58 protein-coding genes (1 of these 58 cut by a window edge) are annotated in these 55,888 nt (G+C 63.7%); 28 read left to right on the top strand and 30 right to left on the bottom strand.

Translation table 11 applies throughout. The features are described 5' to 3' along the window. From BG60_RS06220 to BG60_RS06175, 10 genes are all read left to right on the top strand, one after another. On the top strand, positions 1-284 hold the 3' portion of the coding sequence (locus BG60_RS06220) for a branched-chain amino acid ABC transporter permease (protein WP_034470891.1). 589 nt of this gene lie to the left of the window's left edge; only the last 284 of its 873 coding nucleotides appear in the window; the start codon falls outside the window, past its left edge; its stop codon occupies positions 282-284. A gap of 18 nt (positions 285-302) precedes the next feature. Further along, the gene (locus tag BG60_RS06215) at positions 303-2,087 is read left to right on the top strand and encodes a branched-chain amino acid ABC transporter ATP-binding protein/permease (protein ID WP_008348195.1); all 1,785 of its coding nucleotides are present in this window, start codon (positions 303-305) and stop codon (positions 2,085-2,087) included. Then, a complete protein-coding gene (locus BG60_RS06210) occupies positions 2,071-2,775 on the top strand; it encodes an ABC transporter ATP-binding protein (RefSeq protein WP_008348196.1) in 705 nt (234 codons plus the stop codon). The genes BG60_RS06215 and BG60_RS06210 overlap by 17 nt, the downstream gene beginning before the upstream one ends. A gap of 48 nt (positions 2,776-2,823) precedes the next feature. Continuing rightward, positions 2,824-3,360, top strand: a complete 537-nt coding sequence (locus BG60_RS06205; RefSeq protein ID WP_008348198.1) for a 2,4'-dihydroxyacetophenone dioxygenase family protein — start codon at positions 2,824-2,826, stop codon at positions 3,358-3,360. Beyond that, positions 3,357-4,376: an NAD(P)H-quinone oxidoreductase gene (locus BG60_RS06200; RefSeq protein WP_008348200.1), complete on the top strand. Its 1,020-nt coding sequence runs from the start codon at positions 3,357-3,359 to the stop codon at positions 4,374-4,376. Before BG60_RS06205 ends, BG60_RS06200 begins: the two co-directional genes overlap by 4 nt. Before the next feature lies 1 nt (position 4,377). Then, positions 4,378-5,139, top strand: coding sequence for an SDR family oxidoreductase (locus tag BG60_RS06195; protein WP_033536210.1), 762 nt, complete (start codon positions 4,378-4,380; stop codon positions 5,137-5,139). Next, positions 5,136-6,239, top strand: coding sequence for a glycerol dehydrogenase (locus tag BG60_RS06190; RefSeq protein WP_008348204.1), 1,104 nt, complete (start codon positions 5,136-5,138; stop codon positions 6,237-6,239). Before BG60_RS06195 ends, BG60_RS06190 begins: the two co-directional genes overlap by 4 nt. Further along, entirely contained in the window at positions 6,236-7,252 is a 1,017-nt protein-coding gene (locus BG60_RS06185) for a LacI family DNA-binding transcriptional regulator (protein WP_033536211.1), read from the top strand. The genes BG60_RS06190 and BG60_RS06185 overlap by 4 nt, the downstream gene beginning before the upstream one ends. Positions 7,253-7,351: 99 nt before the next feature. Beyond that, positions 7,352-7,894 (top strand): hemerythrin domain-containing protein, encoded by a 543-nt coding sequence (locus BG60_RS06180; protein ID WP_008348207.1) that lies wholly within the window; start codon positions 7,352-7,354, stop codon positions 7,892-7,894. 29 nt (positions 7,895-7,923) lie between these two features. Next, complete coding sequence (locus BG60_RS06175) at positions 7,924-8,103, top strand: hypothetical protein (protein WP_008348209.1); 180 nt, start codon at positions 7,924-7,926, stop codon at positions 8,101-8,103. Positions 8,104-8,124: 21 nt separating this feature from the next. Here BG60_RS06175 and BG60_RS06170 read toward each other — a convergent pair whose 3' ends face one another. From BG60_RS06170 to BG60_RS06155, 4 genes are all read right to left on the bottom strand, one after another. Further along, positions 8,125-8,430 carry a hypothetical protein gene (locus BG60_RS06170; RefSeq protein WP_008348212.1) on the bottom strand — a complete coding sequence of 102 codons (306 nt, stop codon included), beginning with the start codon at positions 8,428-8,430 and terminating at the stop codon, positions 8,125-8,127. Then, positions 8,427-8,801: a phage holin family protein gene (locus BG60_RS06165; protein WP_008348214.1), complete on the bottom strand. Its 375-nt coding sequence runs from the start codon at positions 8,799-8,801 to the stop codon at positions 8,427-8,429. The genes BG60_RS06170 and BG60_RS06165 overlap by 4 nt, the downstream gene beginning before the upstream one ends. Positions 8,802-8,882: 81 nt before the next feature. Beyond that, on the bottom strand, positions 8,883-9,428 hold the full coding sequence (locus tag BG60_RS06160) for a low affinity iron permease family protein (RefSeq protein ID WP_008348216.1): 546 nt from the start codon (positions 9,426-9,428) through the stop codon (positions 8,883-8,885). A 181-nt stretch (positions 9,429-9,609) separates the two neighbouring features. Beyond that, the gene (locus BG60_RS06155) at positions 9,610-10,050 is read right to left on the bottom strand and encodes a DUF3597 domain-containing protein (RefSeq protein WP_034470889.1); all 441 of its coding nucleotides are present in this window, start codon (positions 10,048-10,050) and stop codon (positions 9,610-9,612) included. Positions 10,051-10,224: 174 nt separating this feature from the next. Between BG60_RS06155 and BG60_RS06150 the strand changes: the two genes are divergently transcribed. Continuing rightward, positions 10,225-10,809, top strand: coding sequence for a hemerythrin domain-containing protein (locus BG60_RS06150; RefSeq protein ID WP_034470887.1), 585 nt, complete (start codon positions 10,225-10,227; stop codon positions 10,807-10,809). Position 10,810: 1 nt separating this feature from the next. On the opposite strand, the gene BG60_RS06145 is transcribed toward BG60_RS06150, so the two are convergent. From BG60_RS06145 to BG60_RS06130, 4 genes are all read right to left on the bottom strand, one after another. Then, entirely contained in the window at positions 10,811-13,129 is a 2,319-nt protein-coding gene (locus BG60_RS06145) for an FdhF/YdeP family oxidoreductase (RefSeq protein ID WP_008348224.1), read from the bottom strand. Positions 13,130-13,236: 107 nt separating this feature from the next. Next, positions 13,237-14,469 (bottom strand): phosphatidylserine decarboxylase family protein, encoded by a 1,233-nt coding sequence (locus tag BG60_RS06140; RefSeq protein ID WP_008348226.1) that lies wholly within the window; start codon positions 14,467-14,469, stop codon positions 13,237-13,239. 55 nt (positions 14,470-14,524) lie between these two features. Beyond that, a complete protein-coding gene (locus BG60_RS06135; protein WP_008348228.1) occupies positions 14,525-15,841 on the bottom strand; it encodes an MFS transporter in 1,317 nt (438 codons plus the stop codon). A 41-nt stretch (positions 15,842-15,882) separates the two neighbouring features. Beyond that, positions 15,883-17,157 (bottom strand): glucarate dehydratase family protein, encoded by a 1,275-nt coding sequence (locus BG60_RS06130; protein WP_008348230.1) that lies wholly within the window; start codon positions 17,155-17,157, stop codon positions 15,883-15,885. A gap of 155 nt (positions 17,158-17,312) precedes the next feature. Between BG60_RS06130 and BG60_RS06125 the strand changes: the two genes are divergently transcribed. After that, on the top strand, positions 17,313-18,008 hold the full coding sequence (locus BG60_RS06125) for a GntR family transcriptional regulator (RefSeq protein ID WP_033536277.1): 696 nt from the start codon (positions 17,313-17,315) through the stop codon (positions 18,006-18,008). Positions 18,009-18,011: 3 nt separating this feature from the next. Here the strand turns inward: BG60_RS06125 and BG60_RS06120 are convergent, their stop codons facing one another. The 11 genes from BG60_RS06120 to BG60_RS06070 all read right to left on the bottom strand — a co-directional run bounded on the left by BG60_RS06120 (position 18,012) and on the right by BG60_RS06070 (position 30,737). Next, positions 18,012-19,268, bottom strand: coding sequence for an aromatic ring-hydroxylating oxygenase subunit alpha (locus BG60_RS06120; protein WP_008348234.1), 1,257 nt, complete (start codon positions 19,266-19,268; stop codon positions 18,012-18,014). 117 nt (positions 19,269-19,385) lie between these two features. Beyond that, complete coding sequence (locus BG60_RS06115) at positions 19,386-20,312, bottom strand: LysR substrate-binding domain-containing protein (RefSeq protein ID WP_034470885.1); 927 nt, start codon at positions 20,310-20,312, stop codon at positions 19,386-19,388. 7 nt (positions 20,313-20,319) lie between these two features. Then, a complete protein-coding gene (locus tag BG60_RS06110) occupies positions 20,320-21,321 on the bottom strand; it encodes a LysR family transcriptional regulator (protein ID WP_008348237.1) in 1,002 nt (333 codons plus the stop codon). Positions 21,322-21,366: 45 nt separating this feature from the next. Then, positions 21,367-22,137, bottom strand: coding sequence for a pyrroline-5-carboxylate reductase (locus BG60_RS06105; protein ID WP_008348239.1), 771 nt, complete (start codon positions 22,135-22,137; stop codon positions 21,367-21,369). Between the two features lie 17 nt (positions 22,138-22,154). Next, positions 22,155-23,648: an aldehyde dehydrogenase gene (locus BG60_RS06100; RefSeq protein ID WP_008348241.1), complete on the bottom strand. Its 1,494-nt coding sequence runs from the start codon at positions 23,646-23,648 to the stop codon at positions 22,155-22,157. A 17-nt stretch (positions 23,649-23,665) separates the two neighbouring features. Further along, on the bottom strand, positions 23,666-24,997 hold the full coding sequence (locus BG60_RS06095; protein ID WP_008348243.1) for an NAD(P)/FAD-dependent oxidoreductase: 1,332 nt from the start codon (positions 24,995-24,997) through the stop codon (positions 23,666-23,668). 12 nt (positions 24,998-25,009) lie between these two features. Next, positions 25,010-25,897 (bottom strand): dihydrodipicolinate synthase family protein, encoded by an 888-nt coding sequence (locus BG60_RS06090; protein WP_008348245.1) that lies wholly within the window; start codon positions 25,895-25,897, stop codon positions 25,010-25,012. An 85-nt stretch (positions 25,898-25,982) separates the two neighbouring features. Beyond that, the gene (locus BG60_RS06085) at positions 25,983-26,864 is read right to left on the bottom strand and encodes a glycine betaine ABC transporter substrate-binding protein (protein WP_008348248.1); all 882 of its coding nucleotides are present in this window, start codon (positions 26,862-26,864) and stop codon (positions 25,983-25,985) included. 55 nt (positions 26,865-26,919) lie between these two features. After that, positions 26,920-27,807: an ABC transporter permease gene (locus BG60_RS06080; RefSeq protein ID WP_034470883.1), complete on the bottom strand. Its 888-nt coding sequence runs from the start codon at positions 27,805-27,807 to the stop codon at positions 26,920-26,922. Further along, positions 27,804-29,090: a quaternary amine ABC transporter ATP-binding protein gene (locus tag BG60_RS06075; protein WP_008348251.1), complete on the bottom strand. Its 1,287-nt coding sequence runs from the start codon at positions 29,088-29,090 to the stop codon at positions 27,804-27,806. Before BG60_RS06075 ends, BG60_RS06080 begins: the two co-directional genes overlap by 4 nt. Before the next feature lie 354 nt (positions 29,091-29,444). Continuing rightward, entirely contained in the window at positions 29,445-30,737 is a 1,293-nt protein-coding gene (locus BG60_RS06070; protein ID WP_051079014.1) for an NRAMP family divalent metal transporter, read from the bottom strand. Between the two features lie 233 nt (positions 30,738-30,970). On the opposite strand from BG60_RS06070, the gene BG60_RS06065 reads away from it, so the two are divergent. Both BG60_RS06065 and BG60_RS06060 read left to right on the top strand, forming a co-directional pair. Continuing rightward, on the top strand, positions 30,971-31,174 hold the full coding sequence (locus BG60_RS06065; RefSeq protein ID WP_008348254.1) for a cold-shock protein: 204 nt from the start codon (positions 30,971-30,973) through the stop codon (positions 31,172-31,174). A gap of 194 nt (positions 31,175-31,368) precedes the next feature. Then, positions 31,369-31,587: a hypothetical protein gene (locus tag BG60_RS06060; protein WP_008348256.1), complete on the top strand. Its 219-nt coding sequence runs from the start codon at positions 31,369-31,371 to the stop codon at positions 31,585-31,587. 89 nt (positions 31,588-31,676) lie between these two features. Here the strand turns inward: BG60_RS06060 and BG60_RS06055 are convergent, their stop codons facing one another. The 4 genes from BG60_RS06055 to BG60_RS06040 all read right to left on the bottom strand — a co-directional run bounded on the left by BG60_RS06055 (position 31,677) and on the right by BG60_RS06040 (position 33,403). Beyond that, on the bottom strand, positions 31,677-32,093 hold the full coding sequence (locus tag BG60_RS06055; RefSeq protein WP_008348258.1) for an organic hydroperoxide resistance protein: 417 nt from the start codon (positions 32,091-32,093) through the stop codon (positions 31,677-31,679). 36 nt (positions 32,094-32,129) lie between these two features. Next, complete coding sequence (locus tag BG60_RS06050; RefSeq protein WP_008348260.1) at positions 32,130-32,402, bottom strand: hypothetical protein; 273 nt, start codon at positions 32,400-32,402, stop codon at positions 32,130-32,132. Positions 32,403-32,437: 35 nt separating this feature from the next. Further along, complete coding sequence (locus tag BG60_RS06045; protein ID WP_008348262.1) at positions 32,438-32,656, bottom strand: DUF4148 domain-containing protein; 219 nt, start codon at positions 32,654-32,656, stop codon at positions 32,438-32,440. 207 nt (positions 32,657-32,863) lie between these two features. After that, positions 32,864-33,403 (bottom strand): thioredoxin family protein, encoded by a 540-nt coding sequence (locus BG60_RS06040; RefSeq protein WP_008348264.1) that lies wholly within the window; start codon positions 33,401-33,403, stop codon positions 32,864-32,866. A 250-nt stretch (positions 33,404-33,653) separates the two neighbouring features. Between BG60_RS06040 and BG60_RS38955 the strand changes: the two genes are divergently transcribed. The 4 genes from BG60_RS38955 to BG60_RS06025 all read left to right on the top strand — a co-directional run bounded on the left by BG60_RS38955 (position 33,654) and on the right by BG60_RS06025 (position 37,997). Beyond that, the gene (locus BG60_RS38955) at positions 33,654-33,797 is read left to right on the top strand and encodes a hypothetical protein (RefSeq protein WP_167561844.1); all 144 of its coding nucleotides are present in this window, start codon (positions 33,654-33,656) and stop codon (positions 33,795-33,797) included. Next, entirely contained in the window at positions 33,784-34,527 is a 744-nt protein-coding gene (locus BG60_RS06035; RefSeq protein WP_008348266.1) for a response regulator, read from the top strand. Before BG60_RS38955 ends, BG60_RS06035 begins: the two co-directional genes overlap by 14 nt. Continuing rightward, entirely contained in the window at positions 34,524-35,855 is a 1,332-nt protein-coding gene (locus tag BG60_RS06030) for an ATP-binding protein (protein ID WP_008348268.1), read from the top strand. Before BG60_RS06035 ends, BG60_RS06030 begins: the two co-directional genes overlap by 4 nt. Positions 35,856-36,002: 147 nt before the next feature. Then, a complete protein-coding gene (locus BG60_RS06025; protein ID WP_008348269.1) occupies positions 36,003-37,997 on the top strand; it encodes a glycoside hydrolase family 28 protein in 1,995 nt (664 codons plus the stop codon). Here BG60_RS06025 and BG60_RS06020 read toward each other — a convergent pair. Genes BG60_RS06020 through BG60_RS06000 form a run of 5 tightly spaced genes read right to left on the bottom strand, consistent with a single transcriptional unit; the run spans position 37,981 to position 41,973 of the window. Further along, positions 37,981-38,751, bottom strand: coding sequence for a glycosyltransferase family 2 protein (locus BG60_RS06020; RefSeq protein WP_008348270.1), 771 nt, complete (start codon positions 38,749-38,751; stop codon positions 37,981-37,983). The genes BG60_RS06025 and BG60_RS06020 overlap by 17 nt on opposite strands. Positions 38,752-38,809: 58 nt before the next feature. Continuing rightward, positions 38,810-39,619, bottom strand: coding sequence for a lysophospholipid acyltransferase family protein (locus tag BG60_RS06015; protein ID WP_034470880.1), 810 nt, complete (start codon positions 39,617-39,619; stop codon positions 38,810-38,812). A gap of 22 nt (positions 39,620-39,641) precedes the next feature. Then, positions 39,642-40,970, bottom strand: a complete 1,329-nt coding sequence (locus BG60_RS06010; RefSeq protein WP_008348274.1) for an NAD(P)/FAD-dependent oxidoreductase — start codon at positions 40,968-40,970, stop codon at positions 39,642-39,644. A gap of 21 nt (positions 40,971-40,991) precedes the next feature. After that, positions 40,992-41,708, bottom strand: coding sequence for a 3-oxoacyl-ACP reductase FabG (fabG, locus tag BG60_RS06005; protein WP_008348275.1), 717 nt, complete (start codon positions 41,706-41,708; stop codon positions 40,992-40,994). A gap of 4 nt (positions 41,709-41,712) precedes the next feature. Then, on the bottom strand, positions 41,713-41,973 hold the full coding sequence (locus BG60_RS06000; RefSeq protein WP_008348277.1) for a phosphopantetheine-binding protein: 261 nt from the start codon (positions 41,971-41,973) through the stop codon (positions 41,713-41,715). 454 nt (positions 41,974-42,427) lie between these two features. Here BG60_RS06000 and BG60_RS05995 point away from each other — a divergent pair, with 454 nt between their 5' ends. From BG60_RS05995 to BG60_RS05965, 7 genes are all read left to right on the top strand, one after another. Continuing rightward, positions 42,428-43,081 (top strand): COG4648 family protein, encoded by a 654-nt coding sequence (locus BG60_RS05995; RefSeq protein ID WP_034470877.1) that lies wholly within the window; start codon positions 42,428-42,430, stop codon positions 43,079-43,081. 20 nt (positions 43,082-43,101) lie between these two features. Then, positions 43,102-44,784 (top strand): ApeI family dehydratase, encoded by a 1,683-nt coding sequence (locus tag BG60_RS05990; RefSeq protein WP_033536279.1) that lies wholly within the window; start codon positions 43,102-43,104, stop codon positions 44,782-44,784. 68 nt (positions 44,785-44,852) lie between these two features. After that, positions 44,853-45,755: an LpxL/LpxP family acyltransferase gene (locus tag BG60_RS05985; protein ID WP_051079015.1), complete on the top strand. Its 903-nt coding sequence runs from the start codon at positions 44,853-44,855 to the stop codon at positions 45,753-45,755. Between the two features lie 4 nt (positions 45,756-45,759). After that, positions 45,760-46,344, top strand: coding sequence for an outer membrane lipoprotein carrier protein LolA (locus tag BG60_RS05980; protein ID WP_008348284.1), 585 nt, complete (start codon positions 45,760-45,762; stop codon positions 46,342-46,344). 7 nt (positions 46,345-46,351) lie between these two features. Continuing rightward, positions 46,352-48,724, top strand: coding sequence for an MMPL family transporter (locus BG60_RS05975; RefSeq protein ID WP_008348286.1), 2,373 nt, complete (start codon positions 46,352-46,354; stop codon positions 48,722-48,724). Next, positions 48,721-49,533, top strand: coding sequence for a polysaccharide deacetylase family protein (locus BG60_RS05970; protein WP_008348288.1), 813 nt, complete (start codon positions 48,721-48,723; stop codon positions 49,531-49,533). The genes BG60_RS05975 and BG60_RS05970 overlap by 4 nt, the downstream gene beginning before the upstream one ends. Positions 49,534-49,716: 183 nt before the next feature. Continuing rightward, positions 49,717-50,403 carry a GntR family transcriptional regulator gene (locus BG60_RS05965; protein ID WP_160172879.1) on the top strand — a complete coding sequence of 229 codons (687 nt, stop codon included), beginning with the start codon at positions 49,717-49,719 and terminating at the stop codon, positions 50,401-50,403. A gap of 19 nt (positions 50,404-50,422) precedes the next feature. Here BG60_RS05965 and BG60_RS05960 read toward each other — a convergent pair whose 3' ends face one another. Together BG60_RS05960 and BG60_RS05955 are read right to left on the bottom strand one after the other, a co-directional pair. Next, positions 50,423-51,625 (bottom strand): mandelate racemase/muconate lactonizing enzyme family protein, encoded by a 1,203-nt coding sequence (locus BG60_RS05960; RefSeq protein ID WP_008348293.1) that lies wholly within the window; start codon positions 51,623-51,625, stop codon positions 50,423-50,425. A gap of 46 nt (positions 51,626-51,671) precedes the next feature. Further along, a complete protein-coding gene (locus BG60_RS05955) occupies positions 51,672-52,943 on the bottom strand; it encodes an MFS transporter (RefSeq protein ID WP_008348295.1) in 1,272 nt (423 codons plus the stop codon). A gap of 353 nt (positions 52,944-53,296) precedes the next feature. Between BG60_RS05955 and BG60_RS38130 the strand changes: the two genes are divergently transcribed. The 3 genes from BG60_RS38130 to BG60_RS05940 all read left to right on the top strand — a co-directional run bounded on the left by BG60_RS38130 (position 53,297) and on the right by BG60_RS05940 (position 55,855). Then, the gene (locus BG60_RS38130; protein ID WP_144403678.1) at positions 53,297-53,665 is read left to right on the top strand and encodes a hypothetical protein; all 369 of its coding nucleotides are present in this window, start codon (positions 53,297-53,299) and stop codon (positions 53,663-53,665) included. Positions 53,666-53,846: 181 nt separating this feature from the next. Further along, positions 53,847-54,569 carry a class I SAM-dependent methyltransferase gene (locus BG60_RS05945; RefSeq protein WP_008348298.1) on the top strand — a complete coding sequence of 241 codons (723 nt, stop codon included), beginning with the start codon at positions 53,847-53,849 and terminating at the stop codon, positions 54,567-54,569. Positions 54,570-54,649: 80 nt separating this feature from the next. Next, positions 54,650-55,855 carry a beta-ketoacyl-[acyl-carrier-protein] synthase family protein gene (locus tag BG60_RS05940; RefSeq protein WP_033536216.1) on the top strand — a complete coding sequence of 402 codons (1,206 nt, stop codon included), beginning with the start codon at positions 54,650-54,652 and terminating at the stop codon, positions 55,853-55,855. The last annotated feature ends 33 nt before the right edge of the window (positions 55,856-55,888 follow it).

Raw genomic sequence — 55,888 nt, 5'->3', positions numbered from 1 at the left:
CGGCGCTGGTCGGGCTCGCGTCGGGCTTGCTGGTCGCGCAGTATCCGGTGTTCCCGACCGTCGGCCAGTACTTCGTGCTGACCGCGTTCGTCATCGTCGTGCTGGGCGGTCTCGGCAGCTTGCCGGGCGCGCTCGTCGGCTCGATCGTGATCGGGCTCATCGACAGTCTCGCGGGCTACTACATCTCGCCCGACATGAAGGAAGTCGTCTACTTCGCGATCTTCCTCGTGATTCTCGTGGTGCGCCCGACCGGTCTCTTCGGTCTCGGACGCGGCTCCGAATAACGTTCAGCGAGGCATTCGATGTTTCCCAATCTCCTGCATCCGCGAGGCTACATGGGCGCGCTGGCGCTCGTCGCGCTGCTCGCCGTGCCGTTCGCGCTGCAATCGCCGTTCGCGTTTCACCTGGCCGTGCTCGTGTGCATCTTCGGCGCGCTCGCGACGGCGTGGAATATCGTCGGCGGATTCGCCGGGCAGTTGTCGCTCGGACACGCGGTGTTCTACGGCATCGGCTCGTACGCGGCGACGCTGCTCGTCATCAACTTCGGCATCACGCCGTGGCTCGGCATGTTCGCGGGCGCGGTGATCTCGGCGATGGCGGCGATCGTCATCGCGTATCCGACGCTGCGTCTGCGCGGACCGTTCTTCGCGCTCGCCACGATCGCGTTCCTCGAAGTGTGCCGCCTGCTCACGGTGCACGAGGAAAGCTGGACGGGCGGCTCGGCGGGCCTGAACGTGCCGCTCAACATCGGCCTGCAATGGATGGTGTTCCGCGAAAAGTGGGCGTATCTGCTGATCGCGTTCGGCTTTCTTCTGGTGACGTTGTGGGCCGCGTGGCTCATCCGCCGCTCGCGCTTCGGCTTCTACCTGATCGCCGTGCGCGAACGTGAAGATGCGGCGCGCGCGGTCGGCGTGAACGCGGTGAAGGTGAAGATCGGCGCGGCGGTGATCTCGGCGGTGCTGACGAGTCTCATCGGCTCTTTCCACGCGATGTATCTCACCTTCATCGATCCGTCCGCGGCGTTCTCGCTGGAACTGTCGGTGCAGATCGCGATGTTCGCGCTGATCGGCGGACTCGGCAGCGTCGCCGGGCCGCTCGCGGGCACCGTCCTCGTGCTGCCGATCGCCGAGCTTGCGCGCGGCTGGCTCAGCTCGTTCGGCAGCGGCACGCACGGCTTCGTCTACGGTGTCGTGTTGGTGCTCGTCGTGCTGTTCATTCCGCGCGGACTCGTCGGGCATCTGGGCGGCTTCGTGCTGCGCTTCATCGACCGTCTGCCCGGCGCGCGCACGCCGCCGCCCGCACGGGCGAAGTCGATCGCGCCCGCCGATGCGTTGCCGCTCGGCACGCCGCTGCTCGTCGCGGAGCATCTGAAGAAGCGCTTCGGCGGACTCGTCGCGACCGACGATGTTTCCCTCACGCTGCACGCCGGCGAGATTCTCGGTGTGATCGGCCCGAACGGCGCGGGCAAGACGACGGTCTTCAATCAGCTTTCGGGCTTCATCCGGCCGAACGAAGGCATCGTGAAGATTCGCCTCGCCGATGGCACCTGGGCCGAACCGCGCACGCCCGATGCGTTCGCGAAGGACGGCGTCGGCCGTACTTTCCAGATCGCGCAGCCGTTCGCGGGTCTCTCGGTGCTGGAGAACATCATGCTCGGCGCGTTCATGCATACGCGGGTCCGCGTCGAAGCGGAATCGATCGCACGCGAAGTCGCGGAGATCACCGATCTCACGTCCTTGCTCGATACCGAAGCGCGCAGCCTCACGGTCGGCGGCATGAAGCGTCTCGAAGTGGCGCGCGCGCTCGCCACGCGCCCGCGCGCGCTTCTGCTCGACGAAGTGATGGCCGGTCTCAATCCCGCCGACATCGCGCGCGCGATCAACATGGTGCGGCGCATCCGCGATTCAGGAATCGCCGTGCTGATGATCGAGCACATGATGCAGGCGACGATGGCGCTGTCGGACCGCATCATCGTCATCAATGCCGGGCGCATGCTGAAGGAAGGCAAGCCGTCCGATGTCGTCAACGATCCTGAGGTGATTCAGGCCTATCTCGGCAAGGGGTATCTCGATGCTCAAGCTGCATAACGTCTCGGCCGGCTACGGCAAGAGCGAAGTTCTGCGCGGCGTCTCGCTCGATGTGCAGGAAGGCGAGATCGTCACGCTCGTCGGCGCGAACGGCGCGGGCAAGACCACGACGCTGAAGACGCTATGCGGAATCGTCGCGGCGCGCGGCGGCAGCATCACGTTTCAGGGACAGGAACTCGTCGGCAAGTCCTCGCACGACATCGTCGCGATGGGCGTCACGATGATTCCCGAAGGCCGTCAGCTGTTCCCGTTCCTGAGCGTCGAAGAGAACCTGCTGATGGGCGCGTTTCGTCACGCCGCACGAAGCGCGCGGCGCGAACGCATGGACGAAGTGCTCGAACTCTTTCCGCGCGTGCGCGAGCGTCTCACGCAACTTGCCGGATCGCTGTCGGGCGGCGAGCAGCAGATGGTCGCCATCGCGCGCGGCATGATGTCCGCGCCGAAGCTCCTGATCTTCGACGAACCGTCGCTCGGTCTTTCGCCCTTGCTCGTCGAGCAGATGTTCGAAGTCGTCGGCACGGTCGCGGCGCGCGGTGTGACGGTGCTGCTCGTCGAACAGAACGTGTTCCATACGCTCAAGCTCGCGAACCGCGGATACGTGCTCGAAAACGGCGCCATCGCGCTTTCCGGAACGGGCGCAGAATTGCTCGATAGTCCCCACGTGCGGCGCGCCTATCTCGGTCATTGATTCAGCGAACCGGCGCATCGCATCCAGAAACCACGGAGATAAAAACTCATGCAAACCGAAGTGAAACCCGACGAACAAGTCATCGCCTATCAGTTGCCGCAAGTGCCGTACATGTCGAAGGATCTCGTGCACGGCGGCGTCATGACCGACTGGCTCGAAGACGACAACCTGTGGGTGCCCGCGACCGAAACCGTGTCGTTCAAGCCGCTCATTCTCAACGCGAGCCAGGGCTATTACGTGAATCTGCTGCGCGTGCGCCGCAGCGGCGTGATCTCGCGGCATCGTCATAGCGGCGCCGTTCATGCGATGGTGCTCAAGGGCCGCTGGTACTACCTCGAACACGACTGGGTCGCGGAGCAAGGCGGCTATGCGTTCGAGCCCGCGGGCGAAACGCACACGCTCTTCGTGCCCGAAGACGTGCCCGAGATGATTACCTGGTTCCATGTCACGGGCGGCTATACCTATGTCGATCCGCAAGGCGTCGCGCAGGGTTACGAAGACGTCTTCACGAAGATCGAGGCGGCGCGCCGGCACTATGCGTCGATCGGTCTGCCCGCCGATTACATCGAATCCATCATCCGATGAACGCCATGACATCCACTCTTCCCGCATCGATGCAATACGTCGACCACGGCGCGGGCGGCGCGCCCGACTGCATGCGGCTCGCGCAGGGACCGCTGCCCTCGCCCGGCCCGAACGACGTGTTGATCGAAGTCGCCTACGCAGGCGTGAACCGACCCGACGTGCTGCAACGCTCGGGTTCGTATCCGCCGCCGCCGGGCGCATCGCCGCATCTGGGACTCGAGGTGTCGGGGCGCATCGTCGCAACGGGCGCGGAGGTCACGCAATGGCGCGCCGGCGATGAAGTCTGCGCGCTCGTGCCCGGCGGCGGCTACGCGCAATACTGCATCACGGATGCATCGCATTGTCTGCCGCTGCCGAAAGGCTTCACGCTGCTGCAGGCCGCGGCCTTGCCCGAAACGTACTTCACCGTCTGGACCAACGTGTTCGAGCGCGGCCGCCTGCAGGCGGGCGAAACGTTTCTCGTGCACGGCGGATCGAGCGGCATCGGACTGACGGCGATCCAGCTCGCGCACGCATTCGGCGCGCGCGTCATCACGACCGTCGGCAATGCGGAAAAAGCGCAGGCCTGTCGCGAAGCGGGCGCGGATCATACGATCAACTATCGCGACGAAGATTTCGTCGATGCCATCGCGACTCTCACCGATGGAAAAGGCGTCGACATCATCCTCGACATGGTCGGCGGCGACTACATCGCGCGCAATATCCGCGCGCTCGCGCTCGAAGGCCGGCTCGTGCAGATCGCGTTTCTCGAAGGCAGCCGCATCGAACTGGATGCCATGCCGATCATGCTGCGCCGTCTCACCTTTACCGGATCGACTCTGCGCGCGCGCGGCATCGAACAGAAAGCGGCGATCGCGAAAGCGCTGCACGCGCACGTCTGGCCGCTGCTCGAAGCGGGCCGCGCGCTGCCCGTGATTCATCGCGTGCTGCCGCTCGCCGACGTCGCGGCCGCGCACGCGCTGATGGAGTCGAGCAGGCATATCGGCAAAATCATGCTAAAAGTGGGAGACCAATAACGTGCGGCACGACAAGCGTGTGGTCCTGGTGACGGGTGGCAGCGGCGGCATCGGCGAGGCGCTCGTCGAGCGCTATGCGCGCGATGGCGCGGCCGTCGGCATCGTCGATGTCAACGAAGAAACAGGCGCGGCGCTCGCAAGACGTCTCGCCGATGCGGGCCTGGGCGTGCATTTCGCCCATGCCGACGTCGGCGATTTCGCCGCCTGCGAAGCCGCGTGCCGTGCGATCGAGGCCGCGCTCGGTCCGGTCGATACGCTCGTCAACAACGCGGGCATTTCGCCGAAACACGCGGGCAAGCCGATGCCCGTCTGGCAGATGTCGCCCGACGAATGGCGCCGCGTGATGGACGTGAACGTGAACAGCGTCTTCAACTTCTGCCGCATTCTTGCGCCGGGCATGGTGGAGCGGCGCTTCGGACGCATCGTGTCGATGTCGTCGGTGGCGGGCAAGGCGTACCTCGACATCGTCGCCGCGCATTACAGCACGACGAAAGCCGCGCTGATCGGCATGACGCGGCATCTCGCGGGGGAGCTCGGCCCGCACGGCATCACAGTGAACGCGATCGCGCCGGGGCGCATCGATACGCCGCTCGTTCGCGGCGTCGCGCGGGAGGCCAACGAAAAGGTCGCGCAAGAAACGCCGTTGCGGCGGCTCGGCGCGCCCGACGAAGTGGCATCGACGTGCCTGTTCCTCACATCCGATGAAGCCGCGTTCGTCACCGGCCAGGTGATCGACGTGGCCGGCGGATGGCTGATGACATGACGACGCACGCGCCGTTGAGAACCATCGGCTTTCCGGGGCGATACACGCAAGGGCCGGGCGCGTTGTCCGCGCTCGGATCGACGCTCGCGGAACTCGGCGCGCGACGCGCGTTCGTGCTCGTCGATGGCGCGGTCATCGATCGCGTGTCGGCGCAAGTCACGCGATCGATCGAAGACGCGCACATCGTCACGTTTCCCGGCGAATGCACGGCCGCGGTCATCGCGAAGCTGAGCGACGATGCGCGCGAACTCAACGCGGATGCCGTCGTGGCCATCGGCGGCGGCAAGACGATCGACTCGGCGAAAGGCGTCGCCCGGGCGCTGAACGTGCCGATCGTGATCGCGCCGTCCGCCGCTTCGAGCGATGCGCCGACGAGCCGCCTCATCATCCTGTACGACGACGCGCATCGCGTCGCGGGCATCGACATGTTGCCGCGCAATCCGGACGCGGTGATCGTCGATACCGCGTTGATCGCCGCCGCGCCCGCGCGTCTCTTCGCGGCCGGCATCGGCGATGCGCTCAGCAAGAAGTACGAAGCCGCGCAATGCCAACGCGCCGATGGCCTGAACTCGTACGGCACGCCGCCGCTGCCGGGCGCGCTGCTGCTCACGCGCGCGACGCTCGCGATCCTGCTCGAAGACGGCGCGCGCGCCTACGCCGACATCCGGCGCGGCGAACTCACCGATGCCGTCGAACGCGTGATCGAAGCGACCGTGCTGTTGAGCGGCGTCGGCTTCGAGAGCGGCGGCCTGTCGCTCGCGCATGCGCTGATCCGCGGACTCACGGCGATTCCCGCGATGGCCTCGATGATGCACGGCGAACTGGTCGCCTTCGGCACGCTTGTACAATTGTTCGTCGAAGATACATCGCCCGAAGAGATCGAACCGTTGGCCACGCTCATGACCGCAACCGGATTGCCGCTCACGCTCGCACAACTGGGGCAGCACGCCCCGCTTACATCGGCACAGCAAACGCTCATCGCAAACGCCACGCTCGCCACGCGCTATAGCCGGCACATGTCGCCGCCGCTGACGGCTGCGCGGCTGATCGAAGGCATCGCCCGCGCCGATGCCTATGGACGCGCGCGCAGCCCATCATGAAACCCACGCGCGCTACGCTCGCGGATGTCGCGCGGCTGGCGGGCGTCTCGCTCGGCAGCGCGTCGCGCGCCTTGTCCGTGCCGGATCAGGTCAAGCCGCAAACGCTCGCCAATGTGCAGCGCGCGGTCGAACAGCTCGGCTACGTGCGCAACGGCGCGGCGCAGGCGCTTGCCTCGCGCAAGACGCGCACGGTCGCGGCCATCTATCCCACGCTCAACAATCCCATTTACGCCGATTCGATTCAGGCGCTTCAGCAGACGCTTTGGGGTTATGGGTATCAGTTGCTGATCGCGAGTCACGAATACAAACCGGCGCGCGAACTCGAATTGCTCCGTGCGATTCTGGAACGCGGCGTCGACGGGCTCGTGCTCGTCGGCACCGATCATCCGCCTGAAGTTTTCGAACTCACGCGCCTGTACGCGTTGCCTTATGTTCTGACGTGGTCGGTGGATGAAACGCAGTATCCGCATTGCGTGGGCTTTTCCAATTTCGACGCGGCTTACCGGCTGGCGAAACGCATCGTCGGATTCGGGCATCGGCATGTCGCGATGTGCGGCGGCTCGACCTTCGGCAACGAACGCGTGCGCGCACGGCAGGCCGGCACGCGCGCCGCGCTCAGGGAAGCGGGATTGGATCTGAGACCCGAATGGATCGTCGAAGCGCCGTTCACCTTTGAAGGCGGCAGGCAGGCGCTGCGCGAACTGTGGGACGGCGAAGCGCGGCCCAGCGTGGTCATCTGCGGCACCGATCTACAGGCAATCGGTCTGCTGGACGAATGCCGCGCGAAGGGCATTCGGGTTCCCGACGATCTTTCGGTAACGGGCTTCGACGATATCGAACAGGCGCGGCTCACCCAGCCGCCGCTCACGACGGTACGCGTTCCGTCGCTGGAGATCGGCACGCGCGCCGCGCGGCATCTCATGGCGCTGATCGACGGCAAGGACGGCGATAACGAGCTCGTGCTCGATGCGCCCGTCGTGGAACGCGGCACGCTGGCCAAACCCGCGGCCTGAACGCATCGTTCCGATTTTTAGTTTCATCGCCCGCGATGCGTCGTAGGCCCGCTCTTTGCTCGTCATCGTGACACCCCACATTCCGAAAAGGAGTTCACGATGCCGCGCCAACCCTCCACCCAGCCGACGACCACCGCCCCGTCCGGCGCCGCCCGCAGCCAGGACGCGATTCAGGTGCTGACCGACGATCATCGCGCCGTGCAAAAGCTGTTCGACGCGTTCGAAAAAGCGGAGACAGACGATCTCGACGCGAAAGCCACGCTCGTGCGCCGCGCCTGCGAAGAACTGACGGTTCACGCGATGATCGAAGAAGAGTTGTTGTACCCGGCCGCGCAGGAAGCGCTGGACGAAGACGACCGGCCCGATGTCGAAGAGGCTTACGTCGAGCACTATCTCGTCAAGGTGCTGATCGAGAAGTTCACGCAGCTGAAGCCGTCCGACAAGGGTTTCGACGCCACGTTCAAGGTGCTGTCCGAAATGGTGAATCACCATATCGAGGAAGAAGAATCGGAACTGTTTCCGAAATTGCGCAAGTCCGGAGCCGATCTGGACGCGCTCGGCAGCAAGCTGATGCAGCGCAAGGAACAGCTCGAAGCGAAAATCCCGAAGGACGCAGGCGATAACACGATGCGCCTGCATTGACGCTCTTGAGCGCGCACCGGAGCCGAATCATGAAAAACCCCTGGGCGAAGAAGAACCCTTTCCTCAGCATGTGGTTTTCCGGTGCGAACGCGGTCATCGGGGCGACGCGCGGCCGCGCGACTGCGCAAGCGAAACGGCAAGCGTCGACTCTCTTGACGGCCGCGCTCACGCCGCCGCGCAAGCCGAAGAAGCGGCGCGCGCGGCGTTGAACACCATTCATCCGCGAACGATCATTCGCGCAGCGCGTTGAGCAGATCGCCGAACGCCCGGTGAGTCGACGCGCTCAATCCCGCGCCGACCGCCGTCTGCACCGTGCGACGCAAGCCGAGAATCGCGACACCCACCAGCGCGAGCGCGATGAGTTCCGCATTGGGCGTGCGCAGAAACCATGGCGCGGGACGGGCACTCGCCGGCAGTGCGCGGCGCGGCGCACGCGCGATTCGCATCGGTTCGTCGGCCATATGCGCGGCGATCAGCTCCGCGCGCGATTCCGCCATGCGCGCGAGCACGACGCTCTGAGCTTCGGCGTGCTTCATTGCGTCGCCTCCTTGATGGCATCGACGTCGCGGCGCAACTCGCTGCGCAGCAACTGGAACGGCTCGGCCGGCTTGCGCGACATCATCACGATGACCGCGATCACCGCGACCGCGAGCCACGCAGCCGCGACGCACCACGCCGTCAGCACGAGATGCGGCGTGCCGACAGCCGTCACGATCACCGCGATCGATACGAACGACAGCGTGAACAGCGCGCCGATCGCGAGCGCGACGAGTGCGACGACTTCATGCAGCACGCGCTTCTTGGTTTCAGCGAGTTCGATCGGAATCAACTCGCCGTAGTCGACGAGGCGTCTCGTGCAGAAATGGCCGACCCTGCGCCAGTTGGCGATTTTTCTCTGAATTGTCATCGTTACTTCTCCGGCGAGTTTTTGTCGAAACGGAGTGTTACCGATGACCAACAGCAGTGTGCATGCCAGCGCAACGCAACTTCATCGTGTCCGCTTGGCCGCGGTCTTGGCGTGAGCGCGCGCGAGACGCCGCGCGATGTCGGCGGCCGCGCCGTCGTCGGTCCGCGCTGGAGCTTCGCCGCCCTGCTTTTCCGATGCGAGTTGCAAATAAGCGGCGGCCAGCTTGCGCAGTTCTTCCTCCGTTGCATCTTCGATACCGATCAGCTGATTGCTCGCCGTGCGATGCGACGCGAGCAACTCGTTGAGCTTCAGATGCATCGCCACGCTGTCCTTGTTCGCGCTCTGCTGAATCAGGAACACCATCAGAAACGTGATGATGGTCGTGCCCGTGTTGATGACGAGTTGCCACCCGTCCGAAAACTTGAATAGCGGTCCGGATATCAGCCAGACCACGATGCAAATGACCGCCAGCCCGAACGCGACCGGCGAGCCGGCCCATCTCGTGACTGCGCTTGCGAAAGCATCGAACGCGCGAGTGACGGGATGTGCGTTCGCATAGGCCGGGCTGGACGTGTTGGGCACCGTGTCCAGCGGCGCCGCGTCGGAAATCTGGTCTCTGTCGTTCATGTTTCTCCCCTGCATACTGCAAAAGAAAGGTTCGAGCTACCGTGCCTTTCGATGGACGCGTCGTGCCTTCCCGGAAATGCGTCGTCCGTATCGTTTTTTTCTTGTTGTTTCGACCGTCTGGCGGACGACGCACGCTTCGACCTGCCATCGCGCGCGTCTTCCGTCTGATGAAAAGCGTCGCTTACTTGAGTTCGTCGGGCACCTTGCCGCCGTTTTCCGCGAGCTTCTGCATGACCTGCTTATGAAGCCAGATATTCATTGCAGCGGAATCTTCCGTGTTGCCCGAGTAGTGCAGTTCCGCAGCCAGTTCCTTGCGCGCGGACAGGCTGCTGTCCAGACCGAGCAGCTTCATCAGATCGACGATCGACGTGCGCCAGTTGAGCTGCTCGCCGTGATTCGCCTGCATCTTCGTCAGCACGGCCTCGACGTCCACTTCCTGCATCGGCGCGGCGGCTTGTGCGGCCGGTTGTGCGGGCGTGGACGCGGCGGTGGACGTCGTCGGCGCGGCGGCAGCGCCTCCGGCCGGCGCTGCGGCCTGACCCGCAGCCGTGCCCGTGCCGGTGCTCGCCGGTGCGCTGTCGTGGTGGAAGATCTTGTTCAGGATATTGGAAAAAATACTCATGGCCCCTCCTTCAGAAGTGAGTTCACGAACGATGCAAGTCCCGTGCCGCTACCGCCGCGCATGCGATGCGGAATAACGCTTGCTGATCGCATGTCGTGCCGGAGCGAGCACGATAACGCGTCTTTCCCCACCACCACAGCAGAGCTGCAAAGCCGCCAAGGAGTCACCGTGGATATGCCTTCCTGTTCCCCTTCCATCACGACGATGATCCGCATGGATCACACGCATGTCATGGCGGCGTTTCATCGCTATCACGCGGAGACATCGTGGTGGAGAAAGCGCGCGATCATCGAGCTTGCGTGTACTGCACTTGAAATTCACGCGCAACTGGAGGAAGAAATCTTTTATCCCGCGTTGAGCGAGGCAATGGCAGGCGACGAGCGTCTCGCCAAAAGCAAGCCCGAGCACGACCAGATGCGCGAAGACATCGCGAAGCTGCGCGCGATGGGTCCGCAGGACGCCGCCTACGACGCGCGTTTCATGCAGCTCATGCGTGAAGTGATGCATCACGTCGCCGATGAGGAAACCGTCTTGCTGCCCACTGCCGAACGCGCGCTCGCTTCGCAGTTGTCGGAACTTGGTGCGCGCATGACAAAGCGCCGCATGCAACTCGTCGCACAGAGTCGTCCGTCTGCGATTGCGGCGAATACGTTCGGAACGTTTCCGCTCGCATCGCTCGCCGTGATGTCCCTTGGCGCGCTTGCGATCGCGCATTGCTTGCGGCCCGCTTCCGCGCGCCGCATCCGTCGATCTGCATGATTCAGTGTTCGCGCGGCGCGCCGTTGACTTCGACGATGAACACCGGAATCGACTTCGCGCCCGGCACCTTGCTTTCCTTCGCGCAATGCCATAGCGGGAGCAACGGATTGCACTCGGGGTAATAACCCGCGATGCATCCTTCCGGTATGTCATACGGATGTATGCGCAGGCCCGCCACACGCCGATCGAAACCATCGTCGGCAATGGTGCGCAGCGTGATGCGGTCATCTTTCTTGAGGCCGTGTCGCGCCATGTCGGCTTCGCACATGAAGATCACCATGCGATCGCCCTTGACGCCGCGAAAGCGATCGTCGTGACTATAGATCGTCGTGTTGAACTGACTGTCGCTGCGCAGCGTCATGAGGCGCAGCGAATCGGGTTCGCGTTCGGGCATGTCCGGGTCTTCGCCGAGCGTTTCCGGCACGAAGAATTCCGCCTTGCCGCTCTTCGTCTGCCACTTGCGTTCGCGCGCGGGCAGAGCGCGAGGAAAACCGCCGGGCGTCCACATTCTTTCGTTGAAGTCGTGAAAGCTCTCGGGATACGTCTTCGCGATTTCATCGCGTACCAGCGCATAGTCGTTGCGCCAGCGATCCCAGTCGATGGTCGATCGCTCGCCGAGCGTATGCTTCGCCAGTTCCGCGACGATATACGGCTCCGAGCGCGCATCCGGCGACGCGGGCTCCGCGACGCCGCGCGAACCGTGAATGCAGCCGGTGCTGTCTTCCATCGTGACAGCCTGCGCGCCGCTCGCTTGCGTATCGATCTCGATGCGGCTCAGACACGGCAGAATGTACGACTTCTCGCCATGCACGAGATGACTGCGATTGAGCTTTGTCGCGACATTGACGGTGAGCTTCAGACCGCGCCACGCCGGTTCGATGCGCATGCGGTCGGGCACCGAACGCACGAGGTTGCCGCCAAGATTGATGACCGCGCCGACCTTGCCATCGAGCATGGCTTCGAACGCTTCGACGATATTCATGCCCTTCTCGCGCGGCGGCTCGAAACCGAACTGGCTCGCGAGCTTGTCGAGCGGCGCGAGCTCCGGCTTCTCGGTGATGCCGACAGTGCGCTGCCCCTGCACGTTCGAATGCCCGCGCACCGGCGACGGTCCCGCGCCCGGCTTGCCGACATTGCCGCGCAGAAAGAGCAGATTGCACAGCATGCGTACGTTCTGCACGCCCTGCCTGTGCTGCGTGATGCCCATGCCGTAGTGGGCCATCACTGCGTTCGCGCGCATGTATTCGTCGGCGGCGGCTTCCATGTCAGCGCGCGGCAGTCCCGCCACGCGCTCGATATCGTCCCACGATGCAGCGCGCACGTAATTCGCGAAGGCTTCGAAGCCCACGGTATGCGTTTCGATGAAATCGACATCGAGTACGCGCGGTTCGTTCGCTTCCTTCGCGCGGTCGTCGGCGTGAATGACGGCCTTGCAGATGCCGAGCAACGCAGCGGTATCGCCGCCCGTTTTCAGCTGATGATATTGCGTGCTGATGAGCGTATGCGCGGGCGTCATCATCTCGACGGGCGACTGCGGGTTGGCGAACTTCAGCAGTCCCGGCTCGCGCAGCGGATTGAACGTGATGATCGGCACGCCGCGCTTTCTTGCTTCCTGCAGCTGATGCAGCATGCGCGGGCTGTTGGTCCCGACGTTCTGTCCGAGGAAGAACATGAGGTCGGTCTTCTCGAAGTCCTCGAGCCTGACGGTGCCGACGCCCACGCCGATCGCTTCCTTCAGTCCGACGCTCGTGCTTTCATGGCACATGTTCGAACTGTCGGGCAGATTGTTGGTGCCGTACATGCGCGCGAAAAGCTGATACATGTACGACGTTTCCAGCGATGCTCTGCCCGATGCATAGAACACGACGCTTTTCGGATCGAGCGCGCGCAGTTCGCGGCCGATGTCCTCGAAGGCTTCCTGCCACGAGACGCTCACGTACTTGTCGGTGGCCGCGTCGTAACGCAGCGGCGCGGTGAGACGTCCCGCGTCCTCGAGATCGTGGTCATGCCACGCGCATAGCTGCGTCACCGTATGAAGCTCGAAGAACTGCGGCGTCATGCGCTTCGCCGTCAGATCCCATGCGGTTGCTTTCGCGCCGCTTTCACAGAACTCGAAGGTGTGCGGATCGGCGGGCTTGGCCCACGAACAGCTCACGCACGCGAAGCCTTCGGGCTTGTTCTGCTTCATGAGCACGGTGCTCGCCTTGAGCGGCACCTTCTCGTGAACGAGCGCGCCGGTGACGGCTTTGAGCGAACCCCAACCGCCCGACGAATAGGGATAAGCGTCGTTCTTGCGAACGGCATTGTCTGATTCGGCCATGTCTTTGCCTCGCGCGTTGTGCGTTTATCTGCATGTATTTGCCTGATGCGCGAGCAATTGCCGTTCCTTTCTAATTGCTTAAGCGAACGCAGTTCCGTGGCCGCAATTCAGCGCGCCGTGCAAAGATGCGCGTTGACCTGCACGGGCGGCGCATCGTCATCGAATGGCTTCTGGCGCTCGAAGCTTTCGATCACGCCCGGCCTGAAGACGAGGCAATACGTGGAACCTCCGTATTGGAAGTAGCCGAGCTCTTCGCCCTTGCGCACGCGCTGGCCCGGCAACGCCTCAATCATGCATGACGACACTTCCGCCATGCCGACGAACACGCACGCAACCTCGCCGATGTCCGGATCGTCGCAATCGATGACGATGACCGCGCGCGCCGCGACCGCAGTGATATAGCCTTGCGAATCGTTGAGGCTGCCGGGATCTTCGCCTTCCGAGTCGGCATCCGAGAAGTAGGTGCCGTCGACGAGATATGCCTTCACGATCGTGCCGCTCACCGGCGCATGCCAGCGATGATAGAAAAACGCGCTTAGAAAGGCCTGATACACCGTGCCACCGACGAATCGCTTCGCGAGTTCCGCTTCTTTCGCCGTGAACATGTCCATCAGCGAATAAGGCTGCGACTGGATCCAGAACGAGTCTTCCAGTTGCACATCGTCCTGGACGTTATAGGGCGAAGCCTCGCACGCACTGACGATGATCTTGGCGTTATCCGGCTCTGCAACAGGCCGCGCGCCAGGCTTGAATTCGCGCGTGAAGAAATGATTCCACGACGCGAAGCCCCAATACGGCTTATGCGGATCGCAAAGAAACTGGTGCAGTCCGATCTTGCTATCGGCCTCTTTGCTGAACCAGCCATCGGGCGCGTCGGTGTTCAGATGCGTGCGCGAATACGGTCCGCTGAGAAAGCCGGACCACACGTTCAGCACGCGCTTCAGATGCGCGTTGAATGCGGGATCGCGAAAGAGCGCATAGCCCGACGGCATGACCATCGGCCAGTCTAGCAATGCGTTGATGGGGCAATGGATCAGGCTCGATTCGCTGAACGGCGGCGCGTACGTCAGCATCGCATCGAGCAATACGATGAATTCGTCGATGCTCGCATAACCGAGCTTGAATCCGGCTTCATGCGCCTGACGGATCGCGCGCGTGAAGTCCATGCGCACGACCGGATCGTCGTGGATGAAAGCCGCCATCTCTTCGATGACGCTGTTGCGTTTCGTCTTGCCCGCGCGCTGCCGGGCGTACTCGGCGAATGTCTCGCGAAAGCGCGCGATCGCCTGCTCTTCGCGCGGGAGCCATTCGCCCAGTCTCTGGCGCTGGTTCGTCGCCATTGTCGTCTCCGATCGATGTACCGATCGAAGACGGTCAGCAGTTTGTATGCCTCCCTTACTTCTGCACGCCCGGCCGCAGCGCCGCGACGTCGCGCCCTTCGCGAGGCGTCATGCGAGCGAGGAACACGACGCCCGCAGCGAGAATCGACATCACGGCGAGGCCTGTCAGGCCGCCCTGAATCGAACCCGTCTTTTGCTCGAGAAAGCCGAAGGTGGCCGGCGCGACGAAGCCGCCCAGATTGCCGATCGAATTGATCAGCGCAAGCACGGGCGCGGCGATGCGCGCATCGAGATAGCCTTGCGGAATCGGCCAGAACAGCGACGATGCAGCCTTGAACCCGATAGCGGCAAAGCAGATTGCAACGAACGAGAACACCGGACTGCCCTGGCCCGCTGCGTACATGCCGGCGGCCGCGATGAGCAACACGCACGCGACCCATGCCTGCTGAAACTTAAAGCGCGCCGCGAGCGCCGCGAACAGATACATCGCGACGATGGAAATGAGCCACGGAATCGAGTTGAACAATCCGACCTGGAAATCGTTCAGGTGCCCCATCTTGCGGATGATGCTCGGCAGCCAGAACGTCGCGCCATAGATCGTCAGCGACACCGAGAAATAGATCAGGCAGAAGATCAGGATCTGCGGATCGCGCATCAGGCTCCACGACGACGGCGTCTTCACATGCGCGGCGTCGCGGCGGCGCTGCTCGTCTTCGATCTCCGTGACGATCGCGTCCTGCTCAGCGCGCGTGAGCCACTTTGCATCGCGCGGCTTCGAATCGAGCCAGAACCAGACGAAGCCGGCGAGCACGACCGACGCCATGCCTTCGATGATGAACATCCACTGCCAGCCGCGCAGGCCCGCGCCTTCGATCAGCATCAGCCCGCCCGAGATCGGGCCGGAGAACACGGAAGCGAGCGCGGAACCGCTCAGGAAGACGGCCATCGCCTTGCCGCGTTCATCGCGCGGCAGCCATTGCGTGAAATAGAACACGACGCCCGGAAAGAAGCCCGCTTCGGCCGCGCCGAGCAAGAGACGCATCGCATAGAACGAGGTCTCGCCCTGCACGAAGGCCATGCCCACGGCCGCGAGTCCCCACGTAACCATGATGCGCGTGAGCCACGCTTTCGCGCCGAAGCGCTGCATCAGCATGTTCGACGGCACTTCGAACACGGCATAGCTCACGAAGAACAGGCCCGCGCCGAGGCCATAAGCGGCCGCGCCGATGCCGAGGTCCGCGCTCAAATGCTGACGCACGAATCCGATGTTCACCCGGTCGATGTAATTAACGATGAACATCACGACGAAAAGCGGCAGCACATGCCACTTGATCTTGCGAACGGCGCTCGACAGCGCGCTGGAACTGCTCATGAGGGTGTCTCCTTGAATGCCTTGTGTTGTTGTTCTATGGCTCAGAAGCGCGGATTCTTGCCTGAGAATTCCGGCTGATATTTGCGCATCTGCGAAAGGTCGTCGCGATTGCGCACGCCGCACGTCTTGTACTGCTCGTGCAATTCGGCGAGCTTCTCGCGATCGAGCTCGACACCGAGACCGGGCGTCGTCGGCACGCGCACCGCGCCGTTATCGAACTTCACGCGACCGCCCTTGATGACTTCCTCTTCCTGCCACGGGTAATGCGTGTCGCATGCGTAGGTGAGGTTCGGCACACTCGCGGCGACATGCGTCATCGCCATCAGGCTGATGCCGAGGTGCGAGTTCGAATGCATCGACATGCCGAAGCCCCAGAGCTTCGCCATGCGCGCGAGTGTCTGCGTGGCGCGCAGGCCGCCCCAGTAGTGATGATCCGAAAGCAGCACCTTGATCGAGCCCATGTTGCAGCCGCGGCGGAAGTCGTCCATCGTCGTGATGACCATGTTGGTCGCGAGCGGCAGTTTCGTGTGCTTCTGCAGTTCGGCCATGCCTTCGAGGCCGGGGCACGGATCCTCGTAGTATTCGAGAATTTCATCGAGCTGCGGCGCGGCCTCGATGCTGGTTTCGAGCGTCCAGTTCGCGTTCGGATCGAGACGCAGCGGCATGCCCGGGAACGCCTTCGCGAGCGCCTGCATGCACGCAATTTCATGCGCCGGCTCGAACACGCCGCCCTTCAGCTTGATGCTCTGGAAACCGTAGAGGTCGATCATGCGCTGCGCCTGCGCGACGATCTGCTCCGGGCTGATGCCCTCGCCCCACGCATCGGGCGCATACGGCTTGTCGATGTGCTCGGCGTACTTGAAAAACAGATACGCGCTGTAGGGCACGGCGTCGCGCACCTTGCCGCCGAGCAAGTCCACGACCGGCGCGCCGACGATTTGGCCTTGCAGATCGAGCATCGCCACTTCGAGCGTGCTGATGACCTTGGGCGCGTTTTTCGCGGCGTGCGAGCCGGGCGCGAGTTCGAATTCGACCGCGCCGGGCGTCGCGGTGATCGTCGCGCGCACGCGTTCTTCCATCACATTCAGATCGAAAGGAGACAGGCCGATGACGAGCTCCTTCGCCTGATCGAGCACCCGCAGCATCGGCTCGTCGCCGTAAGTCTCCGAGATGCCGACGCGTCCGTCGCTCGTCTCCAGTTCGACGATCGCGCGCAACGCCCACGGTTCGTGGATGCCCGCGGCGTTGAGCAACGGACCATCGCGGAATGCGATCGGCGTGATTCGAATCTGGGTGATGGCTATATCGCGGGTCATGTCGGGCGTTCCGAAAATTAATGGAATGGCCGAATGGTAAAGCACTAATATATTAATGTGTCAGTCGGGTAAACGCCGACCCGCCAACGGCTTACTCATCGGGCATGGGCGCGGCTATAGTACTAATGTTTCAGTCGCCTTCCTTTCAATCCGAAATGAATAATTCCGCTTCCGTGCATCGCCTGGACCGTTCTCGTCATGCCGCGCCGCAGGTGTTCGAGCGGCTGCGCGACATGATCCTGTCGCTCGAACTGGAACCGGGCACGGTGCTGTCGCGCACCGAACTCGCGACGCGCTACGGCCTGAGCCAGACGCCGGTGCGCGACGCGCTGATGAAGCTCGGCGAAGAAGGACTGGTCGATATTTTTCCGCAGCACGCGACGGTCGTAAGCCAGATCAGCGTGGCATCGGCGATGCAGGCGCACTTTCTGCGTCGCTCGATCGAACTGGAAATCGTGCGCACGCTCGCGCGGGAGCATAAGGCGTCGCTGATCGCGCGGCTGCGCGCGACGATCGCGGAACAGATGGAATGGATGGAGCCGCAGGACGTCGAGCAGTTCTCAGCGCTCGATCAGGCGTTTCATCGGCAGATGTATGAAGCCGCGGGCGTGCCGCAGTTGTGGGATCTCGTGCGCAGACTCAGCGGGCATATCGACCGGTTGCGGCGGCTGCATCTGCCGGTCGAAGGCAAGACGATGGCCGTGGTGCGCGACCACACGGAAATCGTCGATGCCATCGAAAAAGGCGATGCCGATGCCGCCGATGCCGCGTTGCGCAAGCATCTTTCCGGCACGCTCAGTCAGGTGGACGAGATCCGCACGCGCCACCCGACCTTCGTCACGGATCACTGATGTTCAAACGCCGTGCGCGCTCAGGCGCGCCGAATACCAGCGCGAAAACTGCTCCACGTAGCTTTCCGTGAACGGCGAGAACACCGCTGGCCGATACGCCGGATCCTGCGTGCCTTCGTGCGTGATTTCGACGAGATGCTTGTCCTGCGCGTTCGTCGCGACCCACACTTCCGTCAGATCCTGAAGCTGATAATCGACGCCTTCGACGGCATCCGCGTGCACGAGCCATTTCGAACGCACGAGCGTTTTATCCGGCGCGAGCGGGATGATGTACGAAATCACCGCATGATCGCTCATGACGTGCGTCCATGAGTTGTGCGTCCAGAGATGCGTGTCGCCGAGATCGCGGCGCTGCAGATTGCCGAGCAGCTTCTGGCTCGCGACCTTCGTGCTGATCGTCTGCGACTCGCCGTAGCCCGCGATCACGAGTTGTTGCGTCCGGAATTGCGTGACCGCATCTTCGTCCAGCCATTCGACGGTCGCGCTCGTGAAGCCGTCGTTCTCCCAACTCGCCTGACACGCCGCGTTCCGTTTTTTATAGGCTTCGATTTCGAGCAGCGATTCTTCGCTGAGATTCTCCGGACAGAAACCGAAATCTTCCGGCAAAAACGAGGCAGTGAGTTCCGGATGCGTCGCGGCGCAGTGATAGCACTCGCGATTGTTCTCGATCACGAGCTTCCAGTTGCCGTTCTCGATGATCTCCGATTCGAACGCGATCTTCGTGTTCGTGAGGTCGTAGGGCGCGAAGCGCGGCGCCATCGTGTCTTCGAGCTTCGCGATGTCCGCCGGCGGCTCGTCGGCGAGGCACACGAAAATATGTGTCCCGACGATCCGCGTATGCACCGGCAACAAACTGCGGCACTTCGCGTCGAAATCCTTGCCCATGTGCGCGGCGTGGCGCAGGCTGCCGTCGAGATCGTAAGTCCATTGGTGATACGGGCAGACCAGCATGCCGACGGTCGATTTCCCCGGTTCCTTCAGGCGCGCGCCGCGATGCCGGCAGACGTTCCGATAAGTGCGGATGTTCTCGTCGTCATCCCGAACGATGATGATCGAAGCACGGCCGATATCGACGGTCGACACATCGCCCGGCTCGGGCACGTCCGCCGTCACGCCGACCAGAATCCAGTGCTTCTGGAAGAAGACCTCGACGTCCGTCTCGAACACGTCCTGCCGTCCGAACAGCTCGCCGGGCAAGCCATGCCCGGGCTCGCGGCTGCGGATCAGTTCGCCATGCGTCTTCATTTGCACTTCGGACATCGTCGCTCTCCAACGTTCAGGGTATCGGGACTTCGAATGGTCCCGCCATATTCCGAGTATTGGATCGCTGAAAAATAGCGTCAATGCGCTTTATTTTCGGTGTCGCATGACTTTGGTTTATGCGAGCGCCCCGTCGCGCAGCCATTCGATCAGACCGCCGATGGCAGGCGTGAAAGCGCGGCCATGCGGCACCACGGCGAAGTACGAATCGGTCGGCCTGAACGATGCCACTTCCAGCCTGACGAGATCCCCGCTCTCGATAAAATCCTGAACGAGCCGGCCCCATCCGAGCGCGACGCCCTGGCCGTAGCGCGCGGCCTGGATCGCATCGGTATAGAGGCTGCAACGCAGCGCGAAGTTCAGGCGCATCGGCCGGCATCCGAGCGCGTGGAACCACTCTTCCCAGCCCAACCAGCCTTCGGTCGTCGAATCCGACTCGACGAGCACCGCGCCAGCCAGTTCGTCGAGCGTCGCGGGCGCGGGCTGCTTTTGGAGCCATGAAGGCGCGCAGACCGGAAACACCTCCTCGTCGAACAGCAAAGTCGCCGTGCCGTCCGGCCACAGCCCGTTGCCGAAGCGCACGGCGACGTCGATTTCCTTGTGCCGCAAGTCGGCCGTGAACATCTGCGTCGACAGCCGCAACTGCAGGTCGGGCTGCAACGCCTTGAGCGACGCAAGCCGCGGCAGCAGTCGAAAATGCGAAAACGCGGATGTCGCCGCGAGCACGAGTTCCTGCTGAACGGGCCCGCGCGCGAGGCGATCGAACACGCTCGCGATCTTCTGCATCGATTCCGCGACGACGCGATACAGCGCCTCGCCTTCGTCGGTCAGTTCGATCGCGCGATGCAGACGGCGAAATAGCCGCGTGCCGAGCGTCTCTTCGAGAAAGCGCACCTGCCGGCTCACGGCGGCCTGCGTAACGCCCAGTTCATGCGCCGCGAGCGTGAAGCTGCCGAGCCGCGCGACGGCCTCGAACTCCACCAGCGCCGTCACCGACGGAATGAGCCGCCGATAACCCTTCGTTTTTTCGGTTGCCGGTTTCATGCGGCGCTCATAGAACGGCCTTCGATTCGGCGGCGGGCCATCCCTGCATCATCGTGCCGATTTCCTCGTCGAGCCATTGGCGAAACTGAATGTATTCCGGGCGTGCTTTCGCGTTGCGATGCGTGATGATGTAGTGATGACGATCGTGGAACACGAGCGCATCGTCGACGGGACGCACCAGCTTTTTCTGCTCCACCTGACGATGCACGAGGTGATGCCAGCCGAGCAAGGTGCCCTCGCCCGCTTCGGCCTGAGCCACAAGCAGGCGATAGTCGTTGCTTTCGAAATCGTCGTGCTGATCGAGCCGCTCGGAACCGTCGCCTTGCTGATACCAGTTTTTCCACACGCGCCAGTCGACGTGCTCGCACACCTGCGCGCGCCCGAGCAGCGACAGGCTCAGCGTCGGATGCGCGAGCAGATCGAGCGGCTTTAGCGCACGGCCATGAAAATAGCGCTCGAAAAACGGAACGCTACATACCGGATAAACGATGTCGTGAAAAAGCGGCTCGACTTCGTACTCCGCTTCGCGCGGCGGATTCTTCGTGATGATGACATCCGGCTCCATCAGATCGTCGAGCTCCATGAAGTGCTCGGTCACCATCACATGCAGGCGGATGTTCGGAAAACGCTGGCGAAACGCGGGTAATCGGAACGAGAGCCAGAGCGCCGAAAACGTATGAGAGATGCAGAGCGTGAGCGCATGCCGGTCGACGCGCCGCACCGCCTGCGCCGCCTCCGCGATGTTCATGATCGACAGATACGACGCGTTGTAGAGAATGCGGCCGGCGTCGGTCAGCGCGATGTGCCTGCCGGTGCGCTCGAAGAGCGCGACCTCCAGCGTGTCCTCCAGCTCCTTGATCTGCCGGCTGACGGCCGCCTGCGTGACGCACAGCACTTCGGCGGCTTGCGTGAAGCTCTCGTAACGCGCCGCGGTGACGAAGCACCGAAGCGCGCGCAGCGACGGCATCTGGGCGAGAAGCCTGTCCGCGAACTGCTGTTTCTTCTGCATGTGACTCACCTTCGAGGGCTCGCGATCAGCGCTTGTTCTTCGTGTTCACTCGCGCCCTTGCACGCGGCGCATGATCGCGTCGAGCGCCTTCGAGTAGTGCGCGTAGGTGCCCCGCTCCGACAGTTCGCGATTGAGCTGCTCGTTGAGGCCGCCTGGCGTGCTGACACGCCCGATCATCGACGAGAAGGGTTGCGTATCGAGCGTCGTTTCATGAGCGAGGCCCACATGATAGCCCGACAAAAACGAACGCGCGGACGCATACGGCACGCCTTGCCGCGCGAGCCACGACGCCTGCTCTTCGAGCAACGCGAAAAACGCCGCCATCGTCGCGGTGGCGGCCGATAACGCATTGAACTGGTGTTCGTCGTCCACTTCGACCGCTTCGCCGAGCGGCGCGAAGAGCGCGCGTGCGATGTCATCGCGCGGACAGAGCGCCGTGCTGCCCTTGCCCGACGCAACAGCGGGTAGCGGAATCGCGCGCACGACCTTGGCCGCGCGGCGCACGAGGGCGCGCATCTCATCGAGCGACTTGGCCGCGATGAAGCTGATGACGTGATGCCGCGCATCGAACGTGAGTTCGCCCAGCACGTCTGCCGCGATTTGCGGCAAGACCGCGAGACACACGACATCCGATGCATCGAGCACGCCCTGATTGCTGACGCAAACCTCGATGCGCGCGTCGAGTTTCGCAAGACGCGCGGCGGTCTGCGCGTTGCGCGGAGACAGCGCGACCCGCTCGAAGGGAACATCGAAACGAATCATGCCGGTCACGACCGCCTCCGTGATCGTGCCCGTGCCGATAAAGCCAATACGCATGTTGCCTCGTCCGATAATCAGTCGAGCTTCAGCCAGGTCGTCTTCAGCTCGCAATATTGGTCGTGCGCGTAGACCGACTTGTCGCGTCCGCCGAAACCGGACTGCTTGAAGCCGCCGAACGGCGTCGACAGATCGCCCTCGCCGAAGCAGTTGACGGTCACGGTGCCCGCGCGGATGCGCGCCGCCACTTTGTGCGCCTGGTTCACGTTGTCGGTCCACAGCGAAGCCGCGAGTCCGTAGCACGTATCGTTTGCGATCCGCACGGCCTCGTCGACGTCAGCATATTCGATAAAGCACACGACCGGGCCGAAGACCTCGTCGCGCGCGATGCTCATGTCCGGCGTGACGTTATCGAAGATGGTCGGCTCGACGAACCAGCCGCCCGTTTCCGCGAGCGTCGCGTTGCCGCCGCAAGCGACGCGCGCGCCTTCTGCCTTCGCCTTCTCGATGTGGCCGAGCACCTTGCGGTAATGCGCTTCCTCGATGAGCGAGCCGAGCTTGACATCGGGATCGAGCGGATCGCCCGTCTTCCAGCCTTCGAGCACGGCCTGCATCTTTTGCAGCAGTTCGGCCTTGTGGCTCGAATGCACCAGAATGCGCGATCCCGCGCTGCAGTTCTCGCCCATGTTCCAGAACGCGGCGGCGACGGCCTGCTCCGCGACGGCATCGAGATTGGCGACATCGGGCAACACGACTTGCGGATTCTTGCCGCCGCATTCGAGCACGACGCGCTTCATGTTGGTTTCGGCGGAATAGCGCAGGAAGCGCTTGCCCGTTTCGGTGGAACCCGTGAACGCGATGAGATCGACATCGGCGTGCGTGCCGAGCGCCTGCCCTGCGCTTTCGCCGAAGCCCGTCACGACGCTGAACACGCCGGGCGGGACGCCGGCTTCGAGCGCGAGATCGGCAATACGCAGCGTCGATAGCGACGTCTGCTCCGCGGGCTTCACGATGACGCTATTGCCCACGGACAGCGCCGGCCCGATCTTCCACGCGAGCATCAGCGCGGGGAAATTCCACGGCAGCACCGCACCGACGACGCCAATCGGCTCGCGCGTGATCATGCTCACGACGCTCGACCCCGATGGCGACAGCGCGTCGTAACGCTTGTCCGTGACCTCGGCATGCCAGCGAATGCACGCCGCCGATTCCGGAATGTCGAGACCCATGCATTCGCTGATCGGCTTCCCCGCTTCGAGCGCTTCGAGCAGCGCGAGTTCTTCGGCGTTGTCGTCGATGAGTTGCGCGAGACGCTGCAAGACGGCCTTTCTCTGCGATGGCCCGGCCTTCGACCACACGCCCGATTCGAACGCCTCGCGCGCCGCGACGACCGCGCGATCGACGTCCTTCGCTTCGCACCTGGCGATCTGCGCGAGCACCTTGCCCGTCGACGGATTCAACGTATCGAACGTTTCATTCGATGCCGCGTTGCAGCGTGCGCCCGCGATGAACGCGCGGCCATCGAGCGACAGATGTTCGGCCTGACGTTTCCATTCCTGATGCGTCGTCATGTCATGTCCTCAAAGATTCAAAGCTCGGCGCCCGCCGAGAATTCCTTCATCCAGATTGCCGCCGATACCGCCACGTCCGCGATCGGCCGCATCGGCAGAGAACGCGGATGCGGTTGTTTCAGCAGTTGATCGATCAGCTCGTTCGAGCGCCCGAGCACATGTTCGGCGATGAGCTTGCCCGCCGCCGATCCGCGGCTCAAACCAAGTCCGTTGCAGCCGACTGCTTCGTACACGCCGTCGTCGCGCTGGCCGAAGAGCGCGCCATTGTTCGCCGAGAGGCACAACGCGCCGCCCCACGTGTATTGCAGCTCGACATCCTCGAGCATCGGAAAACGTCGATCGAACGAACGTCGATGCAGATGCTTCGCCTTCGTCAGATCATGTTCCGAGACCGACAGATTCGGCCGGAACGCGAAATGGTTGCGTACGCAAATACGGTTGGTCGCGAGACGTCGCACGGTCGTACCCATCGGGTCCGCGGGAATGAGCGCCCACGAATCCGTTCCGCCGAGCCGCGCGATTTCATCGTCGGTCATCACGCGCGACATCGACGCGAACGTGTAGACCGGCAGCAAGCCATTCGGATGGCCGCCGAACGTCGCCGCATACGCGTTGGTGCAGAGCACGACCCGCTTCGCTTCGATGCTGCCGTTCGCGAACGTCAGCAGCTTCGTCTGGCCGCGCGCTTCCATGTTCTTCACCGCGCTCAGTTCGAAGACCGTCACGTTCGACGGCTGCGTGGCCGCGAGACCGCGCATGAGTGCCGCCGGCTGAACCGTGCTGCATCCCGGCGTGAAGAGCGCGCTTTGATAGAAGCGCGTGCCCGTCACCTTCGCGATCGCGGCTTCGTCGAGCCATTCGCACGGCTCGTCGATACGCGCGAGTCCGTCCGCGAAATGCGTCAGCGCCGTGTGGCCTTTCTTGTTGACCGACGCGTGATACTTGCCGTCGTCGCGCCAGTCGCAATCGATGCCGTGCCGCTTCACCGTATCGCGCACATAGCCGATGCCGTGCCGTTGCAAGCGCACGTCCGCCTTGTCTGCCTCGACACTGCGCGAATAGCTTTCGCTGCTGATGTCGTGCGGCAGATCGACGAAGAAGCCGGAATTGCGGCCCGCCGTCGAGCGCCCGATGCGATCGGCCTCGACGAGCGCGATCGATGCATCCGGCGCAAGCTCGGCGAGCCGCCGCGCCGCGCACAAACCGGTGATGCCGCCGCCCACCACTACGTAGTCGAAGCGCAGCTCGCCCGTCACGCGGTTCGCGGGCGCGGCGGGCGGCAGGCTTTCCCACCATCCGTTGACGCCATCAGGTGCGGGAAGCCGCATGAAATCCAGTTTCGAGGCCATTCACGTATCGCGTTACTGAGCGTTGCGCAGCAAGGGTTGAACGAGCCTCGCGAAGGCGCTGCGTTCTTTGTCGTTCAACGTGCCGAGCGGCGCACGCGCGATGCCGACTTTCGTGCCCGCGAGCTCGCAGCCATAGCGCACGTACTGGATGAACTTGCCGCTGCGCTCCAGCAATTCGAGCACCGGAAGCAACTGCGTCATCAGCTTGCGGCCGGTGCTGAAATCCCCGCGTTTAACGCACGCTTCGAGCAAATCCGTATGCGCTTCCGGCAGAAAGTTCGACGCGCCCGCGACCCAGCTACGCGCGCCCCATGCGAAGAATTCGAGCGCCTGATCGTCCATGCCGCAACTGAGAACGAAGCGCTCCGGCAGTTGCGTGGCCAGATGATGCAGATGCGCGATGTCGCCCGTGCTCTCTTTCATCGCGGCGAAGTTCGGGCGCTGCAGCAGCTTGTCGAGCACTTCATCGCCGATGGCCGTGCCGGTGCGCGCCGGAAAGTTGTAGAGCATGATCGGCATGTCGAGCGCGTCGTCGACCTTCAGCAAGTGATCGAGCAGCTCGTCTTGCGTCGGCTGCACGTAGTAAGGCGCCGCGACCAGCAATGCGTCGTAGCCCGCGCGCTTCGCTTCGTTACCGAGACGCACGACTTCCTTCGTCGTCGTCGCGTTGATGCCGGCGGTGAGATAGGTCTTGCCGCCGACCGCCGACGCTACCGTCTCGAGCGTCTTCACACGCTCTTCGAAACTGAGCGCATAGTATTCGCCGGTCGTGCCGCCGACGCCCATGCCCGTAACGCGGCCAACGAGACTCTGAGCATGCTTGCCGAGCATGTCGTGATCGATTTCGCCGTCGGCCTTGAACGGGGTGACGAGCGGTGTATGTACGCCTTCGAAGCTCATGTTTGTCTCTCTGATGGATGGATCGTGCGAAGTCATGCGCGGCGCACGTCGAACGTGCGCTTTGCAAGCGTCCTGCAGTACGCCTTCACTGTGTCAGCCACGCCTTGACCTTGTCCGGATGCGCGTCGACGAATTTCTTCGCGGCCGTCGCGTAGTCGTTGGTCGAATTGCCTTCGAATTCGATCGATTCCACGTCCGCGAGCGTCAGCTTGAAATGCTTGAAGAACACGTCTGCGCGGGGGAACTTGCCCGCGAACTGCTTCGAGGCGAATGCATGGACCTGCTCTTCGCCGCCGAGCGTGCCCTTCGGGTCCTTCAGATAGCGCATCTGCCACTTCTGGAACAACCAGTGCGGGCTCCAAACGGTCGCGACGATCCATTGCTTCGATCCGTATGCGCGCTGGATTGCCGCGAGCATGCCGGCCTCGCTCGCCGATTGCAGCTTGTAGCCCGACAGGTCATACGCCTTGATGGTTTTCTCCGACGCCTGCATGAGACCGCCACCCGGCTCGATGCCCTGGATCACGCCGTTGAGCTGCTTCTGCACTTCAGGCTTCTTCAGATCCTCGATCGAAGAAACCTGCGACTCGGGCACATACGCGGGCACCGCCCAGCCGTTCTTGCCGCCCGTATAGATGATGCCGACGTCGTCGAGCGTGTCCTTGTAGCGCGCGACATACTGACCGTGCGTCACCGGCAGCCAGCCGCCGACCATGATGTCGAGATCGCCGCGCGATACGCCCTGATACTGGATGCCGATATCCGCCTGAACGAATTGCACCGGCTGCTGAAGCTTCGTCTCCAGCACGTACTTCGCGACATTGGCGACCGCGAGCACGTCGGCCCAGTTCGTGACCGCCACTTTGATCGGCTCGGCGGACATCGCCGGGCTCGCGCCGACCCCGAACGCCACAATGGCCGGCGTCACTATCTTGACGATCAAGGATTTGATCAGGTTGTTTTTCATTACGGACTCCGTATCTTTCATAGCATTGTGGTTGAGTAATCGATGCTCGTATCGCTCAGGTCTGCGCGTTCGCTTGCGCCGCGGCGGGCTTCGCCGGCGTGGAGATGACCTTCTTCTTTTTCTTCGCTTTCACGCCGAAGCTTTCCGTCAGGCGATCGAGAATGATCGCGAGCAGCACCACGCCGAGACCGCCCTCGAAACCGATGCCGATATCGAGCCGCTGAATGCCGCTCAGCACGTACTCGCCAAGGCCGCCCGCGCCGATCATCGAAGCGACCACCACCATCGACAGCGCCATCATGATGGTCTGGTTCACGCCCGCCATGATCGAAGGCAGCGCGTTGGGCAACTGAATTTTCCAGAGCAGTTGCGCATCGGTGCTGCCGAACGAGCGGCCGGCTTCGAGCAATTCCTCGCGCACCTGGCGGATGCCGAGCGTCGTCAATCGAACGACGGGCGGCATCGCGAACACGATCGTGGCGATCACCGCGGGCACGCGGCCGAGGCCGAAGAGAATGACCGCGGGAATGAGATACACGAACGCGGGCATCGTCTGCATGAAGTCGAGCAGCGAACGCAGCACGACTTCGACACGCCTGTTGCGCGCGCCCCAGATGCCGAGCGGCACGCCGATCACGAGACTGAAGAACGTCGCCGCGACAACGAGCGCGAGCGTCGATACCGTCTGCGTCCACAGGCCCATGTAGTTGATGACATAGAGCGCCGCGCCGACGAACACCGCGAAACCGACGCCCTTTCTCCACAGCGCGAGCGCCATGAGGATCGCGAGCATCGCGATGAACGGCACCGCGCCGAGACCGTCTTCGAGGAGCTTGATGACCGCGCCAAGCGCAGCCGAGAAGGCATCGAAGCCGCCGCGAAAGTGCGAGAAAAGGAAGTTGACCGCGTCTTCGGCGAATCGTCCAAAAATCGAGGAATTCATGCTGCTCTCCGCTCCATGACCTGCTTGAGAATCGTGCGGCAGGACACCACGCCCGCGAGCCTGCCTTGTTCATCCGTGACCGGCACGTCGTGCTCCTGCCCCAGTGCAATGGATGCGAGCTGATGCAGATCGGCTGTCAGCGGAACCGCCGCGACATCGCGAAGCAATGCATCGCTGATCGGCCGGTTGCCGCTCTTGTGCAGCGATGCAGGCGTCACGCAACCCTGATAGCGCCCTGCTTCATCGCAGACGTATCCGCACTCCGCGCCGCTGTCGATGAGGCTGTTCAGATAGCGCTCGGAAGGCGCGCTGGTATTGCACGCGATGAGACCGCGCTCGACCTTCGTCATCAGGCTCGATGCTTCGAGGAAGCGCGACACGTCGACGTTGCGGAAGAAATCGCGCACGTAGGCGTCGGCGGGTGACTGGATGAGTTCTGCCGGCGTGCCCACCTGAATCAGACGGCCGTCCTTCATGATGCCGATGCGCCCGCCGATCTTCACCGCTTCCTCGATGTCGTGCGAAATGAAGACGATCGTGCGCCGCTCTTCCTTCTGCAAACGCAACAACTCGTTCTGCATTTCGAAGCGGATGAGCGGATCGAGCGCGGAAAACGCTTCGTCCATCAAGAGCACCGAGGGATTCACCGCCAGCGCGCGCGCGAGACCCACGCGCTGCTGCATGCCGCCCGACAACTCGCTCGGCAGCAGCTTCTCGTAAGAAGCGAGGCCGACGCGCGTCAATGCGGCGCGTGCGATGTCATAACGTTCCGATTTTTTCTTGCCCGCGACTTCGAGCCCGTAAGCAATGTTGTCGATGACCGAGCGGTTCGGCAGCAGCGCGAAAGACTGGAACACCATCGCCATTTTTTCGCGGCGCACGGCGCGCAGTTCGGGCGTGCTCATCGGCGCGATGTCCCGGCCTTCGAGAATCACTTGCCCCGAAGTCGGCTCGATCAGGCGATTGAGCAGACGCACGAGCGTCGATTTTCCGGAACCGGAGAGGCCCATGATGACGAAGATCTCGCCCGCGTTGACGGCGAGGCTGACATCGTCGACGGCGACCATATTGCCTGTCTGCGCGAAGATTTCGTTTCGGCCGAGGCCTTGTTTCAAGAGCTCCTGGGCGCGCTCGGGCTTCGCGCCGAAAATCTTCGAAAGGTTCTTGACCGTGAGAATCTCGGTCGTGGATGCCGCGACAGGACGCGCCGGCGATACGGTGCCGGACTGCGCGGAAGCCGTGCTCGTGACTTCGTTCGGTGCGAGCGTCAGGTTGGGAATCATCGGGTCATTCCACCTAGCAGGTTCAAAAAGGAGTTTGTCGCTGCCGGAAACAACCCGGCGTTCTTTGCGTTGAATGAAGCGTACATGGCCAATTTCGATCATCCACCGACATTTTCTGAGCCCTTTTCGATACTTCTGGTAATGCATGTGTCCGTCGCATTCGATGCCTGAAAAAAACGGAACGCAGCGTGAATGCCGTAGAGCCAGCACGGGCGCGGCTTTGCAGGCGACGGGCGCGCGCGTGGCCGCCGTTTGCCGCGAGACCGCTCGAAAGCGACGCTAGGGAATGCCCCTAAGCGACGCCCTTCGCATGACTTTTTCGGATGGTAGGGGCGGAGATTTACGCGAATGCCGTCACTGCACTTCAAGTATGAAGTGGGCGATCACAGCCGCCGCGGTCGCTATCGTGGCGAGCCAACTCAGCGCGCGAAGCGCCCAATGCGCGGCGAGGTCGCCCACGGCTTCGCGCTTCGAACTGAGCAGCACGAGCAGCACGAGGACCGGCGTCACGGTCATGCCGTTGACCACCGCGCTCCAGTAGAGCGCGCGCACCGGGTCGACGTGATAGTGCGTGAGGACCACTGCTGCGATCGTGCCGAGCGCGATCGTGGCGACGAGCACATACGCGATCCGCCGGTCTCGCCGTTCGCCGCGTTTCCAGCGGAACGAACTGGCTACGGCCTGAGCCGCCGAGCCCGCGAGCGGCGGCAGCGCCAGCAAGGCCGATCCGAGAAGCGCAAGTGCGAGAACCTGCCGCGCGTAACCGTGCGCGAGCGGCTCGAGTACACGCGACATCGAGACCGTATCGCCGGCGGATGCATGGTCGAGCAGATGGAGCGTCGCGGCCGCGGCGATCATCACGCAGATCGCAATCGCGTTCGAGCACGCCGTTCGCCAGAGCGTGTCGCGACGCACGCCGCGCATCGTCCGCTCCAACGCTTCTCCACGATCGCCGCTCTCTCGTGCGTCGCGGACCTCCTGCTCCGCTTGCGCAAACAGCAAGTAAGGGCTGACGGTCGTGCCGAGCACCGCGATCAGCATCGACATGTAGCCCTCCGTCCACTCGACGCGTGGAATCACCGAGCGGATGGCAACCAGTCGCCACGGCACGTCGACGAGCAGGATCACGCCGACGTACGCGAACATCGCGAGCGTCAGCCACTTGAGGACGCGCGCGTATCGCGCATAAGCGACGCTCCATTGCAACACGAGCGAAGCGCATCCCGAAGCAAGCGTGAGCCACAGGAGCGAACCGCCGACGAGCGAACTGAGCGCGATGCCCATGGCGAGAACATCGACCGCGATATTGAACGTGTTGGCGATCACGAAACGCGCGACCGCAAAGTAGAAGAACAGCCGCGAATAGTGTTCGCGCATGTTCGTCGTCAGGCCTCGTCGCGTGATGGCGGCGACGCGAGCGGCGATCAATTGAAGCGCGACGGTCGACGGGTACGTGAGCACGCACACCCACAATAGGTCGAATCCGTACCACGCGCCGGCGAGCGTATAGGTGGCGAGGCCGCTCGGATCGTTATCCGATGCAATCGTGACGAGGCCCGGTCCGACGTCCGCCGCCCATGAATGCGCGGGCCGCGCGGCGCCGGACATGCGGCCGTCGAGCGCTGTCTTCTTCTGACGAAAACGCATGTGCCAACCCGATGACGAGATGCACACGCGATGCACGAATCGTTCCGCTCGCCTTCGCTTCGAAACGAATAGTTGACCATTTCTCTTGGAATTGGCATAATGGTCGTTGAAGTACAAGAAGTCGATTGCTGCTCATCAATAGTCCGATTTTCCCCGGTATTCGTTGTCCATTCCCCTCCTTGCCGCTTCATCCCGCTCGATCGAGCAACTTATCTATTCATTTCAGGATTTTTATGGACACCGGTACGGTTAAATGGTTTAACGACACCAAGGGTTTTGGCTTCATCAGCCCGGATAATGGCGGCGACGATCTTTTCGCGCACTTCTCGGAAATTCGTTCGGACGGTTTCAAGACGCTGGCCGAAGGTCAGAAGGTCAGCTTCGAAACGAAGCGCGGCCCGAAGGGCATGCAGGCTTCGAACATCAAGCCGCTGTAAATCTGCCGCTGTAGCGCTGTAGATCCGCATCACGCCGGGAACCGCAACGCCGGTTCCCGCGCTCTTGTTGTCCGCCTCCGTTTCCCGCCTTTTCTCTCCCAGGCTCTGACAGCCTTTCGACGATCGCGTTATCAGCGCGCATCGCTCCTGCGCTTTCGGCATCTGGCCGCAAAGCATTTACATCTAAAACTAAAATGACATCACTCAATCACTACCGTGGTTATACGGTGCACGCGTCCGCGCATCGGCTCCGCGACAAGACGTTTTCAGCCAATCTGATGCTCGAGCGTTCGAGCGAACATCCGACGGATGCGCAGTATCGCTTCTACTCGCTCGACTATTTCGCGAAGGAAAGCGAGGCGGTCGAATTCTCGCGCCGATGGGCGCGCGAATGGATCGACACGCGAGGCTGACAGCCGCAACTTCGGCCCGTGTCGGCCCAGTGCTTTCGATTGATCGATCAAGCACCGGTCGACCGGACCGCATCGCGTGGATGAACGCGTCAGACCACCGTGATCGTCACATCGATATTGCTCTTCAGCGCCTTCGAGTACGGACACGTTTGATGCGCCATCTGCGCGATCTCTTGCGCCACCGCGCGCTCGATTCCCGGCAGGCTCACGTTCAGGCGCGCACGCAGCAGATACGCATCGCCGTTCATGCCGAGGTCCACTTCCGCATCGACGGCGGTGTCGGCCGGCAGGCGCGTCTTCAGCTTCGCCGCGGCCTTGCCCATCGCGCCGATGAAACACGCCGACCAGCCCGCCGCGAGCATCTGCTCGGGATTGGTGCCCGCGCCGGCCGATCCGGGCGGCGAGAGTTTGACGTCGAGACGGCCGTCGGTGCTCTTCGCATGGCCTTCGCGGCCTCCGACGACGCGCGTTTTGCCCGTGTACAGGACGGTGTCGATCTGGGTCATGATGCGTTCCTCTTTGGATTCGAAAAGTTGACTGGCTTAGTGATGCGCGAAGAGCCGGGCGACGTCGTTCGTGGCCACGCCGCGCGCGCCCGATTGCGAAACCGTGTCGCTCATGCCGCCGTATGCCTGCATCGGCGCGGCGGCGCTTTCGCTGGCGATGGTCTGCGCGCTCACGCCGCGCTGCGACGAAGGCGCGCCGGCAAGCGGATCGTAGTGCGGCGCGGGGCCGTAGCCGCTGCTGGCGAAGGCGGAACCGGCGGCGACGGCGCTGACGGCGATGACTGCGGCGGTGACGAATTGCTTGATCATGATTCGAACCTCGTTTGCGTGATTCAGGAAATGGATTAGCTGCCTTGATAGAGACTGCGCAACGCCGCGATCTCGCCATCGCGTTGCGCCTGTGCCAGCTCGGCCTTCACTTCGGCGCGCGTCTTGCCGGCATACGCGTGGTTCGCGACGGCCTGTTGGGACTGCACGTTCAGCGGCACGTTCTTCACGGCGGCGTGGGCAACACCGGTCATGGCGCCGGCGACGAGAGCGAAAGCAACGATCGTGGATTTCATGGTGTTTCTCCTTGAATGCTGATGATTCGGTCGGTTGAGTGAGTTACGGCGATCGGGCATCGCGGGTGTCGGTCTTGCGTGTCACTCGTGAGCCGTCGTTGTGTGTATTTGAAGGCCCGCACGTATCTGGCTTGTGTCGGCGATGCGGGTCTTGTGCAATGTTTTGTATCGCGCACGTTGCAGATACATTGCGATACAGAACCCCGCCTAGCGCTCGGCCAGCAGCTTGCCGATCGCGGCTTCGGTCTGCGCGTAATCGCCTTCGCCGAAATGCGTGTAGGCCACGCGCCCGTGCTTGTCGATCAGATAGAACGCCGGCCAGTACTGATTGCCGTACGCGGCCCACGTCGCGTAGCGGTTGTCCAGCGCGACGGGATACGTGATCCCGTTGCGTTCGATCGCGCGCTTGACGTTGTTCGTATCGCGCTCGAACGGAAACTCGGGCGTATGCACGCCGACGACCACGAGTCCTTTGTCCTTGTACTTCTGATTCCACGATTTCACGGCCGGCAGCGTGTTGAGGCAATTGCCGCACGCGAAGGTCCAGAAATCGACGAGCACGACCTTGCCGCGCAATTGCGCGAGCGAGAGCGGCTCGCTGTTGATCCACTTGTCGATGCCGGCGAACTCCGGCGCGACGTTGTCGCTCGTGTGAGCGCTTGCGGGTGCGGCGGCCTGCGCGGGCGCGATGGCCGCACACGCGGCGATTCCGGCGCACACGGCGGCGTTTCTGATGGCGTCGAGCATGACGAAGTCCTCTTGAATGCGGTGAATATCGGAGCGGCGTGAGATGGCTGGTGAGATCGCCACATCGCTCCGGCAGGCCGACGTTCGCATCGGCATGACCGCATTGGACTGCGCGCGCGTATCCCGCTTGTGTCGGATAAAGGCGCGCTGCGCAATGTTATGTATCGCACGACATGCGGGATACACTGCGATACAAAACGTCCGCCGAAGCGCGCTATAACGCAGTCATCGCAATCGGCGGGAGCTTCGGATGAAACGCATGCTGGCGGTCTTCGCCTTTCTCATCGGCGGGATCGCGACGGAAATGGCCCATCCGGTTCAGTGTCTGCTGGTCAGCCCGAGCCGGATGCAACTCAAGCGTCAACGACAACGATCCATCGATGGAAACCACTGATCACGTTTTGATCGTCGACGACGATCGCGGCATCCGCGAACTGCTCGCCGAATACCTCGAAAAAAACGGAATGCGTGTATCGCTCGCCGCGAACGGCCGGCAGATGCGCGCCGTGCTGGAGCAGCAAGGCGCGCCGGATCTGATCGTGCTCGATCTGATGCTGCCCGGCGAGGATGGCCTCGTGCTGTGCCGCGAGCTGCGCGCGGGCAAGTTCCGCCATGTGCCGGTGCTGATGCTCACCGCGCGCAACGAGGAAGCCGACCGCATTCTCGGCCTCGAAATGGGCGCCGACGATTACCTTCCCAAGCCCTTCGCCGTGCGCGAATTGCTCGCGCGCATCAAATCCGTATTGCGCCGCACGCGCATGCTGCCGCCGGGCATGGAAGTCACCGAAACCTCGCAGATGCTGGGATTCGGCGACTGGCGTCTCGACACGACCGCGCGCCATCTCCTCGACGCGGAAGGCACGATGGTCGCGCTCTCGGGCGCGGAATACCGCCTGCTGCGCGTGTTTCTCGACAACGCCCAGCGCGTGCTCACGCGCGATCAGTTGCTGAACCTGACGCAAGGCCGCCAGGCCGATGCATTCGATCGCTCCATCGATCTGCTCGTGTCGCGCTTGCGTCAACGGCTGCGCGACACCGCGCGCGAGCCGCGTTACATCAAGACCTTGCGCAGCGAAGGCTACGTCTTCTCCGCCGAAGTCAAACCGGTCGAGTCTTCTCAATGAGCACCGTTTCCTCCAGTTCACCGCTGCACTGGCCGCGCACGCTGTTCGCGCGGCTCGCGCTGATACTCGTCGTCGGGCTCGCGCTCGCCCAGACATTCTCGTTTTTTCTGACCATGCGCGAGCGCGACGAATCGATGACCAACATGATGGTCGGTTACGTCGAGCGCGAGGTCGCGAGCTCGGTCGCGCTGCTCGATCATCTGCCGCCAGAGGAGCGTGCGCAGTGGCTGCCGCGTCTCGCGCGTCGCAGCTACGAGTTCATCCTCGGACCGGGCGATCAGACCGGCGCGAAGCCGGATGCGGAGTTGTCGGAACGCTTCGCGAACTCGATCGGCGCGGGCATCGCCAATCGTTATCCGATGACGGTCAATGCCGTTCCCGGTCCCAGGGAGCGTTTTCAGGTGCATCTGAAGCTGTCGGATGGCTCGCCGCTCACCATCGACATGCGTCCGGTCGCCGGCATGCCGATGTCCGGCTGGCTCCCGCTCGTGCTGACGTTGCAGTTGATCGTGCTCGGCGCGTGCTGCTGGCTCGCGGTGCGCCTCGCAACCGGCCCGCTCAAGCGCCTCGCCAAAGCCGCCGATACGCTCGGCCCGGATCTCAAGGCCGAGCGTCTGCCGGAATCGGGACCGGAGGAAGTCGCGCGCGCCGCCAAAGCGTTCAACGCGATGCAGGACCGCGTTTCGATGTACATGGCCCAACGCATGCAGATCCTCGCGGCGATCACGCACGATTTGCAGACGCCGATCACGCGTATGCGGCTGCGCGTCGACGTGATGGACGACGAATCGACCGGCGCGAAGCTGCAGCAGGATCTGAAGGAGATGGAATCGCTCGTGAAGGAAGGCGTGACCTACGCGCGCACGCTGCACGGCACGAACGAAGCGCCGCGCCGCATCGATGCCGACGCGCTCATCGAAACCATGGTCGACGATTATCTCGATGCAGGACAATCGGTGAGGTTGTCGGGCAACATCGGCGGTGCACTGATGGCGCCGCCGCAGGCCTTGAAGCGCGTTATCGGCAATCTCGTCGATAACGCGATCAAGTATGCCGGCGAGGCGGAAATCGAAGTCTCGACGCGCGACGACGGACGCGCCGTCATCTCCGTGCTCGATCGCGGGCCGGGCATTCCGGAAGAATCGCTGGACGCGGTGTTCGAGCCATTCGTGCGGCTCGAAGATTCGCGCAACCGGCAAACGGGCGGCACCGGACTGGGGCTCGCGATCGCGCGCCAGCTCACGCTCGCGATGGATGCGTCGCTCACGCTGCATCATCGGGAAGGCGGCGGGCTCGAAGCGCGGCTCGCGCTCAAGAAGACCGCTTGAGACATTTTTTCCGATCCATCACATACGACGTCTTATATTTCCTTACGCGTTTGCACCGAGTTGACGCGTCTCCTGCGTGTTGGATAACGTTTGCCTTGTACGCAAACTGATACGACATCCGATAAATAAACGATCAGGAGACGATCGATGAAGCACCCACAAAACCGCGCGCGCCGCGCGTTCGTGAAGTTCGCGGGGCTGTCGGCGGGCGCCCCGCTGCTCGGCGCGATGAGCACATTCGGCGCGCTCGCCGGTTGCGGCGGCCACGACGACTCCGATTCCGCCTCCGGCTCGCCGACGCCGCCCGCCGCGCAAGACCCGATCTGGGGCCCGTCCGGCTCCGCGACGCAGATCGTCAACGCGCTGCAGAGCGTCTCGACGTCGATGTTTCCGAGCCGCCAGTTCCTCGTCACCGATTACGGCGCGAAAACGTGCGCGGTCGTCGCGGCGGCGAATCCATACACCGATCCGGCGAAGTCGCCATTGAGCACCGGCGCGGACCAGACCCACGCGCCCGGCTCCTTCGATTCGCGCCCCGCGTTTCTCGCGGCCATCGCGGCCTGCAACGCGGCGGGCGGCGGACACGTCGTCGTGCCGTCGGGAACGTGGTATTGCGCGGGACCGATCGTGCTGCTGTCGAACGTCGACTTTCATCTGTCCGCGAACTGCACGATCTACTTCAGCCCGAATCCCGCCGACTACGCGAAGGATGGCCCGGAAGATTGCGGCGCGAACGGCAAGCTCTACTACAGCCGCTGGCAGGCGAACGACTGCCTCAACTACGGCCCGCCGGTCTACGCGCGCAATCAGACGAACATCGCGGTGACGGGCGAAGGCGACAGCTCCGTGCTCAACGGCCAGGCGATGACGCCATTCGCCGGCAGCGGCAACACCGCGACGTGCTGGTGGACGTGGAAGGGCAATAGCGGCGTCTACGGCTGCGTGAATTCGTCGACGCCATCGCAGGCATCGGTCAATGCGAACAACGTCGACCTGAAGACCGCCGTGCCCGGCATCGCCGATGCGCTCTACACCAAGCTCACCGATCCGGCCACGCCGTGGCAGCAGGACCAGAACTATCTGCCGGCGCTATCGGAAGCGGGCGTCGCCATCGAAAAGCGCATCTTCGGCATCGGCCATTATCTGCGGCCGTGCATGGTGGAATTCATCGGCTGCACGAACGTGCTGATGGAAAGCTATCGCACGAACAACACGCCGTTCTGGCAGCATCATCCGACCGATTGCCGCAACGTCGTGATGCGCAGCGTGACGGTGGACAGCATCGGCCCGAACAATGACGGCTTCGATCCCGACGCCTGCGACACGGTCCTCTGCGAGAACGTGACGTTCAACACCGGCGACGACTGCATCGCGATCAAGTCGGGCAAGGATCTCGACACGCAGTACGGCCCGGCGCAGAACCACGTCATCCAGAACTGCACGATGAACAGCGGCCACGGCGGCATCACGCTCGGCAGCGAAATGGGCGGCGGCGTGCAGAAAATCTACGCGCGCAACCTGCAGATGCTCAACAAGTTCTGGGCGACGAATTCGCTGAACATCGCGATCCGCATCAAGACGAACATGAATCGCGGCGGCTTCGTGAAGGACTTTTACGTCGACAACGTGACGCTGCCCAACGGCGTGAGCCTCACGCCTTCCGGTTACGGCAGCAGTCTGCTCGCGGGCAGCCCGATCAACGCGACGGTGCCGCTCGGCGTGGCGACGGCGACGGCGGCGAATCCATCGGCGGCGCAGGGCGGCATCATCACGTTCGATTGCGACTATCAGCCGTCGAAAGACGCGATCCGCACGCGGCCCGCGCTCGTGCAGAACGTGAACATCTCGAACCTGAAGGCGAGCAACGTGTCGCTGAACGGCGTGAGCGGATCGTGTTTTCAGGCAATCGTCGCGCAAGGCCCGGTCGCGTTCGATTACAACGGCCCCGCGCCGACGCCCGCGATTCCGGCGATCACCGGCGTCACGATCACGGATTGCGATTTCGGCACACCGGTCGCGGCCGGACCCGCAACGGCGACGACGCCCGGCCCGATCTACGCGTACAACGTTCACGACATCGTGCTTGCGAACACGCTGATCGCGGGCGTCGCGATGAACTCGACGGTCAGCGACGCGCGCTGAAACGACGCCACGCAAGCCGGGGCAGGCGCGCGAGGAAGCCGAGGAAAAGCCGCATGTGCATCCATGTCAGCAGCGCGTTGTCGCGGCCGTAGTGGAAGTGCGAGACGCCGCCTTCCTCGGCCGTGAAGTAGCGCACGGGCGCGTCGACGTTGATCGGGCGCACGCCGCGCCAGCACAGGCGCACGACCGCTTCCGGATCGAAGTCGAAGCGGCGCATGAAAGTCTGCGTATGCATGAGCGCGGCGAGCGGCGCGATCGGATAGACGCGAAAGCCGTAGAGCGAATCGCCGATGCCCATCCACAGCGTTTCGAGATTCGCCCAGCCGTTCGAGATGCGCCGTCCCTGCACGCGCAGTTGCGGCGCGCTCGCATCGAATTTCGGGCGGCCGAGGATCATCGCATCGGGCGCCTTCATCGACGTTTCCATGAACGTGCGGATCAGCGCGGCGGGATGTTGTCCGTCGGAGTCCATCGTAAGGACGTGCGTGAAGCCGAGCTTCGCCGCTTCGTCGATGCCCGCGAGAATTGCCGCGCCCTTGCCGCGATTTTCTGGCAGCACGATCACGCGCAGCCCGTCGTCGGCTTCGGCCATTTTGACGAGGCGTTCGGCGCTGCCGTCGGTACTGCCGTCGACGACCACCCACACCGGATTCCACTGCTCGCGCGCCCCGCGCACGGTTTCATCGACTTTCTCGCCGGGGTTGTAGCTCGGAATGAGGACGAAGTGCGTGGACGATGCGCGTGTGGAAGGCATTGCAAAAAAAAGCGGAATGAGTTGCGACGAATTTTAAAGTCTGCCGACGCCGATGCTTTCAGTCGCGGATGCGATGCGCGTCGAGTTCGCCCGCATAAAAGCGCTGCAATTCGGCGATGAACGCCTGCAGCGCAGCGTGATCGCGTCCCGGCGGCGCGAAGCGGCGGCCGAGCGTCACGCGATAGGTGATCGGCAGCGCGGGCTTCCTGAAGATCTGCCAGCCCTTGCCGAGAAAACCGGAATCGGTTTCGATAATCAACGTCTGGACCGGCGCCTGCGCGCGCGCCGCGATCAGCGCGATGCCGCCCTTCAGCGGATTCACCGCCGCGCTTTCGGTGCGCGTGCCTTCGGGAAAAAGCAACAGCGGACTGCCACGCTGCAGTTCGGCGACGGCGGCGCGAATCAGCCCGACGGACGTATCGTTGACGATATAACCCGCGAGCAGCGCGCCCGGCCCGAGAAACACGTTGCCGGCGACATCGCCCTTCATGACGCAGCAGGTGTCGGGCACGCGCGACGCGATCAGCAGCGCATCGAGCAGGCACGGATGATTCGGCGCGAGGATCATCGCGGGCTGGCCCGCGAGCGCGTCGAGTCCGGAGAGATCGAAGCGGCATACGCCGAGCGTGCGCAGCAGCACGAAATAGCCGTGCCACACGCGCTGCACGACGGCTCGTCCGACGCGCCGGCCCGCATCGACGCTCAACACGCGGCGCAGAATCCACGCGAACGGAAACCACGCGAGACAGACGAGCGCGAGCACGACGAGCGCGAAATAGAACGCCACGCATTGCCATGCGGATTCGAGCGCGCCGGCAAGCGGACCCTTGCCGTCCGCCGCGCCGAATTTCCGATGAGCGTCACTCATCGCGCCACCCGATCGAGCATCATCAATTGGCCGATAGCTCCGCGCGTTGCGCATCGCGCAGATTGCGGCGGCGCTGACGATACGCGCGCAGCGAATTGCGCCAGTCGAGCGCGGCCGAGATGTAATAGATGCCCTTGAATGCACGCAGCGAATGCCAGATCGGCGTCGAGCCGAAGATATCGCCCGCGAGCAGCGACAGCAGCGCTTCCTTCATGCGCAGCGGATTTCTCGGGCCCATGAAGAGATTGCGCATCGTCGGCGAGGTCATGCGATAGATGAACCACGAGAACTCGCGCGGACCGTGACGCACGTCGCGGTCGAACTTCGCGAGCGCGGCTTGCGCGTTCGCGGGATTCGTCAGCGCGGCGTCGATCGCATCCGCGCCCGCGAACGCGCTCTGCATCGCAAGCATCACGCCGGACGAGAACACCGGATCGATGAACGCGAACGCATCGCCGAGCAAGAGGAAGTTGCGTCCGTGCGTCATGTCGCCGGTGTACGAGTAGTTGCCGGTCGCGTGGACTTCGCTGATCAGTTCGGCATCCTTCAGGCGCGCGGCGAGCGGCGGGCACATCGCGATGGTCTCGCGAAAGAACGTCTCGACCGACGTGCCCTTCGGACGCTGCTTCAGATACGCAGGCCACACGACCGCGCCGACGCTCGTCGCGCCGTCCGCGAGCGGAATGAACCAGAACCAGCCGTGCTCGAACCAGAACACGGTGATGTTGCCTTCGTTTTCGCCTTCGTTGCGGCGCGCGTTGCGGAAATGGCCGTACAGCGCCGACGAGTTGTGCCGTTCGTTGCGGCGCTTCGTCTTGAAGTGATTCGCGAGCAGCGTGTCGCGCCCCGAAGCATCGACGACGAAACGCGCCCGCACGTGCTCGATGCGGCCATCGTCGTGTTCGGCGTCGATCGTCGCGCTCGAACCATCCGGCGCGAACGCGACATCGCGCGCGCGGCAGCCTTCGCTCACCTGCGCGCCGTGCTTCGCGGCGTTGCGCAAGAGGATGTCGTCGAGCTCGGAGCGGCGCACCTGATATGCGCTCGGCATCGACTTGTCCCACGCATCGGCGAAAAGGAAACGCTGCATGCGATTGTCGTGCTGCGGCGATACGAACTCGGCCGCGAGCTTGACCATGCCGATGGCGCGCACTTCATCCGCGATGCCGAGCTTTTCGAACAGCCGCAAGTTCGCCGGCAACAGCGATTCGCCGATATGAAAACGCGGATGCCGCGCCTTCTCCAGCACGCGCACGCGATAGCCGCGGTCCGCGAGCAGGGTCGCGGCGGTCGATCCGGCCGGTCCGCCGCCGATCACGACGACATCCCAGGTTTGCGTCGTTTCACTCATCTGCGTCCCTCGGTGTGCTGTTCAGGCGATCCCGCCGTTGATCGACAGGACCTGCCCGGTGACATAAGCCGCCGCATCCGACACCAGATACGCGACCATGCCCGCGATTTCTTCCGCCGTGCCCGCGCGCTGCGCCGGCACCAGTTGCTTAATGCGCTCGGGCGGAAAGGCGCTGCCGAGCATCGGCGAATCGATGACGCCGGGCGCCACCGCGTTCACGGTGATGCCGCGCGACGCGAGTTCCTGCGCCAGCGCACGCGTCGCGCCGATCAGCCCGGCCTTCGCGGCGGCATAGTTCACCTGCCCGCGATTGCCCATTAAACCCGACAGCGACGACATGTTGACGATGCGTCCCCAGCGCGTGCGGATCATCGGCATCAGAAGCGGCTGCGTGACGTTGAAAAAACCGTCGAGCGTAACGTCGAGCACGCGTTTCCATTGCTCACGCGTCATGCCGGCCATCGGCGCGTCGTCGTGGATGCCCGCGTTGTTCACGAGAATCTGCACCGGGCCGTCCGCGAGGATGCGCGCGAGCGCGGCGTCGGTGGCCTCGGGATCGGTCACGTCGAAACCGATGGCATGCGCCGTGCCGCCCGCCGCGCGAATGGCTTGCACGCAGCTTTCAGCACGCTCGATGCCGCCGTTCGCGTGAATCCAGACTTCGTGTCCGGCCGCGCCGAGCGACCGGCCGATGGCTTGTCCGATCGCGCCGCTGCCGCCTGTCACGAGCGCGCGCATGGCCTTATCGCGTGCGATGCGCGGCGACGTGCGCCGCGAGCGCGCCGAGGCTCGCGAAAATCTTCTGATTGTCCGGATTGTCCGAGCGCAGTTCGAAGCCGTACTTCTTCGAGATCAGGAGCGCGATCTCCAGAATATCGATGGAATCGAGCCCGAAACCTTCTTCATACAACCGCGTATCGGCCGAGACGGCCTTGGGATCGACGTCCTCGAGATTCAGTTCGGCGACGATCAGCTCGGCGAGCTCTCTTTCCAGTTCATTCATCGTGTGTACAGGCCAGCGCAGGGAGGCGCCAAGGGCGGCTCGGAAAACGTGCGCCCCGCTTATCCGCACGTCGTCGGCTGCCTGTTATCGAGATAATTGCAGTGGCGAAATTCTAGACGATGCCCCTTGGGACGCCTAGTAGGAAAGGTAACTGGCCGCATGGCATCCGGCACCGGTGTAATTTTGAGAAAAATCAGGGAGTTCGCCGCGTGACGGGACCCCTGCGTCGGTAGGGTAAAATTCGCGCGTCTGACGAATGTAAGATCATCGAACAATCGGTTACAGACCGCCCGCGCACCGGCGCGGGAAAATGATCGTCAGGCGGGCGACTGCCGAGTTTTCTTCAACAACCGAGCGTTCACTAAAGAGCGCCGCAGCCGCATCCCATGTTGCGTACCTTTTTTCATCGACCAGCGGTTTTCGAGCGCCCGTCGCGTCCCGCGGGAGCGCGCCGGTGAACGCCACCCGCTTTCTGCGCGCGGCGGGCGTCGTTGCCGCGATCGTCGCGGATCAGCTTGGCGCGCACCATGCCGCGTCCACGCCCGGCGCGCACGGACTCGGCCTCGCGCTCGTGCTCGCACCCCTTTTGTTGATCGCGCTGAACGCCGCCGTGCGCTCGAACGCGCGCGCGTGGCTCTTGCCGCTCTGGGCACTCGGCTGCATGGCGCTTTGGCTCGCGCGTGCGCCGCTCACCGCGCATTTCGGCTGGGGGCTGTGGATCGAACACACGAGCTTCAATCTCGCGCTCGCGTGGATGTTCGGCCGCACGCTGGGACCGGGCCGCGAGCCGCTCTGCACGCAGTTCGCGACGATGGTCCACGGCAAGCTGGAGTCGCGCGTCGCGCGCTACACGCGGCGTGTCACCTTGGCATGGACGCTCTTCTTCGTCGCGACCGCGTTCGTATCGACGATGCTGTTCGCGTTCGCATCGATCGTCACGTGGTCCACGTTCGCCAACTATCTCGCGCTGCCGCTCGTCGGGCTCATGTTCGTCGCCGAATACGCGTGCCGGCGCATCGCGCTGCCGGACATGGAGCCGTCGAGCATCATGGACGCCGTTCGCGCCTACGCGCATTCGATGCAGATGCGTCGCAGCGGAGCGCAGTGATGCCGTCGAATTCATCGCACATGCAGACTTTTCCGCTGGTTTTCCACACATCGCCGGATCAGACCATCGCCTGGCGCGACGGCGCGAGCGTCTCCGTGCGCGACTTTCTCGCCGATGTCCGCGCGCTCGCCGATGCGCTTCCCGAAGGCGGGCATGTGTTCAACGTGTGTACGGACCGGTATCGCTTCACGGTGAGCCTGTGCGCGACGCTCGTCGCGGGCAAGACGAGCCTGCTGCCTTCGACACACACGCCGGAAATGGTGCGCGCCCTCGCCTCGTTCGCGCCCGACGCGTTTTGCCTGCACGACAGCGACGATTGCGCGATCGATCTGCCGCGCTTTCGCTATCCGGAGGTTGCGCACGTGGACGTTTCCGGCGAAGCGCAGGTTCCGCATATCGACGGGGCGCGCGTCGTCGCGTACGTGTTCACGTCCGGCTCGACCGGTGTGCCGGTGCCGCATCGCAAGACGTGGGGCTTTCTCGTGAAGAACGTGCGCGCCGCCGCCGACCGGCTCGGCCTGCTCGGGCAAGCCCGCGCGACGCTCATCGGCACGGTGCCGCCGCAGCACATGTACGGCTTCGAATCGACGGTGCTGCTCGCGCTCATCGGCGGCCTCGCGTTCAGCAACCGTCAGCCGTTCTATCCCGTCGATATCCGCGCGGAACTCGACGCCGTGCCGGAACCGCGCGTGCTCGTCAGCTCGCCGATCCATCTGCGCGCGCTCTTTGCCAACGACGAAGCGTTGCCGCGCGCATCGCTCGTGCTGTCGGCGACCGCGCCGCTTTCGGAAAAGCTCGCGCTCGACGCCGAAGCGCGCCTCGACGCGCCGCTGATGGAAATCTACGGCAGCACCGAAACGGGCCAGATCGCGACGCGCCGCACTGCGCGCACCGCCGCGTGGGAATTGTTTCCCGACATCGCGCTGACGCCACGCGCCGACGATGCCGACGATGCCGGCGAACCGACCATGTGGGCGTCGGGCGGACACGTCGAAACGCCGGTGCCGATGGGCGACGCGCTCGAACTCATCGACGAGACGCATTTTCTGCTGCACGGGCGCAAGGCGGATCTCATCAACATCGCGGGCAAGCGCACGTCGCTCGCGTATTTGAATCATCAGCTGAACGCGGTGCCGGGCGTGGTCGACGGCGTGTTCTACATGCCTGACGAAACGGAAGCCGACAGCGAACCCGTGCGCCGTCTGATGGCGCTCGTCGTCGCGCCGAGGCTTGCCGTGGCGGACTTGCAGCGCGCGTTGCGCGAGCGCATCGACGCCGCGTTCATGCCGCGTCCGCTGCTGTTCGTCGAGACGCTGCCGCGCAACGCGACCGGCAAGCTGCCGCGCGACGTGCTCACGCAACTGATCGAGCAGGAACGCAAGCGGCGCGCGGCGTTGAGCTTCACCGTGCCGCCGGATCATCCCGCGCTCGCCGGACATTTCCCCGGCCATCCGATCGTGCCGGGCGTCGTCCTGCTCGATCACGCGCTCGACGCGATCGGCGCCGCGCTCGGCACGAGCGTTGACGCGTGCAGGATCGAATCGGCGAAATTCCTGAGTCCGGCGAAACCGGGCGAGGCGCTCGATATCGCCTACGAAACGGCGGCGAGCGGCGCGATCCGCTTCACGATTCGCGCGGGCGCACGCGCGGTGGCGAGCGGCGCGCTCGCGGCGCCGTCCGCCGGGGACGCTCGAGCATCGTGAACAAGCCGCGCAACCGCGACGACTGGGCCGACCGCCAGGAACGCAGCAACCTCGCGTTGCTGCGCTTCATGACGTGGATATCGCTGCGCTTCGGACGGCGCATCGGGCGCGTGCTGCTGCGGATCATCACCGCGTATTTCGTCGTGTTCGCGCCGCGCGCGCGGCGTGCGTCGCGCGGCTATCTGAATCGCGCGCTCGGGCGGCATGCGGGCTGGCGCGACGGGTATCGGCATGTGTTTTCGTTCGCATCGACGATTCACGACCGCATCTATCTGCTCAACGAGCGCTTCGATCTGTTCGATATCCGCACGCACGGCGTCGAGGATGTCGAAGCGGCGCTCGCCGGCGGACACGGCGCGTTCTTGATGGGCGCGCATCTCGGCAGCTTCGAAGTGGTGCGCGCGATCGGGCGGGCGCAGCCGCATATCCGCATCGCGATCACGATGTATGAAGAGAACGCGCGCAAGATCAACGCGATCCTCGCCGCCGTGAATCCGGCCGCGCATCACGATGTGATCGGTCTCGGCAAAGTCGATGCGATGCTCAAGGTGCGCGAGCGGCTCGATGCGGGCAGCCTCGTCGGCATTCTCGCGGACCGCACGCTGCCCCAGGCCGGCGACGCGCTCAGGGAACGCGACTTTCTCGGCGCGCCCGCCGCGTTTCCGCTCGGGCCGCTGCATATGGCGGCGGTGCTGCGCCGTCCGGTCGTCTTCATGACGGGGCTGTATCTCGGCGGCAATCGCTACGACATCCATTTCGAAACGCTCGCCGATTTCTCGACGATCGAGCGCGGCGAGCGCGCCGCCGCCGTCGATGCCGCGCTCACGCGCTATGTCGCGCTGCTCGACAAGTATTGCCGCGCCGCGCCGTACAACTGGTTCAACTATTTCGATTTCTGGCAGACGAGCGCCGCGCAGGACCACGCGCCCGCGAGCGCGGCGCCGCTGCGGGAAGCGACGAGGGATTCCTGAACTCATGCGAATTTTCGCCGCCGTTCTGACGGCCGCCTTGCTGTCGGCTGCATCGACGATCAGTGCCGCCGCCGACGCCCCCTGGACGCTCGATCGCCTGATGAACACGCTCGGCGCGAAGAAATCGGGCCGCGCGCATTTCACCGAGACGCGTTATCTGAAGATCGCGCAGGCGCCGCTCGAATCGTCGGGCGAGCTCGTGTTCGTCGCGCCCGATCATCTGGAAAAGCACACGACGAGTCCGAAGCCGGAGAATCTTGTCGTCGATGGCGACATGCTGACCGTCGACCGCAACGGCCGCAAAATCACGATCCCGCTGCGCAACTATCCGGAACTGGGCGCGTTCATCGAAAGCATTCGCGCGACGCTCGCGGGCAACCGCTTCGCGCTCGAAAATGCGTACAAGGTTTCGATCGACGGCAAAGGCAACGACTGGACGATGACGCTCGTGCCGATCGATTCGCGCATGCAGCAGAAAGTCAGCTCGATCACGCTCGCAGGCACGGGCGCGGCGCTCGCGCGCGTCGAGATTCGCCAGGCCGACGGCGACCGCTCGCTGATGCGCCTGCAAGACGCGTCGGCGCACTGACCGCGGCATGCGCGCGGTCTCGCGGTCCTTGCGTCAGCCGGCGGTCATCGTCTGGCTGTGCTTTCTCGCGGCGTGCGCGGCGATCATCGCGCGCGCGAGCTTTTCCGCCGATCTCTCCGCTTTCCTTCCGCGCACGCCGAGCGAGCAGCAGCGCGTGCTCGTCGAGCAGTTGCGCGACGGGCTCGTGTCGCGGCTGATTCTCGTGGGCATCGAGGGCGGCGATGCCAACGCGCGCGCCGGCCTGTCGCGCAAAATCGCGGCGACGCTGCGCGAGGACAAGCGCTTTTCGGCGATCAACAACGGCGAGCCGGTCGGACAGGCGCGCGACGAGCGCTTCGTGTTCGAGCATCGCTATCGGCTGAGTCCATCGGTTACGCCCGAGCGCTTCAGCGAATCCGGCCTGAAAGACGCGCTCGCCGACAGTCTCGACCTGCTCGCCTCGTCCGCGGGCATGATGACGAAGGACTTGCTGCCGCACGATCCGACCGGCGAAGTCACCGCGCTCGTCAGCCGTCTCGACAGCGGCGCGCAGCCCGCGATGCACGGCGGCGTGTGGGCATCGCGCGACGGCCAGCGCGCCGTGTTGCTGGCGCAGACCGCGGGCCCCGGTTCCGACACCGACGCGCAAGCGAGCGCGATGGCCGCGATCCGCGCCGCGTTCGACAAGGCCGCGCCGGGCGCGACGCCTTTTCGCCTGCTGCTGACGGGGCCGGGCGTCATCGCCGTCGAATCGCGCGACACGATCATGCGCGACGTGCGCTGGCTGTCGGCGGCGAGCATCGTGCTGATCGTCGTGCTGCTGCTCGCGGTGTATCGGTCGGTGCCGACGCTCTTGCTCGGCCTGATGCCGGTGCTTTCCGGCGTCGCGGCGGGCGTGGCCGCCGTGAGCCTCGCGTTCGGCACGGTCCACGGTCTGACGCTCGGTTTCGGCACGACGCTCATCGGCGAGGCGGTCGACTATTCGATCTATCTCTTCGTGCAATCGGCGGGCGTTCAACGGCGCGAATCGCTGAAGGACTGGGTCGCGGGCTTCTGGCCGACGATCCGTCTCGGCGTGCTGACGTCGATCTGCGGCTTCGCCTCGATGCTCTTCTCCGGCTTTCCGGGCCTCGTGCAGCTTGGGCTGTATTCGATCGTCGGTTTGTCGACGGCGGGCATCGTCACGCGCTTCGTGCTGCCGCATCTGCTGCCGCAAGGCTTCGCGATTCGCGATGTCTCGCGCCTCGGCAATGTGCTCGCGCGTTTCGCCGCGCGCGCGTCGCACTTGCGCGTGGCGCTCGCGGTGCTGCTTTTCGTCGCGCTCGCGACGCTGCTCATGCAGCGGCACGGCTTGTGGAGCCAGGAGTTGTCGTCGCTCAGCCCGGTTCCGAAGGCGAGCCAGGATCTCGACGAACGCCTGCGCGCGGATGTCGGCGCGCCGGACGTGCGCTATCTCGTCGTGGTGTCGGCGGCGAGCGAGCAGGCCGCGCTCGAGCGCGCGGAAGCCGTCGCGCGGCAATTGCAGCCGCTCGTCGATGCCCGCGTGATCGCCGGTTTCGAAAGCCCGGCGACGTATCTGCCGAGCGACGCCGCGCAGCGCGCGCGCATCGCGAGCCTGCCGGATGCCGATACCTTGCGCGCGCGTCTCGCGCCCGCCCTGCGCGATCAGACGATCCAGGTGAAGCCCGAGGTTTTCGAGCCTTTCATCGCCGATGTCGAAGCCGCGCGCGCGCAGCCGCTCTTGCGACGCGCCGATCTGCGCGGCACGTCGATGGCGCTCGCCGTGGATTCGCTTCTCACCGAACGCGACGGCCGCTGGACCGCGATGCTGCCTTTGCGCGCGGCCGAAGGCTCGGACGTGCGGGTGCACCAAATTCGCGCGGCGGTCGCGGCGGCGCGCGTGCCGGACGCGCTGTTCGTCGACATGAAAGCGGAAGCCGATCGCCTCTACCGGAACTACGTGCACGAGGACATTCGCCTGTCACTCGGCGGATTCGCCGCGATCGTCGTGCTGCTGGTGCTCGCGCTGCGCTCACCGGTGCGCGCGGCGCGCACGCTGGCGCCGCTCGTCGCGGCGGTGATCGTCGTGATCGCGGGCCTCGCGCTCGCGGGCAAGTCGCTGACGATCCTGCATCTGATCGGCATGCTGCTGATTGTCGCGGTCGGCTCGAATTACGCGCTCTTCTTCAACTATCGCGCGCACGCCGAAAACGACGCGGTTTCGCCGCAAACGCTCGTCTCGCTCGTGATCGCGAATCTCGCGACCGTGCTCGGCTTCGGGCTGCTCGCGCTGTCGAACGTGCCGATGCTCAAGACCTTCGGGTTGACGGTCGGTCCCGGCGCGATTCTGGCGCTGCTGTTCTCGGCGATTCTCGCGCCGCGCTCGGGATTGTCGCGATGAACGCGCCCGGCGAGCCGCGCCGCTGGACGCCGACGCCCTTGATCGGCGGCGCGGCGGCCGTGCACGCGGGCGCGCTGGCATCGCTGATCCTCGCGCCCGCGACCTGGCCGTGGGCGGCGGGCGGCGTGATCGCGTCGCATCTCGCGCTGACGGCGGCGGGACTCTGGCCGCGAAGCGCCCTGCTCGGCCACAACTGGACGACGCTCCCCGAATCGGCGGGTGCGTGCATCGCCATCACCATCGACGATGGCCCCGATCCCGACGTGACGCCGCGCGTGCTCGATCTGCTCGACGCGCATCGGGCACGGGCGACGTTCTTCTGCATCGGCGAGCGGGCGCGCGCCTATCCGAACATCGTTCGGGAAATCGTCGCGCGCGGACATGCCGTCGAGAATCACAGCCAGCGGCATCGGCATGATTTTTCGCTGATGGGACCGGGCGCGTTGCGGCGCGAGATCGACGCTGCGCAAGCCACGTTCGAGGAAATCGTAGGCACGCGGCCCCTCTTCTTTCGCGCGCCAGCGGGCTTGCGCAATCCGTTTCTCGAACCGGTGCTGTGCGCGCTCGGCCTGCAGCTCGCCAGTTGGACGCGGCGCGGATTCGATACGCGCACCGGCGACGCATCGCTCGTTTCGCGACGTTTGCTGAACGGATTCGCTGCGCGCGACATTCTGCTCGTCCACGATGGCCACGCCGCAAGGGACGCGAACGGCGCGCCCGTCGTGCTCGCCGCGCTCGACACCGTGTTGCGCGCGGCGGCGGATCGCGGGCTTGTCACCGTCACATTGCGCGAGGCGATCGTCGGATAGACGGCGCGGCCCCTCCGCTCGATTCTGGTGAGCACCCCATTCACTCCGCGCACACTATTGTTTCGGATTGCAAATAAGAATCTTCCGGAAGAGAAAAGCCACAGTCGCAAAGTATGCTTGGATCCGAAGCGATGTGTCTTTTTCCGTAAACAATATGTCGGATGACGAAGATAAGGGGTGACTGTGAGAGGGCTTGAACGAATTGCTTTTGATGCACCGAAGTCACTGGCGGAGATCACCGAGGAGCGGCTACGACAGTTGATCGTCAATGGAGAACTGGAGTTTGGGGAACAAGTCACGGAATCCAGGCTGTCCGACCTTTTTGGCTTGAGCAAAACGCCCGTCCGTGAAGCGCTCCTTCGATTGAGCATTGCCGGCCTCGTCGAGATAAAAGCGCGATCGGGAACCTATGTGTTCTCGCTGACGGACAAGAACATCTGCGACATCAGTACGCTACGCATTACGCTCGAACAGGCCGCCATTCGCTCCGCCATGCGCGAGAACGCTGCCCGCCTCATGGAAGAACTGAACCGGAACCTCGACGCTGCACGCGCCTTGCACGCAACGTTCGAGTTGGCAACGTATCGCGCGCTCGATCATGAGTTTCATCAGATTCTCGTCAGGCATTCGGACAACCCTTATCTGATCGATTGCTACTCGACGATAAGCACGAAGGTATTGGCGATGCGCAATCGCCTGACGTTCTCGCGCGAGTACATCAATAAATCGATTGACGAGCATCGTGCAGTCACCCGCGCGCTGGTCGAAAACGATGTCGACGGAGCCTGCATCATTCTTGCAGAACACGTCAACTGTGGCTTCACGGAGCGCACGCGACGTCTGTTGACAGACATCGCGCGAATGCAGTAACGCTGGGCGCGTGGTGTGCTTATTCGATCGTGAAGGCGTGATACCGCTTCACGACGTCATCGTTCAGTTGTTGCCCAAGCCCCGGCAAATCCGGGACTGAGAAGTCGCCGCGCTCGGGTTGATAGTCGTGAATGCACAACTCGCGCACGCAATCCTTCAGGCTGTGCGTGTGATGCTCGTGAATGATGAAGTTCGGTACCGCGGCTTCGAGGTGGAGCGCTGCCGCAGTCGAGACCGGCCCGCCGCAGATATGCGCCTGCATCGTCGCGTCGTACAGGTTTGCATAGTCACAGATTTTCTTCGCCTCCGTCAGTCCGCCGCAAAGGCAAATATCCGGCTGTATCACGGCCACGGCCTGTTTTTCGAACAGATCGCGATAACCCCAACGCGTATAGCAGCGTTCGCCGGTCGCGATCGGGATAGACGTATTGCGCGCGACCATCGCCATGTTGTCCATGTTGAGCGGATGAACCGGCTCTTCATAGAACAGGATGTTGTACGGCTCGACAGCCCGCGCGAACTGGATTGCTGCGTTGACCCCAAGCAGCGCGTGGGCTTCGATGATGATGTCGACGTCCGGCCCGACAGCTTCGCGCATGGCCGCGATCCGTTCCTCACCCATGCGCAACTGGTCCGCTCGTAACAGCCCGAAGTAGTTCTGGTTGACTTCCCAATCGAGCGGCGGGCCGCCGTTGCGGTCGACTTGCAACGGGTCGACCTTGATCGCCGTATAACCCTGCGAGACGGCTTTGCGTGCTGCGTCGGCGTACTGCTCGGGGCGTGTAAGCATTTGATGCGTGTCGCTCCAACCGAACTGAAGTTGACTGGCATAGGCGCGCAACCGCTCGTTTGTCTTGCCGCCGAGCAACTGATAGACCGGCGCGCGCAGGGCTTTGCCGCGAATGTCCCACAGAGCGATATCGATCGCGCTCATGCCCGCGTAGAAGACGTTTCCGCCGCCCATGCCCCAAAACGTTGCGCGGAACAGGTTTTCCCAGATCGCTTCGACCTTCATCGGATCTTTGCCGATGATGCGCGGGGCCAGGTCGCGCACGATGCCGACGCCCGCCTTTGCGCCCGCGCCATAGGCCAGGCCGACTTCGCCGATGCCGCTGATTCCTTCATCGGTATTGATACGGATAAGGACCGGATTGAAGCGCGCCATGCGCGGATCGGTTCGGCTGACTTCACAATCGAATATTTCGACGTTCGTTATTTTCATTTATCAATATTCCAGAGAGACTTCGATGGAGCCCGATGCGACGATGTCAAGCGTTCGCGGTTTGCGCCGACGGACCGACCTTCGGTGTCTGGCGAGGAATGCTCATCGTGACCAGCACACAGAACGCGGCGACGCACAAAGCCGCCTCGACCATGAACACGCCATATGATCCGTAAGCCTGAGAGACATGTCCGAGCGCCTGGTTCGCGAGAAAGCCGCCGAGACTGGAGCACGAGTTGATAAAAGCGATGCTCAACGCGAGACCGGCCGGGGACAGCATTGCAGGGGGAATGGCCCAATACGGGCCGTAGAAGCTCAGAATGCCAACGCCAAACAACGCCATGCCAGCCATGCGAAGCGACATGGACGGAACGCTCGCGATGACGAAGAAGCCGACACCCGCAAGCAGCATCGGTAGCGCGGCGTGCCATTTGCGTTCGCCCGTGCGGTCGGAGTGCGCGCCCCAAAGCGGCATCGATATCATCGCGCAGACATACGGCAGCGCCATGATGAGCCCGGTTTGCGTATCGGTCAGGGACGCCGCGAATCCCTTCACCTGCCCCGGAAGCCAGTAATTCGATGCTTGCGAGGCCGCTTGAATCAGCATGTATGAGAGCGCCAGTTTCCAGATCGTCGAATTGCCCAACACCATCTTCAGCGTCGGCTGTTCGTCGGCGCCCTGCGCGCTTCTTTCCCGCTGCAACTCCGCTACGAGCCACGCTCTTTGATCCTTGTTCAGCCATTTGGCATCCGCAGGCGCGTCGACCAGAATGAAGAAAGCCAGACCGCCCAGCAGAATGGTCGGCACGCCTTCGATCGCGAATAGCCAGCGCCAGCCGCCATACCCGGCCATGTGGACGTGCTCGACGATCCAGCCGGACATCGGCCCCGCGACGACCGAGGAAAAGGCAATCGCCATCATGAAAAACGACGTGACCTTGGCTCGCTCGCGAGCAGGGAACCAGCAGGCGAGATAGAAGATCATGCCGGGGAAGAAACCCGCTTCGAACACGCCGAGCAGCAGGCGCGCGATCGCGACGTGGGTCGCAGTCTGGGCAAAGAATGTCAGTGCTGTAACCGCGCCCCACACTATGACGATGAAGCTGATCCAGCGGCGCGCGCCCAAGCGCTGAAGCGCGAAGTTGGCCGGAATCTGGCACAGCAGATACGACGCAAAAAACATCGATGCGATCGTGCCGAACTGGGTCGGGGAAATGTCCAACTCCCGATTCATTTGCAGGGCCGCGAAACCGACATTCACCCGGTCGAGATAGTTGAAGAAGTAAAGAATGAACGCGAACGGCACGATCTTCCACATCACCGTTCGAATGACCTGCGGCCCAAATTCCTGACGCTCCAAAAATGCCTCCCGAATATCGAATGGTCAACATACCTATTTAATATTGACAACACGGTATCCAGCAGCGTTTTCTCGGTCAACCCGAAGTATCTGATGTATGAGATACCAATTTGTGTGCCGTAGCGTGTCACGCTTCGCTTTTTCAAATCTTCGCAATTCTAAACATCCAAGAACGATCGATAGACAACGTCCTATTTGAGCGAAGACCTTCAGTCAGCGAATTTTTCGAAGCCAAAACCGAAACAGGAGAATGAAAGGTGCCAGCGCAAGAAGCATCACGATTTCCAGTGCCCCTTCGCACTCGAGGCAACGTGGTTCAGAATCCGGATGCCGTCGCCGAAGCGAGGCTGTCGTCTTTGCTCGACGCAAAAGCCGTCGCCATACTTGAAGCGACGCCTGAGCTCGACAGCATCATTGAACGCTTGCATCAAAGTCACGGATATCTCGCAAGAGCCGAGGCGGATCTCTTGCATCTGCGAAGCTCGCTCAGGATGCTGGCCACGCAAAAACGGGCCGCGCAAGCGGATATAGACGCGGCAGTCGAGCAAGCAACGACCGCCGTTAGCAGGACCGTCGAAAACCGCGTGCAACTTGCACTTGACGCGTCGCGAAACGGAATAAACGTCAGGTTCTTTTGCGTCGATCACTTCGAGAATCCCGCGAGCGCGGACGGTCTGTGAAGGCCGAAATCTTCGCGCAACGATCGATCCGCGCGCGGATGTGCTTCGTCGCGATGCGGAAAAAACAACGTGTTCAGACTCGAACATGTTCAACGATCTCCGGCGCTCTCGAAAGATTGAATCTATAGTCGAGGGCTGACCCGTCAGGGGCCGTTGCATACGTGAACTCACCCTTGCCCGAATGCTGCCCGCCGCGCTCATCGAAACCGCCAGCCGCCCCTACCGCGCGGCGGGCCGGTTCGCGTGGCACTTCGCATCGGCCAAGCTGCGTCGCGATCCGTTCTTCGCCCATATCCTCGCGCACGGCCTGATTCCGGATGGCGCGCGCATCCTGGATCTCGGCAGCGGCCAGGGCTTGCTCGCCGCGTGCCTCGTCGGCGCGCACGCGTGGCATCGCGAACACGCCCAGCGTGCGTGGCCCGCGCGCTGGCCCGCGCCGCCCGTGCCGCGCTCGATTCACGGAATCGATCTGACGCCGCGAGACGTCGCCTGGGCGCGCATCGCGTTGCAGGCGCACGAGGTGCGCATCCGATTCGTGTGCGACGACATTCGCGCCGCGCCGTTTCCCGATGCCGATGTCGTCGTCGCCTGCGATGTGCTCCATTACGTCGATGCCGACGCGCAGGTGTCGATCCTCCGCCGCGCGCGCGCCAGCCTCGCGGCGAACGGCGTGCTCCTGCTGCGCGTCAGCGATGCCGCCGCGGGCTGGCACGCGCGCCTCGATCGCGCCATCGATTTCGGCATGCAGATCGCGCGTTCGGGGCGCGCGAACGGTCTGACGGTCCGCAGCGAGGCGCAATGGCTCGCGCTGCTCGGCGATCTGCGATTCGCGGTCTCCATCCGTCAGATGGGCCATGGCGCGCACGACGCCAATCGTCTGTTGATTGCGCGTCCCGCCGGCTGATTGGCAGCATCGTCCAAAGGCCTCGTTTGTTACAATTCATCGTTTTCGAACGCTCCCGACTCAAGGGAAACGAGCCCGTAGTGAATCCTCTTCTGCTTACGCATTTCACCGCGACGAGTTGCGCGGGCCGCGGGCTCGACGCGACGCTCGCCGCGCTCTCGGACGCACGCAGCGGACTCGCGCCGTGCGACTTCGAGGGCGCCGCGCTCGCCACTTATACGGGCCGCGTCGCGGGCATCGAGGATGCGCCGGTGCCCGCGGATCTCGCCGCGTTCGACTGCCGCAACAACCGGCTCGCGCAACTCGCGATGACGCAGGACGGCTTCGACGACCGCGTCCGCGAAGCGATCGCGCGTTACGGCTTGGAGCGCGTCGGCGTGTTCATGGGCACGAGCACGGCGGGCATCCTCGAAACCGAACTCGCCTACCGGCGTCGCGACACCCGGACGGGCGCGCTGCCCGCCGATTTCAATTACGCCAACACGCACAACCCCTATTCGCTCGCCGCTTTCGTGCGCGCCTATTTCGGGCTGCGCGGGCCGGCGGCGTCGGTGTCGTCGGCGTGTTCGTCGGGCGCGAAGGTGTTTGGGTCGGCGCGGCGCATGCTCGAAAGCGGCGTGATCGATGTGGCCATCGTCGGCGGCGTCGATACGCTCTGTCTCACGACGCTCTACGGTTTCAATTCGCTGGAACTGCTCGCGCCGGGTCCGTGCAAGCCGTTCGACGTGAAGCGCGACGGCATTTCGATCGGCGAGGCGGCGGCGTTCGCGCTGCTCGAACGCGATTTGGCCGATCCCGCCGATGACGACGCGATCCGCCTGCTCGGCATCGGCGAATCGAGCGATGCGTATCACATGTCGTCGCCGCATCCGGAGGGACTCGGCGCGCGCATCGCGATGGAACAGGCGCTCGCCAGCGCCGGTCTCGATGCGAGCGACATCGGCTACGTGAATCTGCACGGCACGGCGACGCCCAGCAACGACGCCGCCGAGAGCCGCGCTCTTACGAGCCTGTTCGCGCGCGTGCCGTGCAGCTCGACCAAGGGCGCGACGGGGCATACGCTCGGCGCGGCCGGCGCGCTCGAAGCGGTGATCGCCGCGCTGACGCTGCAGCACCAGATGATTCCCGCAGGCGCCAATACCACCGAGCCGGACCCGGCGCTCGGCCTCGACTACGTGCTGACGACGCGCGCCGCGCCGTTGCGGGCTGTGCTGTCGAACTCGTTCGGCTTCGGCGGGACGAACTGCAGTCTCGTGTTCGGACGCAAGGGAGCGGCATCGGCATGACTCCATTGCGTGCATTTATCGAAGGCATCGGCG

Origin of the sequence: Caballeronia zhejiangensis (genome assembly GCF_000698575.1) — a bacterium.
Lineage (GTDB): Bacteria > Pseudomonadota > Gammaproteobacteria > Burkholderiales > Burkholderiaceae > Caballeronia > Caballeronia zhejiangensis.
The sequence above is the reverse complement of the archived record's forward strand: the minus strand, read 5'-3'. Positions and strand labels throughout refer to the sequence as shown.

Coding starts and splice junctions, on each gene's coding strand:
- BG60_RS06000 (WP_008348277.1), bottom strand. CDS start 41,973: ATGAATGAACTGGAAAGAGAGCTCGCCGAGCTGATCGTCGCCGAACTG.
- BG60_RS06060 (WP_008348256.1), top strand. CDS start 31,369: ATGACATCACTCAATCACTACCGTGGTTATACGGTGCACGCGTCCGCG.
- BG60_RS06030 (WP_008348268.1), top strand. CDS start 34,524: ATGAGCACCGTTTCCTCCAGTTCACCGCTGCACTGGCCGCGCACGCTG.
- BG60_RS05980 (WP_008348284.1), top strand. CDS start 45,760: ATGCGAATTTTCGCCGCCGTTCTGACGGCCGCCTTGCTGTCGGCTGCA.
- BG60_RS05990 (WP_033536279.1), top strand. CDS start 43,102: ATGCAGACTTTTCCGCTGGTTTTCCACACATCGCCGGATCAGACCATC.
- BG60_RS06120 (WP_008348234.1), bottom strand. CDS start 19,268: ATGTCCGAAGTGCAAATGAAGACGCATGGCGAACTGATCCGCAGCCGC.
- BG60_RS06115 (WP_034470885.1), bottom strand. CDS start 20,312: ATGAAACCGGCAACCGAAAAAACGAAGGGTTATCGGCGGCTCATTCCG.
- BG60_RS06050 (WP_008348260.1), bottom strand. CDS start 32,402: ATGATCAAGCAATTCGTCACCGCCGCAGTCATCGCCGTCAGCGCCGTC.
- BG60_RS06205 (WP_008348198.1), top strand. CDS start 2,824: ATGCAAACCGAAGTGAAACCCGACGAACAAGTCATCGCCTATCAGTTG.
- BG60_RS06065 (WP_008348254.1), top strand. CDS start 30,971: ATGGACACCGGTACGGTTAAATGGTTTAACGACACCAAGGGTTTTGGC.
- BG60_RS06080 (WP_034470883.1), bottom strand. CDS start 27,807: ATGAATTCCTCGATTTTTGGACGATTCGCCGAAGACGCGGTCAACTTC.
- BG60_RS06020 (WP_008348270.1), bottom strand. CDS start 38,751: ATGCCTTCCACACGCGCATCGTCCACGCACTTCGTCCTCATTCCGAGC.
- BG60_RS06170 (WP_008348212.1), bottom strand. CDS start 8,430: ATGAAGCACGCCGAAGCTCAGAGCGTCGTGCTCGCGCGCATGGCGGAA.
- BG60_RS06010 (WP_008348274.1), bottom strand. CDS start 40,970: ATGAGTGAAACGACGCAAACCTGGGATGTCGTCGTGATCGGCGGCGGA.
- BG60_RS05985 (WP_051079015.1), top strand. CDS start 44,853: ATGACGTGGATATCGCTGCGCTTCGGACGGCGCATCGGGCGCGTGCTG.
- BG60_RS05970 (WP_008348288.1), top strand. CDS start 48,721: ATGAACGCGCCCGGCGAGCCGCGCCGCTGGACGCCGACGCCCTTGATC.
- BG60_RS06035 (WP_008348266.1), top strand. CDS start 33,784: ATGGAAACCACTGATCACGTTTTGATCGTCGACGACGATCGCGGCATC.
- BG60_RS05955 (WP_008348295.1), bottom strand. CDS start 52,943: ATGTGGAAGATCGTGCCGTTCGCGTTCATTCTTTACTTCTTCAACTAT.
- BG60_RS06200 (WP_008348200.1), top strand. CDS start 3,357: ATGAACGCCATGACATCCACTCTTCCCGCATCGATGCAATACGTCGAC.
- BG60_RS06090 (WP_008348245.1), bottom strand. CDS start 25,897: ATGAGCTTCGAAGGCGTACATACACCGCTCGTCACCCCGTTCAAGGCC.
- BG60_RS06025 (WP_008348269.1), top strand. CDS start 36,003: ATGAAGCACCCACAAAACCGCGCGCGCCGCGCGTTCGTGAAGTTCGCG.
- BG60_RS06135 (WP_008348228.1), bottom strand. CDS start 15,841: ATGAGCAGTTCCAGCGCGCTGTCGAGCGCCGTTCGCAAGATCAAGTGG.
- BG60_RS06180 (WP_008348207.1), top strand. CDS start 7,352: ATGCCGCGCCAACCCTCCACCCAGCCGACGACCACCGCCCCGTCCGGC.
- BG60_RS06165 (WP_008348214.1), bottom strand. CDS start 8,801: ATGACAATTCAGAGAAAAATCGCCAACTGGCGCAGGGTCGGCCATTTC.
- BG60_RS06055 (WP_008348258.1), bottom strand. CDS start 32,093: ATGACCCAGATCGACACCGTCCTGTACACGGGCAAAACGCGCGTCGTC.
- BG60_RS06100 (WP_008348241.1), bottom strand. CDS start 23,648: ATGACGACGCATCAGGAATGGAAACGTCAGGCCGAACATCTGTCGCTC.
- BG60_RS06210 (WP_008348196.1), top strand. CDS start 2,071: ATGCTCAAGCTGCATAACGTCTCGGCCGGCTACGGCAAGAGCGAAGTT.
- BG60_RS06045 (WP_008348262.1), bottom strand. CDS start 32,656: ATGAAATCCACGATCGTTGCTTTCGCTCTCGTCGCCGGCGCCATGACC.
- BG60_RS05960 (WP_008348293.1), bottom strand. CDS start 51,625: ATGAAAATAACGAACGTCGAAATATTCGATTGTGAAGTCAGCCGAACC.
- BG60_RS06130 (WP_008348230.1), bottom strand. CDS start 17,157: ATGACCCGCGATATAGCCATCACCCAGATTCGAATCACGCCGATCGCA.
- BG60_RS06015 (WP_034470880.1), bottom strand. CDS start 39,619: ATGAGTGACGCTCATCGGAAATTCGGCGCGGCGGACGGCAAGGGTCCG.
- BG60_RS06155 (WP_034470889.1), bottom strand. CDS start 10,050: ATGAGTATTTTTTCCAATATCCTGAACAAGATCTTCCACCACGACAGC.
- BG60_RS06070 (WP_051079014.1), bottom strand. CDS start 30,737: ATGCGTTTTCGTCAGAAGAAGACAGCGCTCGACGGCCGCATGTCCGGC.
- BG60_RS06185 (WP_033536211.1), top strand. CDS start 6,236: ATGAAACCCACGCGCGCTACGCTCGCGGATGTCGCGCGGCTGGCGGGC.
- BG60_RS06160 (WP_008348216.1), bottom strand. CDS start 9,428: ATGAACGACAGAGACCAGATTTCCGACGCGGCGCCGCTGGACACGGTG.
- BG60_RS05975 (WP_008348286.1), top strand. CDS start 46,352: ATGCGCGCGGTCTCGCGGTCCTTGCGTCAGCCGGCGGTCATCGTCTGG.
- fabG (WP_008348275.1), bottom strand. CDS start 41,708: ATGCGCGCGCTCGTGACAGGCGGCAGCGGCGCGATCGGACAAGCCATC.
- BG60_RS38955 (WP_167561844.1), top strand. CDS start 33,654: ATGAAACGCATGCTGGCGGTCTTCGCCTTTCTCATCGGCGGGATCGCG.
- BG60_RS06075 (WP_008348251.1), bottom strand. CDS start 29,090: ATGATTCCCAACCTGACGCTCGCACCGAACGAAGTCACGAGCACGGCT.
- BG60_RS06110 (WP_008348237.1), bottom strand. CDS start 21,321: ATGCAGAAGAAACAGCAGTTCGCGGACAGGCTTCTCGCCCAGATGCCG.
- BG60_RS06150 (WP_034470887.1), top strand. CDS start 10,225: ATGCCTTCCTGTTCCCCTTCCATCACGACGATGATCCGCATGGATCAC.
- BG60_RS06190 (WP_008348204.1), top strand. CDS start 5,136: ATGACGACGCACGCGCCGTTGAGAACCATCGGCTTTCCGGGGCGATAC.
- BG60_RS06145 (WP_008348224.1), bottom strand. CDS start 13,129: ATGGCCGAATCAGACAATGCCGTTCGCAAGAACGACGCTTATCCCTAT.
- BG60_RS06140 (WP_008348226.1), bottom strand. CDS start 14,469: ATGGCGACGAACCAGCGCCAGAGACTGGGCGAATGGCTCCCGCGCGAA.
- BG60_RS06095 (WP_008348243.1), bottom strand. CDS start 24,997: ATGGCCTCGAAACTGGATTTCATGCGGCTTCCCGCACCTGATGGCGTC.
- BG60_RS06125 (WP_033536277.1), top strand. CDS start 17,313: ATGAATAATTCCGCTTCCGTGCATCGCCTGGACCGTTCTCGTCATGCC.
- BG60_RS06040 (WP_008348264.1), bottom strand. CDS start 33,403: ATGCTCGACGCCATCAGAAACGCCGCCGTGTGCGCCGGAATCGCCGCG.
- BG60_RS06085 (WP_008348248.1), bottom strand. CDS start 26,864: ATGAAAAACAACCTGATCAAATCCTTGATCGTCAAGATAGTGACGCCG.
- BG60_RS06175 (WP_008348209.1), top strand. CDS start 7,924: ATGAAAAACCCCTGGGCGAAGAAGAACCCTTTCCTCAGCATGTGGTTT.
- BG60_RS05945 (WP_008348298.1), top strand. CDS start 53,847: ATGCTGCCCGCCGCGCTCATCGAAACCGCCAGCCGCCCCTACCGCGCG.
- BG60_RS06215 (WP_008348195.1), top strand. CDS start 303: ATGTTTCCCAATCTCCTGCATCCGCGAGGCTACATGGGCGCGCTGGCG.
- BG60_RS06105 (WP_008348239.1), bottom strand. CDS start 22,137: ATGCGTATTGGCTTTATCGGCACGGGCACGATCACGGAGGCGGTCGTG.